Annotated in this window: 54 protein-coding genes (1 of these 54 cut by a window edge); 34 read left to right on the top strand and 20 right to left on the bottom strand. The window is 60.4% G+C overall.

Going from position 1 to position 57671, the window contains the following annotated elements:
• The 4 genes from purH to KW849_RS19650 all read left to right on the top strand — a co-directional run.
• Positions 1 to 1579, top strand: the 3' portion of a protein-coding gene (purH, locus tag KW849_RS19635; protein ID WP_218430915.1) for a bifunctional phosphoribosylaminoimidazolecarboxamide formyltransferase/IMP cyclohydrolase. It extends 29 nt beyond the left edge of the window; 1579 of the gene's 1608 nt are visible here — the last part of the coding sequence; the start codon falls outside the window, past its left edge; the stop codon is at positions 1577 to 1579.
• A gap of 150 nt (positions 1580 to 1729) precedes the next feature.
• Positions 1730 to 3025 (top strand): phosphoribosylamine--glycine ligase, encoded by a 1296-nt coding sequence (gene purD, locus KW849_RS19640; RefSeq protein ID WP_218430916.1) that lies wholly within the window; start codon positions 1730 to 1732, stop codon positions 3023 to 3025.
• Positions 3026 to 3125: 100 nt separating this feature from the next.
• The gene (locus tag KW849_RS19645) at positions 3126 to 5903 is read left to right on the top strand and encodes a hybrid sensor histidine kinase/response regulator (RefSeq protein ID WP_218430917.1); all 2778 of its coding nucleotides are present in this window, start codon (positions 3126 to 3128) and stop codon (positions 5901 to 5903) included.
• A gap of 65 nt (positions 5904 to 5968) precedes the next feature.
• Positions 5969 to 6565, top strand: a complete 597-nt coding sequence (locus KW849_RS19650) for a MarC family protein (RefSeq protein WP_111284385.1) — start codon at positions 5969 to 5971, stop codon at positions 6563 to 6565.
• Between the two features lie 84 nt (positions 6566 to 6649).
• On the opposite strand, the gene KW849_RS19655 is transcribed toward KW849_RS19650, so the two are convergent.
• The 6 genes from KW849_RS19655 to cobG form a co-directional block, all read right to left on the bottom strand.
• A complete protein-coding gene (locus KW849_RS19655; RefSeq protein ID WP_218430918.1) occupies positions 6650 to 7300 on the bottom strand; it encodes a hypothetical protein in 651 nt (216 codons plus the stop codon).
• Positions 7301 to 7357: 57 nt separating this feature from the next.
• Complete coding sequence (locus tag KW849_RS19660; protein ID WP_218430919.1) at positions 7358 to 8173, bottom strand: hypothetical protein; 816 nt, start codon at positions 8171 to 8173, stop codon at positions 7358 to 7360.
• Positions 8174 to 8380: 207 nt separating this feature from the next.
• Complete coding sequence (cobJ, locus tag KW849_RS19665) at positions 8381 to 10084, bottom strand: precorrin-3B C(17)-methyltransferase (RefSeq protein WP_218430920.1); 1704 nt, start codon at positions 10082 to 10084, stop codon at positions 8381 to 8383.
• A complete protein-coding gene (locus tag KW849_RS19670) occupies positions 10084 to 10815 on the bottom strand; it encodes a precorrin-2 C(20)-methyltransferase (RefSeq protein WP_218431053.1) in 732 nt (243 codons plus the stop codon). Before KW849_RS19670 ends, cobJ begins: the two co-directional genes overlap by 1 nt.
• Positions 10815 to 11441: a precorrin-8X methylmutase gene (locus tag KW849_RS19675; RefSeq protein ID WP_108218487.1), complete on the bottom strand. Its 627-nt coding sequence runs from the start codon at positions 11439 to 11441 to the stop codon at positions 10815 to 10817. Before KW849_RS19675 ends, KW849_RS19670 begins: the two co-directional genes overlap by 1 nt.
• Positions 11434 to 12756, bottom strand: coding sequence for a precorrin-3B synthase (cobG, locus tag KW849_RS19680; RefSeq protein ID WP_218430921.1), 1323 nt, complete (start codon positions 12754 to 12756; stop codon positions 11434 to 11436). The genes KW849_RS19675 and cobG overlap by 8 nt, the downstream gene beginning before the upstream one ends.
• A gap of 168 nt (positions 12757 to 12924) precedes the next feature.
• Here cobG and cbiE point away from each other — a divergent pair, with 168 nt between their 5' ends.
• The 20 genes from cbiE to ureC all read left to right on the top strand — a co-directional run bounded on the left by cbiE (position 12925) and on the right by ureC (position 32268).
• Entirely contained in the window at positions 12925 to 14136 is a 1212-nt protein-coding gene (gene cbiE / locus KW849_RS19685) for a precorrin-6y C5,15-methyltransferase (decarboxylating) subunit CbiE (protein ID WP_218430922.1), read from the top strand.
• Positions 14129 to 15226, top strand: a complete 1098-nt coding sequence (locus tag KW849_RS19690) for a cobalt-precorrin-5B (C(1))-methyltransferase (RefSeq protein ID WP_218430923.1) — start codon at positions 14129 to 14131, stop codon at positions 15224 to 15226. The genes cbiE and KW849_RS19690 overlap by 8 nt, the downstream gene beginning before the upstream one ends.
• Entirely contained in the window at positions 15223 to 15939 is a 717-nt protein-coding gene (locus KW849_RS19695; protein ID WP_218430924.1) for a cobalt-precorrin-6A reductase, read from the top strand. Before KW849_RS19690 ends, KW849_RS19695 begins: the two co-directional genes overlap by 4 nt.
• Before the next feature lie 154 nt (positions 15940 to 16093).
• Entirely contained in the window at positions 16094 to 16384 is a 291-nt protein-coding gene (locus tag KW849_RS19700; RefSeq protein ID WP_218430925.1) for an addiction module antidote protein, read from the top strand.
• 99 nt (positions 16385 to 16483) lie between these two features.
• Entirely contained in the window at positions 16484 to 16882 is a 399-nt protein-coding gene (locus KW849_RS19705) for a DUF2946 domain-containing protein (protein WP_218430926.1), read from the top strand.
• A 47-nt stretch (positions 16883 to 16929) separates the two neighbouring features.
• Complete coding sequence (locus KW849_RS19710; RefSeq protein WP_218430927.1) at positions 16930 to 17409, top strand: copper chaperone PCu(A)C; 480 nt, start codon at positions 16930 to 16932, stop codon at positions 17407 to 17409.
• A gap of 21 nt (positions 17410 to 17430) precedes the next feature.
• Positions 17431 to 17889, top strand: coding sequence for a DUF2946 domain-containing protein (locus KW849_RS19715; protein ID WP_218430928.1), 459 nt, complete (start codon positions 17431 to 17433; stop codon positions 17887 to 17889).
• A 103-nt stretch (positions 17890 to 17992) separates the two neighbouring features.
• On the top strand, positions 17993 to 20110 hold the full coding sequence (locus KW849_RS19720) for a TonB-dependent copper receptor (RefSeq protein WP_218430929.1): 2118 nt from the start codon (positions 17993 to 17995) through the stop codon (positions 20108 to 20110).
• A gap of 147 nt (positions 20111 to 20257) precedes the next feature.
• On the top strand, positions 20258 to 21631 hold the full coding sequence (locus KW849_RS19725) for a PepSY domain-containing protein (RefSeq protein ID WP_218430930.1): 1374 nt from the start codon (positions 20258 to 20260) through the stop codon (positions 21629 to 21631).
• Between the two features lie 374 nt (positions 21632 to 22005).
• On the top strand, positions 22006 to 23271 hold the full coding sequence (gene urtA, locus KW849_RS19730) for an urea ABC transporter substrate-binding protein (protein ID WP_090328640.1): 1266 nt from the start codon (positions 22006 to 22008) through the stop codon (positions 23269 to 23271).
• Positions 23272 to 23412: 141 nt separating this feature from the next.
• A complete protein-coding gene (urtB, locus tag KW849_RS19735; RefSeq protein WP_218430931.1) occupies positions 23413 to 24915 on the top strand; it encodes an urea ABC transporter permease subunit UrtB in 1503 nt (500 codons plus the stop codon).
• Positions 24915 to 25994, top strand: a complete 1080-nt coding sequence (gene urtC / locus KW849_RS19740) for an urea ABC transporter permease subunit UrtC (protein WP_218430932.1) — start codon at positions 24915 to 24917, stop codon at positions 25992 to 25994. Before urtB ends, urtC begins: the two co-directional genes overlap by 1 nt.
• On the top strand, positions 25991 to 26860 hold the full coding sequence (gene urtD / locus KW849_RS19745; protein ID WP_218430933.1) for an urea ABC transporter ATP-binding protein UrtD: 870 nt from the start codon (positions 25991 to 25993) through the stop codon (positions 26858 to 26860). The genes urtC and urtD overlap by 4 nt, the downstream gene beginning before the upstream one ends.
• 126 nt (positions 26861 to 26986) lie before the next feature.
• Complete coding sequence (gene urtE, locus KW849_RS19750; protein ID WP_060542795.1) at positions 26987 to 27685, top strand: urea ABC transporter ATP-binding subunit UrtE; 699 nt, start codon at positions 26987 to 26989, stop codon at positions 27683 to 27685.
• Between the two features lie 30 nt (positions 27686 to 27715).
• Positions 27716 to 28555 carry an urease accessory protein UreD gene (locus tag KW849_RS19755; protein ID WP_218430934.1) on the top strand — a complete coding sequence of 280 codons (840 nt, stop codon included), beginning with the start codon at positions 27716 to 27718 and terminating at the stop codon, positions 28553 to 28555.
• 152 nt (positions 28556 to 28707) lie between these two features.
• A complete protein-coding gene (ureA, locus tag KW849_RS19760; RefSeq protein WP_108218467.1) occupies positions 28708 to 29010 on the top strand; it encodes an urease subunit gamma in 303 nt (100 codons plus the stop codon).
• 9 nt (positions 29011 to 29019) lie between these two features.
• Positions 29020 to 29553, top strand: a complete 534-nt coding sequence (locus tag KW849_RS19765) for a GNAT family N-acetyltransferase (RefSeq protein ID WP_218430935.1) — start codon at positions 29020 to 29022, stop codon at positions 29551 to 29553.
• Between the two features lie 6 nt (positions 29554 to 29559).
• Entirely contained in the window at positions 29560 to 30093 is a 534-nt protein-coding gene (locus KW849_RS19770) for an N-acetyltransferase (protein WP_218430936.1), read from the top strand.
• The gene (locus KW849_RS19775; protein ID WP_108218464.1) at positions 30093 to 30398 is read left to right on the top strand and encodes an urease subunit beta; all 306 of its coding nucleotides are present in this window, start codon (positions 30093 to 30095) and stop codon (positions 30396 to 30398) included. Before KW849_RS19770 ends, KW849_RS19775 begins: the two co-directional genes overlap by 1 nt.
• A 169-nt stretch (positions 30399 to 30567) precedes the next feature.
• On the top strand, positions 30568 to 32268 hold the full coding sequence (gene ureC, locus KW849_RS19780; protein WP_218430937.1) for an urease subunit alpha: 1701 nt from the start codon (positions 30568 to 30570) through the stop codon (positions 32266 to 32268).
• 40 nt (positions 32269 to 32308) lie between these two features.
• On the opposite strand, the gene KW849_RS19785 is transcribed toward ureC, so the two are convergent.
• From KW849_RS19785 to KW849_RS19800, 4 genes are all read right to left on the bottom strand, one after another.
• A complete protein-coding gene (locus KW849_RS19785; protein WP_218430938.1) occupies positions 32309 to 32473 on the bottom strand; it encodes a hypothetical protein in 165 nt (54 codons plus the stop codon).
• A gap of 6 nt (positions 32474 to 32479) precedes the next feature.
• Positions 32480 to 37396: an NEL-type E3 ubiquitin ligase domain-containing protein gene (locus KW849_RS19790; RefSeq protein WP_218430939.1), complete on the bottom strand. Its 4917-nt coding sequence runs from the start codon at positions 37394 to 37396 to the stop codon at positions 32480 to 32482.
• A 301-nt stretch (positions 37397 to 37697) separates the two neighbouring features.
• Positions 37698 to 38003, bottom strand: a complete 306-nt coding sequence (locus KW849_RS19795) for a chaperone modulator CbpM (protein WP_218430940.1) — start codon at positions 38001 to 38003, stop codon at positions 37698 to 37700.
• 23 nt (positions 38004 to 38026) lie between these two features.
• Positions 38027 to 38974 carry a DnaJ C-terminal domain-containing protein gene (locus KW849_RS19800; protein WP_218430941.1) on the bottom strand — a complete coding sequence of 316 codons (948 nt, stop codon included), beginning with the start codon at positions 38972 to 38974 and terminating at the stop codon, positions 38027 to 38029.
• Between the two features lie 298 nt (positions 38975 to 39272).
• Here KW849_RS19800 and KW849_RS19805 point away from each other — a divergent pair, with 298 nt between their 5' ends.
• On the top strand, positions 39273 to 40547 hold the full coding sequence (locus KW849_RS19805; RefSeq protein WP_218430942.1) for an Hsp70 family protein: 1275 nt from the start codon (positions 39273 to 39275) through the stop codon (positions 40545 to 40547).
• A 143-nt stretch (positions 40548 to 40690) separates the two neighbouring features.
• On the opposite strand, the gene KW849_RS19810 is transcribed toward KW849_RS19805, so the two are convergent.
• The 3 genes from KW849_RS19810 to KW849_RS19820 form a co-directional block, all read right to left on the bottom strand.
• Positions 40691 to 41704, bottom strand: coding sequence for an AI-2E family transporter (locus KW849_RS19810; RefSeq protein ID WP_218430943.1), 1014 nt, complete (start codon positions 41702 to 41704; stop codon positions 40691 to 40693).
• Between the two features lie 237 nt (positions 41705 to 41941).
• A complete protein-coding gene (locus KW849_RS19815) occupies positions 41942 to 42253 on the bottom strand; it encodes a PsiF family protein (RefSeq protein WP_218430944.1) in 312 nt (103 codons plus the stop codon).
• A gap of 64 nt (positions 42254 to 42317) precedes the next feature.
• Positions 42318 to 43112 carry a helix-turn-helix transcriptional regulator gene (locus tag KW849_RS19820; RefSeq protein WP_218430945.1) on the bottom strand — a complete coding sequence of 265 codons (795 nt, stop codon included), beginning with the start codon at positions 43110 to 43112 and terminating at the stop codon, positions 42318 to 42320.
• Between the two features lie 97 nt (positions 43113 to 43209).
• Here KW849_RS19820 and KW849_RS19825 point away from each other — a divergent pair, with 97 nt between their 5' ends.
• The gene (locus KW849_RS19825; protein WP_218430946.1) at positions 43210 to 44085 is read left to right on the top strand and encodes a DMT family transporter; all 876 of its coding nucleotides are present in this window, start codon (positions 43210 to 43212) and stop codon (positions 44083 to 44085) included.
• Between the two features lie 146 nt (positions 44086 to 44231).
• Here the strand turns inward: KW849_RS19825 and KW849_RS19830 are convergent, their stop codons facing one another.
• From KW849_RS19830 to KW849_RS19840, 3 genes are all read right to left on the bottom strand, one after another.
• The gene (locus tag KW849_RS19830) at positions 44232 to 45122 is read right to left on the bottom strand and encodes a triacylglycerol lipase (RefSeq protein WP_218430947.1); all 891 of its coding nucleotides are present in this window, start codon (positions 45120 to 45122) and stop codon (positions 44232 to 44234) included.
• A 96-nt stretch (positions 45123 to 45218) separates the two neighbouring features.
• On the bottom strand, positions 45219 to 45524 hold the full coding sequence (locus KW849_RS19835) for a multidrug efflux SMR transporter (RefSeq protein WP_218430948.1): 306 nt from the start codon (positions 45522 to 45524) through the stop codon (positions 45219 to 45221).
• The gene (locus KW849_RS19840; RefSeq protein ID WP_218430949.1) at positions 45525 to 46163 is read right to left on the bottom strand and encodes an FMN-dependent NADH-azoreductase; all 639 of its coding nucleotides are present in this window, start codon (positions 46161 to 46163) and stop codon (positions 45525 to 45527) included.
• A 110-nt stretch (positions 46164 to 46273) separates the two neighbouring features.
• Here KW849_RS19840 and KW849_RS19845 point away from each other — a divergent pair, with 110 nt between their 5' ends.
• Positions 46274 to 47188 carry a LysR substrate-binding domain-containing protein gene (locus tag KW849_RS19845; RefSeq protein ID WP_218430950.1) on the top strand — a complete coding sequence of 305 codons (915 nt, stop codon included), beginning with the start codon at positions 46274 to 46276 and terminating at the stop codon, positions 47186 to 47188.
• Positions 47189 to 47288: 100 nt separating this feature from the next.
• Here the strand turns inward: KW849_RS19845 and KW849_RS19850 are convergent, their stop codons facing one another.
• The 3 genes from KW849_RS19850 to KW849_RS19860 form a co-directional block, all read right to left on the bottom strand.
• Positions 47289 to 47984 (bottom strand): hypothetical protein, encoded by a 696-nt coding sequence (locus tag KW849_RS19850; RefSeq protein ID WP_218430951.1) that lies wholly within the window; start codon positions 47982 to 47984, stop codon positions 47289 to 47291.
• A 69-nt stretch (positions 47985 to 48053) separates the two neighbouring features.
• Positions 48054 to 48833 carry a hypothetical protein gene (locus KW849_RS19855; RefSeq protein ID WP_218430952.1) on the bottom strand — a complete coding sequence of 260 codons (780 nt, stop codon included), beginning with the start codon at positions 48831 to 48833 and terminating at the stop codon, positions 48054 to 48056.
• A 233-nt stretch (positions 48834 to 49066) separates the two neighbouring features.
• The gene (locus tag KW849_RS19860; protein WP_218430953.1) at positions 49067 to 51136 is read right to left on the bottom strand and encodes an AsmA family protein; all 2070 of its coding nucleotides are present in this window, start codon (positions 51134 to 51136) and stop codon (positions 49067 to 49069) included.
• A gap of 387 nt (positions 51137 to 51523) precedes the next feature.
• Between KW849_RS19860 and KW849_RS19865 the strand changes: the two genes are divergently transcribed.
• The 7 genes from KW849_RS19865 (at position 51524) to KW849_RS19895 (ending at position 56738) form a co-directional block, all read left to right on the top strand.
• Complete coding sequence (locus KW849_RS19865; RefSeq protein WP_218430954.1) at positions 51524 to 51952, top strand: hypothetical protein; 429 nt, start codon at positions 51524 to 51526, stop codon at positions 51950 to 51952.
• Positions 51953 to 52124: 172 nt separating this feature from the next.
• Entirely contained in the window at positions 52125 to 52757 is a 633-nt protein-coding gene (locus KW849_RS19870) for a TetR family transcriptional regulator (RefSeq protein WP_108218449.1), read from the top strand.
• A 272-nt stretch (positions 52758 to 53029) separates the two neighbouring features.
• Complete coding sequence (gene ureE / locus KW849_RS19875; RefSeq protein WP_218430955.1) at positions 53030 to 53530, top strand: urease accessory protein UreE; 501 nt, start codon at positions 53030 to 53032, stop codon at positions 53528 to 53530.
• Positions 53527 to 54201 (top strand): urease accessory protein UreF, encoded by a 675-nt coding sequence (locus KW849_RS19880; RefSeq protein ID WP_218430956.1) that lies wholly within the window; start codon positions 53527 to 53529, stop codon positions 54199 to 54201. The genes ureE and KW849_RS19880 overlap by 4 nt, the downstream gene beginning before the upstream one ends.
• Positions 54202 to 54224: 23 nt before the next feature.
• Positions 54225 to 54839 carry an urease accessory protein UreG gene (gene ureG, locus KW849_RS19885; protein ID WP_007979691.1) on the top strand — a complete coding sequence of 205 codons (615 nt, stop codon included), beginning with the start codon at positions 54225 to 54227 and terminating at the stop codon, positions 54837 to 54839.
• A gap of 27 nt (positions 54840 to 54866) precedes the next feature.
• Positions 54867 to 55439: a HupE/UreJ family protein gene (locus KW849_RS19890; protein WP_218430957.1), complete on the top strand. Its 573-nt coding sequence runs from the start codon at positions 54867 to 54869 to the stop codon at positions 55437 to 55439.
• Positions 55440 to 55604: 165 nt separating this feature from the next.
• Entirely contained in the window at positions 55605 to 56738 is a 1134-nt protein-coding gene (locus KW849_RS19895; RefSeq protein WP_218430958.1) for an AGE family epimerase/isomerase, read from the top strand.
• Positions 56739 to 56761: 23 nt separating this feature from the next.
• Here the strand turns inward: KW849_RS19895 and KW849_RS19900 are convergent, their stop codons facing one another.
• Entirely contained in the window at positions 56762 to 57667 is a 906-nt protein-coding gene (locus KW849_RS19900; RefSeq protein ID WP_218430959.1) for a cation transporter, read from the bottom strand.
• Positions 57668 to 57671 lie beyond the last annotated feature (4 nt).

Raw genomic sequence — 57671 nt, forward strand, 5'->3', positions numbered from 1 at the left:
CCGCCGCGCCTTGATCAGCGTATCCGACAAGACCGGGATCCTCGAATTCGCCAAGGAGCTTGAAGCCCTGGGCGTCGAGATCCTCTCCACCGGCGGGACGTTCAAGCTGCTGCAGGACAACGGCGTTGCCGCAGTGGAAGTCGCTGATTACACCGGCTTTGCCGAAATGATGGACGGTCGGGTCAAGACCCTGCACCCGAAAATCCACGGCGGGATCCTCGGTCGTCGCGGTATCGACGACGCCATCATGAACGAGCACGGCATCAAGCCGATCGATCTGGTTGCGGTCAACCTGTATCCGTTCGAAGCAACCATCAACAAGCCAGGCTGCGACCTGCCGACCGCCATCGAAAACATCGACATCGGCGGCCCGACCATGGTTCGTTCGGCCGCCAAGAACCACAAAGACGTGGCCATCGTGGTCAACGCCAGCGATTATGCCCGCGTCCTGGAAAACCTCAAGGCCGGTGGCCTGACCTACGCTCAGCGTTTCGACCTGATGCTCAAGGCCTTCGAGCACACCGCCGCCTATGACGGCATGATCGCCAACTACATGGGCACCGTGAACCAGGCTGCCGACACCCTCAGCACAGAAGGTCGCAGCGAGTTCCCGCGCACCTTCAACAGCCAGTTCATCAAGGCCCAGGAAATGCGCTACGGCGAGAACCCGCACCAGAGCGCGGCGTTCTACGTGGAGGCCAAGCCTGCCGAAGTCGGTATCGCCACCGCGACCCAACTGCAAGGCAAGGAACTGTCGTACAACAACGTGGCCGACACCGACGCCGCGCTGGAATGCGTGAAGAGCTTCGTCAAGCCGGCCTGTGTGATCGTCAAACACGCCAACCCATGCGGCGTGGCCGTTAGCCCGGACGCCGAAGGCGGCATCCGTCAGGCTTACGAACTGGCTTACGCCACCGACACCGAATCGGCCTTCGGCGGCATCATCGCGTTCAACCGCGAGCTGGACGCCGAGACCGCCAAGGCCATCGTCGAACGTCAGTTCGTCGAAGTGATCATCGCTCCATCGGTCAGCGAAGAAGCCCGCGCCATCGTCGCCGCCAAAGCCAACGTACGCCTGCTGGCCTGCGGCGAGTGGTCGGCTGACCGTGCGGCGGCCTGGGACTACAAGCGCGTCAACGGAGGCCTGCTGGTACAGAGCCGCGACATCGGCATGATCGGCGCCGACGACCTGAAAGTAGTGACCAAGCGCGCACCGAGCGAGCAGGAAATCCACGACCTGATCTTCGCCTGGAAAGTCGCCAAGTACGTGAAGTCCAACGCCATCGTCTACGCCAAGAACCGCCAGACCATCGGTGTCGGCGCCGGCCAGATGAGCCGCGTGAACTCCGCGCGTATCGCCGCGATCAAGGCCGAACATGCTGGCTTGCAGGTTCAAGGTGCGGTCATGGCATCCGACGCATTCTTCCCGTTCCGCGACGGCATCGACAACGCGGCCAAGGCCGGTATCACCGCAGTGATCCAGCCGGGCGGTTCGATGCGTGACAATGAAGTGATTGCAGCAGCTGACGAGGCTGGTATCGCGATGGTCTTCACCGGCATGCGCCACTTCCGTCACTGACAGCACAGCACTCCCCCTGTAGGAGCGAGCTTGCTCGCAAAGAACGACTAGACGCCACAGTGTTTCAGACACCTCGCGTTATCGTTAACCACCATCGCGAGCAAGCTCGCTCCTACAGTTCCCAGATTTGCGTCATCCGAGGTTTTTGAAATGAATGTTTTGATCATTGGCAGCGGTGGCCGTGAACACGCCCTGGCCTGGAAAGTGGCTCAGGATCCGCGCGTGCAGAAGGTGTTCGTGGCTCCGGGCAACGCCGGTACCGCCATCGAAGCCAAGTGCGAGAACGTCGCCATTGACGTACTGGCGCTTGAGCAACTGGCAGACTTTGCCGAGAAAAACGTTTCCCTGACCATCGTTGGCCCTGAAGTGCCGCTGGTTGCCGGTGTTGTGGATCTGTTCCGCAGCCGCGGCCTCGATTGCTTCGGTCCGACCGCCGGCGCTGCGCAGCTGGAAGGTTCTAAAGCCTTCACCAAGGACTTCCTGGCTCGCCACAAGATCCCGACTGCCGACTACCAGAACTTCACCGAAATCGAGCCAGCTCTGGCCTACCTGCGTGAAAAAGGCGCTCCGATCGTGATCAAGGCCGACGGCCTGGCCGCCGGCAAAGGCGTGATCGTCGCCATGACCCTGGCTGAAGCCGAAGACGCCGTGCGCGACATGCTGGCGGGCAATGCCTTTGGCGATGCGGGTTCGCGCGTGGTCATCGAAGAGTTCCTGGACGGCGAAGAAGCCAGCTTCATCGTCATGGTCGACGGCAAGAACGTGCTGCCGATGGCCACCAGCCAGGACCACAAACGCGTCGGTGACGGCGACACCGGTCCAAACACCGGCGGCATGGGTGCTTACTCCCCGGCACCCGTGGTCACCGCCGACGTGCACAAGCGCGTCATGGACCTGGTGATCTGGCCGACCGTGCGCGGCATGGCCGAGGAAGGCAATGTCTACACGGGCTTCCTGTACGCCGGCCTGATGATCGACAAGGCTGGTAACCCAAAAGTCATCGAATTCAACTGCCGTTTCGGCGACCCTGAGACCCAACCGGTGATGCTGCGTCTGCAGTCGAGCCTGGTGCTGCTGGTCGAAGCCGCCCTGGCGCAGGCGCTGGATAAAGTAGAAGCGCAATGGGATCCACGTCCGAGCGTCGGCATCGTCCTGGCCGCTGGCGGCTATCCTGGTGATTACGCCAAAGGCGCAGCCATCAAGGGGCTGGATGCAGCCGCCGCACTGGAAGGCAAGATTTTCCACGCAGGTACTGCACTCAAGGATAGTCAGGTGGTGACGGCCGGTGGTCGTGTGTTGTGCGCCACAGCCATGGGTGCCAGCGTCGACGCTGCGCAGCAGCAGGCCTACAAGTTGGCGGCTACGATTGACTGGGAAGGCTGTTTCTATCGCAAGGACATTGGCTACCGCGCCATTGCCCGCGAACGCGGCGAGAATCAGGAATAAGGTAAACACCGCGCCAGGCAATGAACACGGTTCATTGCCTGGCTATTCCAGTACCGCGCATCGTTATATTCTGGCATCAACCTAACGAAGGGATTTCGCCGTGCGCTGGCTCAGGATTGCCATAAGCTTAACCGTCACTTTGCTGACCTTGCTCTGCATGCTACCGGCCCAGGCCGCGCAAGGCAGTGGCTGGGCGGTATTGCTCGACGAACAGGGCGACCTGCAACTGAGCGACATCCGTTCCGCACGCTATACCAACCAATTCAGCCCTATCGAACTCGACCGTATTACCGCGGCCGAACCCGATGGCGCGTTATGGTTGCGATTCAGGCTTGCGCCGGGTAACCACGAACAGTTGCTGCGAGTGTTCGCGCCCGACCTGCGCCAGTTCAACATGTACGTGCTGGACGGCGACAAGCTGATCGATCAATCCAGCACTGGCACCGGACAGCCGCAATCCGAGCGACCATTGCCCAGCAGCGACTTCATGCTGGCCCTGCCACAAAGCGACACCCCCCTCGACGTTTACCTGCGACTGGCCTCCGACCACCAGTTACGCCCCTATATCACCCTGCAATCGGCGATCCTCGCGGCTGCCAACCAGAACCAGACGCTGATCTATGGCCTGCTGTTCGGTTGCATCGCCATGTTGATCCTGCACAATCTCATCCGCTACACCTACACCCGCTCGCACAGCGCCCTCTGGTTGGCAACGTGCGAAGGGTTGTTGATGCTCAGCCTGCTGCTGTTGCTGAACCTCGCCGGCCCCTGGCTGCCGGACTGGCATGCACTGCAAACGCCGGGGGCTTACCTGGCATTGTTAATGACTGCGCCCTGCGGCCTGATGCTTGCCTATCGCTTCTTCTCACCGCTCGGGCCGCACCCGCTGAACCGCTTGCTGCTCGGCGAGATCCTGCTCATCACCGCCTGCGGCCTGATGCTGCTGTTCGTCAATACCTTGCCGCTGAACTTCATTACCTACGGCCTGGTAGCCTTGGCAGGCCTGACCATGCTGTTCATCAGCGCCCATCACTGGCAAAAAGGTTATCGCCCGGCTCGCCTCTTCGTGGCGGCCATGGTGGTGTTCAACCTCGGGACACTGATCATCCTGCCCGCTCTGTTGGGGCTGACCCTGATCGAACCCCATGGCCTGCTCACTACCTTGCTGGTGTTCATCTGCATCAGCGGCCTGCTGATGAGCATTGCATTGAGCGAGCGCCAGCGCCGCATCACCGAAGACCGTTTCAGCATCAGCCGTGACCTGGCGGCCAGCAACGCCGAGATCAACGCCAAGGCCGAGTTCCTGGCGAAGATCAGCCATGAAATCCGCACCCCGATGAACGGCGTCCTCGGCATGACCGAGCTGCTGCTGGGCACGCCGCTTTCGGTCAAGCAACGCGACTATGTGCAGACGATCCACAGCGCCGGCAACGAGCTGCTGACACTGATCAACGAAATTCTCGACATCTCAAAACTCGAGTCCGGGCAGATCGAGCTGGACGATGTGCAGTTCGACCTCAACGCGCTGATCGAAGACTGCCTGAGCATCTTCCGCGCCAAGGCCGAGCAGCAAAACGTCGAGTTGATCAGCTTCATCCAGCCGCAAGTGCCGCGGGTGATCAGCGGTGACCCGACACGCTTGCGCCAGACCCTGTTGAGCCTTTTGGAAAACGCCCTGAAAAAAACCGATGAAGGCGAGATCCTGATCGTCGTGGCGCTCGACGAGCGCAACAACAAACCACGCCTGCGTATTGCCGTGCAGGACAGCGGCGAGCCCATGGACGCCGAAGAACGCGACGCCCTGATGCAAGCCGAACTGCACAGCCGGCATTTCCTTTCGGCCACCCACCTGGGCGGCAACCTGGGGCTGGTGATTGCCCGCCAACTGATCCGCTTGATGCAAGGGGAGTTCGGGATCAAGAGTGGCAGCAACCAGGGCAGCACCCTGTGGCTGACCCTGCCGCTGGACCCGGATCGCCTCGAACACCCGACCTCCGACCTCGACGGCCCGCTGCAAGGTGCGCGGGTATTGGTGGTGGACGACAATGACACCTGTCGCAAGGTGCTGGTGCAGCAATGCAGCGCATGGGGCCTGAACGTCAGCGCCGCGCCTTCCGGCAAGGAAGCGCTGGCACTGCTGCGCACCAAGGCTCATTTGCGTGATTACTTCGATGTGGTCCTGCTGGACCAGAACATGCCCGGCATGACCGGCATGCAACTGGCGGCCAAGATCAAGGAAGACCCGAGCCTGAACCATGACATCCTGCTGATCATGCTCACCGGCATCAGCAACGCGCCGAGCAAGATCATCGCGCGCAACTCCGGGATCAAGCGCATCCTCGCCAAACCGGTGGCCGGCTACACCCTCAAGACCACCCTGGCCGACGAACTGACCCAACGCAACAAAGGTCTCGTCGCTACCCAGCCCGTGCCAAGCGGCCAGGTCCTGCCGGTCAAGGTCCCCTGCGACTTCCGCATCCTGGTGGCCGAAGACAACAGCATCTCCACCAAGGTGATCCGCGGCATGCTGAGCAAGCTCAACCTGCAACCGGATACTGCCTGCAACGGCGAAGAAGCCTTGCAAGCGATGAAAGCCCAGCGTTACGACCTGGTGCTGATGGACTGCGAAATGCCGATCCTCGACGGCTTCTCGGCCACCCAGCAATTGCGTGCCTGGGAAGTCAGCAACCAGCGGGTCCGAACCCCCGTGGTGGCATTGACCGCCCATATCCTGGCCGAACACAAAGAACGTGCGCGGCAGGCCGGCATGGACGGGCACATGGCCAAACCGGTCGAACTGTCACAGTTGCGCGAGCTGATCGAGCACTGGGTCGCCCAGCGTGACCAGCACAATCGCGCAACGACCCAACCGTCCTGAGCCGACAGACTGCACAACCCCTGATAGACTCCCCCTCGACTTCTCTCGCCAGTGAGCCCGGCACCATGCTCCATGTGTTGTTCAGCGTTTACCTGAAGATGCTGGTGCTCTACAGCCCATTCTTCGTGTTGTCCTGCTTCATCAGCCTGACCCGTGGTTATTCGCGCAAGGAACAGCGTCGGCTGGCCTGGAAAGTAGCGGTCGCCACCCTGGTCTCCAGTGTGCTGCTGTACTTGTTCGGCCGAGTGATTTTCAGTGTTTTCGGCATCACCGTGGATGCATTCCGCATCGGTGCAGGCAGTGTCCTGTTCATCTCGGCGCTGGGTATGGCACAAGGCAAATCGGCGGTACAGACCGACAACGTGCAGCAGGATGTGACCATCGTCCCGCTGACCATACCGCTGACCGTCGGCCCCGGCACCATCGGTGCCTTGCTGGTGATGGGCGTGAGCCAGCCGCATTGGGACGACAAGCTCACCGCCATTGTCAGCATTGCCCTGGCCAGTTTCACCGTGGGGGTGGTGCTTTATCTGTCCAGCCGCATCGAACGCATACTCGGCGATCAGGGCTTGCAGATTGTCAGCCGCTTGATGGGGTTGTTCGTGTGTGCACTGGCGGCGCAGATCATCTTCACCGGGGTCAAGGGCTATCTGGTGCCTTGAAGCGACGGTTTGTCCAACCCCGAAAACAAGGCCCTGCGCATCAATCACAGGGCCTTGTCTTTTATTGTGTGCAAAGCCTTTCAGTCAGGACTGGAGTTTGCGCACGAACACCTTGTTCGAATAAGCCTCGATTTTTTCGTGGACCCGTTTACGGTAGTTTTCAAACACCCGTCGGTTGAACACAAACACCCCGCCATTGGGAATGATCGCCAGCTCTCGATCGAACTCGCTCCACAGGAAAAAGTCGCGTTCAATCACGGTCGCGCCGTAGCGCAAGCCAAGCAGGCAGACGACCACTTCACCCGAGGCGAGCCGCTCGCAAGGCGCGCACTTGAGGATGCCCGAGCCGCCATTGGCGACATTGCCGCGAAAGAAGTCCCAGGCAAACTCATCCAGCCGCAACGCCTGATAGGTGTCCTCGAGGAGCTGGCCCAAGCGCTCCACGCCCAAGCGGCCAATCACACTGTAACTGGCGCTGAGTAATTGTCGGACACTCGAGACCAGGATCGGCTCGGCCGGAACGATGGTCTTGAGCGTGTATCCCGCCTTGAGCAATCGCCCTTGAAAATAGTCGAACCAGACCTTCCTCGACACCTGGCCCGGGTATTTCTCATTGGCCGCCAGTTCCGCGTACAACAGGCAGTCCTCTATATCCTGCTGGTCTTGCGAACTTACCCGCGGGGTAAAGGACAACAGGCAACCACCCACAATGACAGCATTAACAGACGCAGGCATATTTACCCCCTTACAGCCAGTGCCTTAATCGATTACTTTGATCAAAGCCTGTCCATCTTATTGATCTGTCAATTGTTTGAAAAGACCATCGGCAAATTGGTCGTTATAGGCATACACCATATTTTTCTTTCGTTCGAATGCACGCCGATTAAAGTTGCGCACACCGGCGCCCTGGAAAACCTGCAAACCTTGAGTCTTGTAAGTCACGAATAAAAAGTTTCCGTTATATTCCTTATCCACCAAGTCAAGGCCGCCCATCAACATGGCCATGCCACCACCTGGCGTCGTAATGCAAGGCACAGCCTTGAAGCTGACGACATCGTTTCTCTTGCTGCCGGCATCGACAATCTTCAGTGCATCCTTATCGCCCTTGAGCTTGCTGAAACCCGACGCCACCAGGTTCAGGACACTGCTCGCACCACCAGAAATGACGGTCTCCAATACCTGCAACACAGCCTCATTCATCGTGATGGTGAGCTGTTTGCTGACGTATTTCTTGTAGGTGAAGCTTTCCGTCACCCAACCCACTGCCAACAATGCCTCGTTGTACTTATGGTACCGATCTTCGTTGCTGGTTCCCTTGGGCAGGCGCCGGACCACCGCTTCAGCAAACTGCTGGCAGTCCAGCGCATCCTGCCTGTCATCCTCCGAAAGCGCCTGGTCGAACACCAGCAGCGAGGGCCCTATTACCGAAGTCCCAACACCTTGCGCCGACGAATCACTCGATGCTGCGCTCAGGATCGAAGCGGAACGCTTGGTCCGCCCCCGTGGCTCGACGTTTTTCAGTTCTGCCGCAATGTTTTCGAAATACTTGTCCTGCATGGCATCATCAAATGCGACTTGAGCCACTGGGCGAACATTCATATCAGTCATTTAAATTTCCATTTTATTAATAAGTCGCCTCATGCGACCACCTGAAAACTAAAGCACAGAGTTGAACCGGTCAAAGCAAAAACACTTAGAACTTATTTCAGGCGTTATTAGAAAATAAAAAAGCCCGCGACAACTTTCGTTATCCACGGGCCCTATCGTTAGTTGTTAACTTGAACATCAGCGACCTTTGAACAAAGCCGCTTTCACTCAGGTGGCTGGCTTGCTTGGGTACCAGCGCGGTGTGTAAATCCAGTCACCTCCGCCAACCCGCGGAAAAACACAAGTCAGGGATGAGCCAATCAATACCATGGTGCGCATGTCGACCTGATCCGGGGTCAACTGGCCAAGAGTGGTAACCCGCAGCGTCTGCCCCGGACGCCCGATGTCCCGGCCCAACACCACAGGCGTCTCGGGTACGCGGTGTCGGGCGACGATGTCCAGCGCCTGGCCCAATTGCCATGGCCGTGAACGCGAGATCGGGTTGTAGAAAGCCAAGGCCAGATCGGCTTGAGCGGCCAGGTCCAGGCGCTTTTCGATGATAGCCCAGGGCTTGAGGTTATCCGACAGCGACAGCACACAGAAGTCATGTCCCAGCGGCGCGCCGGCCTGGGCGGCAGTCGCCAGCGAAGCAGAGACGCCCGGCAGGATCTCGAGATCAACGTTGTGCCAATGGACATCGGTGGACTCGTGCAGCGCCTCCAGCACCGCCGCGGCCATGGCGAAAACCCCCGGATCCCCCGATGAAACCACCACCACCGAGCGCCCCTGAGCCGCCAGCTCGAAGGCGTGGCGGGCGCGTTGCATCTCTTCGCGGTTGTCGGTGCAATGCAGCACTTGATCGGCGCGGAACGGCCCGGCCATGCGCACGTAGGTTTCGTAGCCCAGCACGTCGGTTGCGCGAGCCAGTTCAGCCTTTACTGCCGGCACCATCAGTTCAGCAGCGCCCGGCCCGAGGCCGATCACTGCCAGCCGTCCACGCGGGCGGCCGATCTGCAATGGGTCCAGCGGCTGCTCCGCCACCGCAATGGCAACGGTGTCGCTCCCCAGCAGGGAAACGGGCTGGCCTATGGCAGTACGCAGACGTTCGCCAAGCACCTTCTCAGCGCCGGCAAAGCGCAACGCCACGCCCAATTCAAGCGCCGCCTCGCGTAACCCCGAACTGGCCATTTCGGTGTCGGCGGCCAGCAGGCAAGCCAGGGACTGCACGGCGATTTTTGCCTGATGCAATGCCTCGCGCACCGCCGTCGCGACGTTCACCAGGCCAGTCTCCACAGCGACCGCCACATTGCGCGGGTAGATCAACAGTTCGTTGGCAGCAGGTGCCCGCTCGGCATGACTGACATGCACCGCCAATCGGGCCTGCGCATTTTCGGGCAACTGCGCCCGCGCCAGCCACGGGGCCTCACCCTCAATGCGCACCGCTTCCCCGGCGAGCAAATCGGAGACGAAACGCTTGCCCAGTTCCAGATCGCCCAGGGCATAGCCGCTGGGCGGGTTGAGCAGGCACGTGCCGAAACGCAACTCACCGCTGGTGGTGATCGCCGCAGCGACGTCAAGCGCGGCGGCAATTTCCCGCGCCATCACATTCACCCCGCCGAGACCGCCCAGCAGCGGCACCACGGCGCTACCGTCTTCAGCCACCGCCAATACCGGTGGCTCGGCGCCCTTTTCCAGCAACAAGGGCGCCAGCGTGCGGATCACGATCCCGGCCGCGCACAGGGCAATGATCGGCGTGCCCTGTTGATAGAGCTCGCGCAGGGTTGCACCGAATTCGTGATAGACCCGATCCGCGCCTTCGACCCGTTCGGCCAGGCCATGGATCAGGGCTTCGGGGTACACCTGCTGGATGCTGCGCGCGGTAGCGAGGCTGCCATTGCCGAGAATGACAATCGCCGGAACTGGACGGGTCATCAGCCTTGCCACCTTTCGCCGGGAACGATGATCAACGAGAAATACGGCGAGGACATCGGCTCGACCTGATCCAGCGGCACGATTTTCTGATTGGCCATGGTCGCGCGTTCGACGTACAGCGCACGCTCGGCCAGGCCGAGTTCTTCGAGTACCTGACGGACCTTGGGAAAGTTGCGTCCCAGCTTCATGATCACCGCCGCATCGGCATCGGCCAGGCGACGCTTGAGTTCGTCGTGCGGCAGTACGCCGGACAGCACCGACAGGCTTTGATTGCGATACACCAGCGGTGCACCGAGCACCGAGGCGCCACCAAGCATCGAACACACACCGGGCACGACTTCAGCCTGATAGCGCTCGGCGAGCCGGTCGTGCAGGTACATGTAGGAGCCGTAGAAGAACGGATCACCCTCGCAGATCACCGCCACATCACGGCCCGCGTCGAGATGCGTGGCCAGTTCTTGTGCAGCGTCATCGTAGAAGTCGCTGATCACTTGCTCGTACGACAGCGGTGCCGGCAAGGCTTCGGTGGTCACCGGGTAAACCAGTGGCAACAAATTCTGTGCGTCTTGCAGGTGCGCTTCGATGATGCCAAAGGCGTTGCCCTTCTTGCCCTTGGCGACGAAGTACGCCACCACCGGGGATTCGCGCAGCAAACGCAGGGCCTTGACGGTAATCAGTTCCGGATCACCGGGGCCGACGCCGAGGCCGATCAAACGTCCAGGTTGCTGCATCATTCGATCTCCGTGGCGAGGGCATTGACGGCGGCGGCGGCCATGGCGCTACCGCCCAGGCGACCCTGCATGATGACAAAAGGCACGCCACGGCTGTCAGCCGCCAGCGCTGCCTTGGATTCGGCTGCGCCGACGAAGCCCACTGGAAAACCGAGGATCAGCGCCGGTTTCGGCGCACCGGCGTCGAGCATTTCCAGCAAATAAAACAGCGCCGTCGGGGCGTTGCCGATGACCACCACGCTGCCTTCCAGGTGCGGGCGCCATAGTTCCAGCGCGGCGGCGGAGCGGGTGTTGCCCAGCTCGCGAGCCAGTGCTGGAACACTGTCATCGCGCAGGGTGCAAATCACTTGGTTGTTCGCCGGCAAGCGTGCGCGGGTCACGCCTTCGGAGACCATCCGCGCATCGCACAGGATCGGCGCACCGGCTGCCAGCGCATCGCGCCCCGCCTTGCCCGCGCCTTCGGAAAACTGCAAACCGTCGATGGCCTCGACCATGCCGCAGGCGTGGATCACACGCACCGCGAGTTTCTCCAGATCGGCCGGGATGCGGTCGAGGTTGGCCTCGGCGCGAATGATCGCGAAGGAGTTGCGATAGATCTCCTGACCGTCGCGGATGTAATCAAGCATCAATGGGGCTCCGTGAGCGGGCGTCGAGCAAGGCCGCGACCGCTTCAATAGTAAGGTTGCGTGCGTGTAGCGCGCCGAAACCCGGCTGCGCTGCATCGCGTAAATAGAGATCGTAGTGACCGTGGGCGACGGCCAGCAAGGTGACGGGCGCCGTATGCGCGGCGGCGCAGGAACGCGGGCAACCGCTCAAATGTACGTTCGGCGCTTGTCCGTGACGCTGCAGCAATTCGGCCAATTTCAGGGCATCACCCTTGGTCTCGGCCAACCCCTTGGCGCATCCGTTGGAACCGGTGCAGGCGATCAACCGGGACAATGGCTGATCGGCTTCGCACTGCAAGCCCAGACAATGCAATTGCCGAATGACCTCGGCGGCGTTTTTCGCGTGGACATTGGGCAGCAGCAGGCTTTGCCAGGGTGTGAAGCGCAGACTGGAATCACCGAACTCGCGTGCCAGTTGCGCCACACCCCGCAGCATCGTCGGATCGAGCCGACCCAGCGGCGGGACAGCCCCCACATAGACAACACCCGGCTCGGCCTGGGGATGTGCGCCGATGTGCACATCACTGGCGCCCGAAACCCGCTGCCAGCCGACAACAGCTTGCATCGACACTCGCTCAGCCAACCGAAGCAGTACGAACTCGACCGAGTATTCGGCCAGCAAATGACGCATCCGCGTCTGCTCGGGACGCGCCAGGTCCAGGAACAACTCAAGGACCGCGACCACCAGAGCGTACCCGTCAGCCAGCGCAACCGAACCGGCGGGGCTGTCCGTCGGGCATCCCGTCAGACCGAACGCCAGCCGTCGCTCGCCATCTTGCTCAAACGCCGAGAGCCACAGGTCATGGGGATGTTCGAGCATCGCCAGGTCTTCACCGCCATCGAGCTGCACGGCGAACTTGGCACTGAGGTCGTGGAACGCTTCGTGGCCTTGCAGTGTGGCGAGGATCTGCCCTGCCAGTGGGCGAGTGTCGAACAGCATGCGCAGGTCGATCCCGGCGCCGGGGCTGAGCATCAGGTTGCGCACATCGTCGCCAGCCGCGTTCTGCGGCCCCAGATCGGCCGCCAGCAGGCTGTCGATCAACGCCGCTTGTTCGCTGCCAATGCCGCGGATCTGCAGGTTGGCCCGGTTGGTCGCCTCGATCGCTCCGCTGGCGTAACGCTCGGCCGCAGACGCCACGGCCTCGGCCTGGTCGCTGCTGATCGAACCACCGTTCAACTTGATCCGGCAGATGCCGCCATCCAGTGCAGGCACAATACGCAGCAACCCCGGGCAGGCCGAGGGGCGTAAGGCAGAGGACAGCGGACGTTCGTTCAAGGCGGACCCGTTCAGGTGGCGAGGCGATTCACGGCGAAAGTGCGCGGTATTATGCCTGCTTTGCTTCGCTGCATGAAAAGACTCCGGTCGGGAAGAGAAGGCAGTCAGCTCAAGGAACCCGCGCTATCATGCCGCCCAACAACGTTGAACGCGTGATTGAGGAACGGCATGACACCCTGGCTGACGGTAGTAGGCATCGGCGAAGACGGTTTCAAGGGCCTGGGCAAGAACGCCCGGCATGCACTGTTGCGCGCCTCGAAAATCTTCGGCGGCCAGCGGCATCTGGATTTGCTCCCGCCGTGCATACGCGGCGAGCGCCAGCCGTGGCCAAGTCCCTTCTGCCTGGAGTCGCTGCTGTCGCAGCGTGGCGACCCCGTCTGCGTCCTCGCCAGTGGCGACCCGATGTTCTTCGGCGTCGGCGCCAGCCTCGCCCGGCAACTCCCCGCTGTCGAGATGCTGACGCTCCCCGCACCGTCCTCCTGCTCGCTGGCCGCTGCACGGATGGGTTGGCCCTTGCAGGAGGTGGTCACACTGTCCGTGGTGGCCCGGCCTTGCGCCGCACTCAATGCCCACTTGTCCAGTGGCGTGCGCTTGCTGGTGTTGAGCAACGACGGCCGCAGCCCTGCCGCCATCGCGGCCCTGTTGCGCGAACGTGGCTTCGGCCCTAGCCGTCTCACCGTGCTGGAACACCTGGGCGGTGAAGCCGAGCGGCGTATCGACGGTATCGCCAGCGACTGGAACGATCCGCTGATCGCCGACCTGAATCTGATCGCCATCGAGTGCGTCGCCGAGCCGAACACGCTGCGGCTGTCGCGACTGGCCGGCCTGCCGGACTCGGCCTTCCAGCACGACGGCCAACTGACCAAACGCGATGTGCGCGCCATCACCCTCGCCCGCCTGGCCCCGGTCCCTGGCGAACTGTTGTGGGACGTCGGCGCCGGCAGCGGCTCGATCGGCATCGAATGGATGCGCGCTCACCCCAGTTGCCGCGCACTGGCCATCGAGGCGGATGCGGGCCGACAAACGTTGATCGAACACAACCGCGATGCGCTCGGCGTTCCCGGCCTGCAACTGGTTCGCGGCAGTGCGCCGCTGGCCCTGGCCGGGCTGGAGCGACCGGATGCGATTTTCATCGGCGGCGGTGTCACCCGCGAAGGCGTGCTCGATACGTGCTGGGCCGAACTCAAAGCCGGGGGCCGGCTGATCGCCAACGCGGTCACCCTGCAAAGTGAGATGACCCTGATGACCTGGCGCGAACAACACGGCGGGGAGCTGACGCGCATTCATATCGCCCAGGCACAGCCGCTGGGCGACTTTGACACTTGGCGCCAGGCCTTGCCGATTACCTTGCTGGACGTGACGAAACCCTTCGATGCGTGACGAAACCGCCGAACAACCCGCACCACTGCGCAGCGGCCTGACCACCGGCAGTTGCGCCACGGCCACCAGCCTCGCCGCCGCGCGTCTGCTGCTGGATGGCACATCGGCCGATGCGGTGGAAATCGTGTTGCCCAAGGGCAAACAGGTGCAGATGCGCCTGGAGTTCTGCCGCCTCACCGAGGACGGTGCTGAAGCGGGAACCCTCAAAGACGCCGGTGACGATCCCGACGTGACCCACGGTGCCCTGCTTTACTCCCAGGTGCGCCTGAGTAGCGAACCCGGAACTCGCTTCAAGGCCGGTCGCGGCGTCGGCACAGTGACCCGGCCCGGGCTGGTGCTGGGTGTCGGCGAACCGGCGATCAACCCGGTGCCGCGCAAAATGATCAGCGAACACCTGGCCCGACTGGCCGACGAACTCGGCTACAGCGGCGGCTTCGAGGTCACGGTCAATGTCGAGAACGGCGAGGCGCTGGCATTGAAAACCATGAACCCGCGCCTGGGCATTCTTGGCGGCTTGTCGATACTCGGAACCAGCGGCATCGTCCGGCCGTTTTCCTGTGCGGCCTACATCGCCTCGATCCACCAGGGCATCGACGTGGCGAAAGCCAACGGTTACCTGCACATCGCCGCCTGCACCGGCAACGCCAGCGAAGACACCATGCGCCGGGTCTACAACCTGCCGGAAATCGCCCTGATCGAAATGGGCGACTTCGTTGGCGCCGTGCTCAAGCACCTGCGCAAAGTACCGGTGGAAAAACTCAGCCTGTGCGGTGGATTCGGCAAGATCAGCAAGCTGGCGGCCGGACACATGGACTTGCATAGTCGCCATTCGAGCATCGACCTGCCGCAACTGGCGCTTTGGGCGGCACAGGTCGGCGCCGATGTGGCGTTGCAGCAGAGCATCCGCGAGGCCAACACCAGCCAGCAGGCATTGGCCATGGCCGCCGAAGCCGGGGTCGCCCTGGGTGATGCAGTCTGCCGGCACGCCCTGGACTTTGCCCGCAGCGTGGTACCGGCGCAGGTTCAAGTGGAAGTCTTTGCCATCGATCGCCAGGGCGGGATCGTTGGCCATGCGGGAGCCTTTCAATGAAGCGCATCCTGTTGCTCGGCGGCGTGACCGAAGCCATGGCCATTGCCCGCACGCTGGGACCGCAGCACATCTATAGCCTGGCCGGTGTCGGTCGGGTGCCGACGGACCTGCAATGCCAGGTTCGCGTCGGCGGCTACGGCGGTGCCGAGGGCCTGGCGCAATTCATTGCCGATGAAGGCATCGATCTGCTGCTCGATGCCACTCACCCCTACGCCGCCCGGATCAGCCAGAACGCCGCGACCGCCGCGCGCTTGAGCGGTATCCCCTGCTGGGCGCTACGGCGTCCGGCCTGGCAAGCCCAGGCGGGTGATGACTGGCGGGAAGTCAGCGATTGGGCCGAACTGATCGACGCCCTGAAACCCTTCCGTCGACCGCTGTTCACCCTCGGTCGCGAGCCCCTGCAACACCTGGACGAAATTCCTGCGGAGCAATTCTGGACCCTGCGCGCACTGGATGTGTATCCGGGCAACGAGCGCTGCGAAGTGATCGGCGCACGGGGACCCTTCCTGATCGACGATGAACGTGAGTTGTTCGAACGGCGAAACATCGATGTGCTGATTAGCAAGAATAGTGGCAGCACGGCCACCGAGCCGAAGCTGGAAGTGGCGCGTGAGCGTGGGGTGCCGGTGATTGTCTTGAAGCGCCCCGAATTGCCAAGTGTGGAGCGGGAGTTTGGCTCGATGGCAGATATGCTCGATGCGCTACCAGTGTAGGACTATTCCTTAGACCTGCTAAACCTTGCGATTCCGCTGGCAGTATTCTCAGACGAAGCTGGCTATCGACTCTACGGCCTCAATCCTATAGTTCGCCTCCCCCTGAACCAATCAAGCGCACCCGGCACACAATATCGGTAATGAGGAGTAAATCATGGCCGAACAATTTACCCGTTTTGATGCCGTCGAGTTTCTCAAAACTCCGGAGGAAATGGCGGCTTATCTGGATGCCTGCTTTGAAGAAGGTGCCGGAGACGGCGTGCTGATACGTGCAGCGCTCAACGATATCGCCCGAGCAAAGGGCATGACACAAATCGCCCGTGATGCCGGTCTGGGACGCGAGAGTCTTTACAAAGCGCTGAGCAGTAGTGGCAATCCGGAATTCGCGACTATCATGAAAGTCATGAAAGCCTTGGGTCTGCGCTTGCATGCCATCGCTGTCTGATTACGCTGCGACACCAAACCGCACACCGTCTTTTTACTTATCGGCCCTGATCAGGCTAAATAGCCCGCGCCTGATCGCCCACCCAAACGGATTTGTCCCATGTCCCGACAACGGCTCGCAATTGCCTGGATAGCCTGCTTCGCAGTGCTGTTCAACATGCTCGCCATGCCGATGTCCGGAGCGATGGCGCAAACGGCGAAGTCACCTGCCGAACAGTTGTTGTGGGGCAGTTTCTGCAGTTCCAGCGGCACCAGGATGGTGGCGATTGCCATCGGGGACCTTGAACAGAAAGCCCCGCAAAACGACGATCACTCAAACATGCAGCATTGCTGGTGCTGCTCGGGTTCTGCGCCATTGGTGGCGTTGCCGGGGCATTCGCCGCAGCTGTACTTCGCCCGCTTCGAGTCCAACCGAAGCCTGCCCGCCACCTCCCTCAAAAGCCCGTCACCGCGCCAGCAATGGCCGAGTCTCAACCCCCGCGCGTCCCCTCTGGTGTGATTTTTTCTCGCAATTGACTGCGTTTTAAATCGTTCCGGAGAACTGCCATGTTGAACAAACTCATCGTTCTGGCTGCGTTGCTGCTGCCTGCCTGCTTTGCCAATGCCCACGAATACAAGGTCGGCGAACTGGAAATCGCGCATCCGTGGTCCCAGGAGTTGCCACCCAATGCGTCCACCGTTGCGGCGTATTTCGTGATCAACAATCAAGGCAAGACCGCCGACCGCCTGCTCAGCGTCGATACCCCCATTGCGGGCGAAGCGCAATTGCATGAGCACGTGATGCAAGGCGACATGATGAAAATGCAGCACGTACCGAGCGTGGAAGTGCCCGCCGGTGGCGAGGTCACTTTTGCCCCCATGGCCTATCACGTGATGTTGCTGGGCCTCAAGGACCGCAGCCTGCTGGTTGACGGCAAGCGTTTCCCCATGACACTGCACTTCGAAAAGTCCGGTGACGTGACGGTCGAAGTCGCGGTGCAGAAGCAGGCGCCGGATACCATGCAAGCGCACGTGCACAAGCCTTGATCGCCTGAACTGAAAACGCCCATGCGCCCGCTTAGCGCCAGGTCATCCAGGCCACGCAGTCAAGCATTGAGCCTGACACGCGGCAGCTGGATCAGCCTGTTCGCCATGCTGATGATCTTTATCGGTCCGCTGATTTCTCAGTCGATGCCGATGGATTCGCGCGCCATGTCGATGACCATGCCTGCCGGTATGAGCATGGACATGGACATGTCGGCGATGGAGCATGCCGACCATGCCACGCAAGCCACGCAAGCCACCGCCGAGCATTGCCCGCCAGCCCCGGGGCACCATCCGCTGTGGGAAAAGTGCGGCTATTGCAGCCTGCTCTTCAATTGCCCGGCACTGACCGGTGGCGTGTCTTTCGCCAACTTCGTCATCGCGCCCCTCAACACCTTCACCAGCCCCTCCCCACGCCTGGGTCATGCCCGGCAAACCTTCTTCCCCGGCGCCCGCACCCGCGCCCCGCCCGCCATCGCGTAAACACTCACTTCTGATTTCACACGGTCCGCAAGACAGCCCGCTCCCACAGGGACAGCTTCAGTCTGCCGTCCGTGTCGTTTACGACTGTTCGATGGAAATTGTCATGTCCAGGTTTTCTGCTGTCCCGTGCTTGAGCCCTGCCCAAGCCTCTTATGCCCTGAACGAATCCGGCGTACGTTTCAGGCACGCCACCACGATCCTGTGCGGTGCATTGCTCGCGCCCTCTGCGCTCGCCGATGAATATGCCGGTCACAGTGAAGAACTGAGCCCGACGGTGATTACCGCCGTTGCCCCCAGTTCACCCTTGACCATCGTCACCAACCCCAAGGACCCGCGCCAACCGGTGCCGGCCAGCGACGGTGCCGATTACCTGAAAACCATCCCGGGCTTCGCCATGGTGCGCAATGGCGGCACCAATGGTGACCCGGTGCTGCGCGGCATGTTCGGCTCGCGGCTGAACATCCTCACCAATGGCAGCATGATGCTCGGCGCCTGCCCGGGGCGGATGGACGCCCCGACCTCCTACATCTCGCCGGAAACCTACGACAAGCTCACCGTGATCAAAGGCCCGCAAACCGTGCTGTGGGGCCCGGGTTCTTCGGCCGGCACTATCCTGTTCGAGCGCGAGCCGGAGCACTTCGGCGAACTCGGTACACGGGTCAATGCCAGCGTGCTGGCCGGTTCCTACGGTCGCTTCGACAAACTGGTGGACGCGGCCGCCGGCGGTCAGTCGGGTTACGTGCGGGTCATCGGCAACACCGCGCACTCCGACGACTACCAGGACGGCAACAACGACACCGTGGCGTCGCACTATGACAAATGGAACGGCGACGTGGCCGTCGGCTGGACGCCGAATGCCGACACCTTGCTGGAACTGACCGCCGGCCGTGGCGATGGTGAAGCCCGCTACGCCGGGCGCAGCATGGACGGCTCGCAGTTCCTTCGCGAGAGCCTCGGCCTGCGTTTCGAGCAGTCCAACATCGGCGAGGTACTGGACAAGGTCGAGGCGCAGACCTACTACAACTACGCCGACCACGTGATGGACAACTACACCCTGCGCACGCCATCCGGCACCGGGATGATGGCCGACCCCATGGCCTCCAACGTCGACCGCCGCACCCTCGGCGCCCGGGTCAAGGCCACCTGGCGCTGGGCTGATGTGCAACTGATCAGCGGCATCGACGCGCAGACCAACGAGCATCGCCAGCGCGGCGCCATGGGTGTCGACACCTACAAGGACCTGCCGTACACCAAGGATGCCGACTTCCATAACTACGGCGTGTTCGGCGAACTGACCTGGTACGCCGCCGACCGTGACCGCCTGATCAGCGGCGCACGCCTGGACCGTGCCTCGGCCAAGGATTTTCGGCAGACCATCGGCTCGGGCATGATGACCCGCCCGAATCCGACCACCGACGACACCCGCGCCGACACCCTGCCCAGCGGTTTTATCCGCTACGAGCATGACCTGGCCGACAGCCCGACCACCTTGTATGCAGGCATAGGTCACACCCAGCGGTTCCCGGATTACTGGGAGCTGTTTTCACCCAAATCCGGCCCCGCCGGTTCGGTGAATGCCTTCGATTCGATCAAACCGGAAAAAACCACCCAACTCGATTTCGGCCTGCAATACAAGACCGAAGCACTCGAAGCCTGGGCCTCGGCTTACGTCGGGCAGGTGCGCGATTACATCCTGTTCAACTACACCCCGACAATGATGGGTACGACCTCGCAAGCCGAAAACATCGACGCGCGAATCATGGGCGGCGAACTGGGCGCCGCTTACAACTTCACCGACAACTGGAACGTCGACGCGACCCTGGCCTACGCCTGGGGCAAGAACAGCAGCGACGGCAATCCGTTGCCGCAGATGCCGCCGCTGGATGCCCGTTTCGGCCTGACCTACAGCGAAGACAAATGGAGCGCCGGCGCACTGTGGAGAGTGGTCGCCGCGCAAAACCGCATCGACCAGAACAAGGGCAACGTGGTCGGCAAGGACTTCGACAAGACGCCGGGCTTCGGCGTGTTCTCCCTCAACGGTGCCTATCGGATCAACAGCAACTGGAAGGTCAGCAGCGGCGTCGACAACCTGTTCGGCAAGGCTTACGCCGAGCACTTGAATCTGGCCGGCAACGCCGGTTTCGGCTACCCGGCCAATGACCCGCAAGCCATCAAGGAACCGGGGCGCACGCTCTGGACCAAGGTGGATATGAGTTTCTAAAAAGAAAAGTCAAAAGATCGTCCGAACGCGGCCCGAGCCTTCGGCAGCTCCTGCATTGGAGCACGTAAATGCTGTAGGAGCTGTCGAGTGAAATGAGGCTGCGATCTTTAAAAAAACAATTTGATTCGCCAATGCGGAGCACACGTGATGAAACAGCCCAAAGTGAATTTCTACAACCTGGCCTGGCGCTGGCATTTCTATGCCGGATTGTTCGTTGCGCCCTTCATGGTGATGCTGGCCCTGACCGGCACCCTCTACCTGTTCAAGCCGCAACTCGATTCGCTGATGTACAGCAGCCTGCTCAACGTCCCGGCCGGTCATCACACCGTCCCGGCCGACGACCTGCTGACGCGGGTGAAAACGGCTTACCCACAAGGCCAGGTCACCCAATACCTGCCGCAGGTCAACGCCGGGCGTAGCGCGCAGTTTGTCGTGCTCAACGATGACAAGGAGTTGAACGTGTTCGTCGACCCCTACCACGGCGACATCCTCGGTGAGCAAGACGCCAAGAAGAATCTGCAAGCCATTGCCCGAGCGATTCACGGTGAGCTGATGATCGGCACTGTTGGCGATCGGCTGATCGAGCTGGCCGCCGGTTGGGGCGTGGTGCTGGTGGTGTCCGGCATTTTCCTGTGGTGGCCGCGCGGTCAGGCGGCAGGCATTTTGTGGCCACGCCTGAACAGTCGTGGTCGCGTATTGTGGCGTGACCTGCACGCCGTCACCGGGTTCTGGGGCGCGTCCCTGCTGCTGGTGATGCTGCTCAGCGGCATGACCTGGACCGGCTTCTGGGGCAAGCAATACGCCGAAGTGTGGAACGTGTTCCCGGCGGCCATGTGGGATGACGTACCGAAGTCCGATGTCGAGGCGCGTAGCCTCAACACCGCGACCCGCCAGACCGTGCCGTGGGCCATGGAAAACACGCCGATGCCGATGTCCGGCGACCATGCCGAACACATGACCCACGACGGTGCAGCGGCCGGCCCGGCCTCGCCGATGATCCGGCTGCAAGACGTACAAAACATCGCCAGAGAGCGCAAGGTCGAGCCGGGTTACAGCATCACCCTGCCGACTACCGCGACCGGTGTGTTCACCATTGCCGTATTCGCCGACGACCCGCGCAACGACGCCACGCTGCACATCGATCAGTACACCGGCAAGGTTCTGGCCGATGTCCGTTTTGAGCACTACGGCGCCGTTGCCCGCGCCACGGAAATCGGTGTGATGCTGCACGAAGGCAAGATGTTCGGCACGCTCAACCAGATCGTCGTGTTGCTGATCTGCCTGATGATTTTGCTCAGCGCGGTCAGCGGCGTGGTGATCTGGTGGAAGCGCCGCCCCCAAGGAAAACTCGGCGTGCCGCCGCTGCGCCACGACCTGCCGAAATGGAAAACCGCGATGGTCATTATGCTTGGGCTGGCGGTGATGTTTCCATTGGTGGGGGCTTCGCTGGTGGTCGTGGGGGTAGTGGATCGGGTGCTGCTGTCGCGCTTCAATCGACAAGCTGAATCGGCCTCACCTTAATCATGAAGCAGCTGAGATGCGCGGATTAGAGGGGTCGATAGACTTCTGGCGCTTATCTCTGAAGCATAGGGCCTCTTCGCGGGCAGCTTGCCCGCGATGACGGCGGCACATCCAATATCACCGTGACTGAAACACCGTCTTCGCGAGCAAGCTCGCTCCTACAGTGCGAGACAATATCTGCGCCCCAATGTGGCGCGCATCTGCGCCCCAATGCGCCAGTCGCGATCCTTCATGGTGCGCTGCCCACACCGCGCAATCGCTCTAATACGACATTTCCCTGCCCTTCCCTGACCGGGCACAGCCCTTGCAAAACACACCTTCAGTAGTCTGCATCTGCCAACCAAGAAAACTCATAAGTTCATGGAGATCGCACAATGAAGCGTCGCAGTTTGATCAAGGCTTTCACACTCTCGGCATCCATTGCCGCGATGGGCATGACCTGGACCGTCCAGGCCGCCGAGACCATCAAGGTCGGTATTCTGCATTCGTTGTCCGGGACCATGGCGATCTCCGAAACGTCGTTGAAAGACATGGCGCTGATGACCATCGACGAGATCAACGCCAAGGGCGGCGTGAACGGCAAGATGCTCGAGCCGGTGGTGGTCGATCCGGCCTCGAACTGGCCACTGTTCGCCGAGAAGGGTCGTCAGTTGCTGACCCAGGACAAGGTCGCCGTGGTGTTCGGTTGCTGGACTTCCGTGTCGCGCAAATCGGTACTGCCGGTGTTCGAAGAACTCAACGGCCTGCTGTTCTACCCGGTGCAATACGAAGGTGAAGAGATGTCGCCAAACGTGTTCTACACCGGCGCCGCGCCGAACCAGCAGGCGATCCCTGCCGTTGAATACCTGATGAGCGAGGAAGGCGGCAGCGCCAAGCGCTACTTCCTGCTCGGCACCGACTACGTCTACCCGCGCACCACCAACAAGATCCTGCGTTCGTTCCTGCACTCCAAAGGCGTGGCCGACAAGGACATCGAAGAGGTTTACACCCCGTTCGGTCACAGCGACTACCAGACCATCGTCGCCAATATCAAGAAGTTCTCGGCCGGTGGCAAAACGGCGGTTATCTCCACCGTCAACGGCGACTCCAACGTACCGTTCTATAAAGAACTGGCCAACCAGGGCCTGAAAGCCACCGACGTTCCGGTCGTGGCGTTTTCGGTTGGCGAAGAAGAACTGCGCGGCATCGACACCAAGCCACTGGTGGGCAACCTGGCGGCGTGGAACTACTTCGAATCGGTCGAGAACCCGGTGAACAAGAAGTTCGTCGATGACTGGAAAGCCTACGCGAAGAAACACAACCTGCCGGGCGCCGACAAGGCGGTGACCAACGACCCGATGGAGGCCACTTATGTCGGCATCCACATGTGGGCGCAAGCGGCGGAAAAAGCCAAATCCACCGACGTCGACAAAGTCCGCGAAGCCCTGGCCGGCCAGACCTTTGCCGCGCCGTCCGGTTACACCCTGACCATGGACAAGACCAACCACCACCTGCACAAGCCGGTGATGATCGGCGAGATCCAGGCCGACGGTCAGTTCAACGTGGTGTGGCAGACAGAAGGGCCAATCCGCGCCCAGCCGTGGAGCCCGTTCATCCCGGGTAACGACAAGAAGCCGGAGTATGCGGTGAAGAGCAACTGAGTCATTGGGTGTCGAGCAGCACGACATTGCTCGGCCCGACACAAATCCTGTAGGAGCTGGCTTGCCAGCGAAGCCTTTGGCGTCAGCGGCGACCCGACAAGCCAGCTCCTACAAGGTCCGCGTATCACCAGGACATTTGACATGCCCACCGCCCTGTACCGTTTTTTCCTCGCCATCGCACTGTTATTGCCGATGGCCTCCCACGCCGGTGACGCCGAAGACTTCGTCGCCGCCAATCCCGTGCAGCAGGCCAAGTTGCTGGAAACCTGGGCCGCGCAGCCCGACCCGGCCCGTATCGAGTTGATCAATGCCCTGCAACAAGGCGAATTGACCCTCGACGGCCAGCCGAAAACCCTGCGCCTGAACAACCGCCTGCGGGGGCTGATCGACACCGCGCTGGCCAGCCATCAGTTGCTCGCCGCCGACGCCAAAACTCGTCTAGCCGCCGCGCAGCAATTGCAGAAAAGCGCCAAACCGGCGCAATTGAAATTCCTCGATAAGCAACTCGCTGGCGAACAGGACGAAGGTGTTCACGCTGCATTGAGCCTCGCCCTGGCCAACCTGCAACTGGTGGATGCCGACCCGGCCGTGCGCCTCGCCGCTGTGCGCCTGCTCGGCGAAACCGGCGACCCGCTGGCCCGCACCCGTCTCGAAAACCTGCTGGAGCCAGGCGTTGAAACCGACGCGAATGTGCGTACCGCCGCTGAAACCAGCCTCGCTCAAGTCAAACGCAAACTGCTGGTCGGCGAGCTCCTGGGGCAGGCCTTCAGCGGCATGTCCCTAGGCTCGATTCTGCTGCTCGCAGCCCTGGGACTGGCGATCACTTTCGGTCTGCTCGGCGTGATCAACATGGCCCATGGCGAGATGCTGATGCTCGGCGCCTACTCGACCTACGTGGTGCAGTTGATGTTCCAGCGCTTCGCCCCGCAGGCCATCGAGTTCTATCCGCTGATCGCGTTGCCTGTGGCATTTTCCGTCACCGCCGCCATCGGCATGGCGCTTGAGCGTACGGTGATTCGCCACCTCTATGGTCGTCCACTGGAAACCCTGCTCGCCACCTGGGGCATCAGCCTCATGCTGATCCAACTGGTTCGACTGGTGTTCGGCGCCCAGAATGTCGAAGTGGCCAACCCGACCTGGCTGTCGGGCGGAATTCAAGTACTGCCCAATCTCGTGCTGCCCTATAACCGCATCGTCATCATTGCCTTTGCCTTGTTTGTGGTGGTGCTCACGTGGCTGTTGCTAAACAAGACTCGCCTGGGTCTCAACGTGCGCGCAGTCACCCAGAACCGCAGCATGGCCGCCTGCTGCGGCGTCCCGACCGGGCGCGTGGACATGCTCGCCTTCGGCCTCGGCTCGGGCATCGCCGGCCTCGGTGGCGTGGCCCTGAGCCAGATCGGCAACGTCGGCCCGGACCTCGGCCAGAGCTACATCATCGACTCTTTCCTGGTGGTGGTGCTCGGCGGCGTCGGTCAGTTGGCCGGTAGCGTACTGGCGGCGTTTGGCTTAGGGATCGCCAACAAGATTCTCGAACCGCAGATCGGTGCCGTGCTCGGCAAGATTCTCATCCTCGCGCTGATCATTCTGTTCATCCAGAAACGTCCGCAAGGCCTCTTCGCACTCAAAGGACGGGTGATCGACTGATGAACCAGCCCCTGCTCGTTACCGCGACCCAAAAAGCCGGCCCCAACGTCTCGATTGCCGTAGGTGCAGTGATCCTCGTTGTGCTGCTGGCGTTACCGCTGCTATCGCTGTTATCGCCCGACAGCACGTTTCATGTTTCGGCCTACACACTGACACTGGTGGGCAAGATTCTTTGCTACGCCATCGTCGCCCTGGCACTGGATCTGGTCTGGGGTTACGCCGGCCTGCTGTCCCTCGGCCACGGCCTGTTCTTCGCCCTCGGCGGTTATGCCATGGGCATGTACCTGATGCGCCAGGCCTCGGGCGATGGTTTGCCGGCGTTCATGACCTTCCTGTCGTGGACCGAAATGCCATGGTTCTGGACCGGCACCAGCAGCTTCCTCTGGACCCTGTGCCTGGTGGTATTGGCACCGGGGTTGCTGGCGTTGCTGTTCGGCTTCTTCGCCTTCCGTTCGCGGATCAAGGGTGTGTATTTCTCGATCATGACCCAGGCCCTGACCTTCGCCGGGATGCTGCTGTTTTTCCGCAACGAAACCGGCTTCGGTGGCAACAACGGCTTCACCAACTTCCGTACGATTCTTGGCTTCGGCATCACTGAGCCAGGCACCCGTGCCATGCTGTTTTTCGCCACGGTGCTGTTGCTGGTTGCGAGCCTGTTTATCGGCTGGCGCCTGGCACAGAGCAAGTTCGGCCGGGTCCTGACCGCACTGCGCGATGCGGAAAATCGCCTGATGTTCTGCGGCTACGACCCGCGCGGTTTCAAGTTGTTCGTGTGGGTGTTGAGTGCGGTGTTGTGTGGCCTGGCCGGTGCGTTGTACGTGCCGCAAGTGGGGATCATCAACCCGAGCGAGATGTCGCCGACCAACTCCATCGAAGCGGCAGTCTGGGTGGCTCTCGGCGGGCGCGGCACCTTGATCGGTCCGCTGCTCGGCGCCGGCGTGGTCAACGGCATGAAGAGCTGGTTCACCGTGGCGTTCCCCGAGTACTGGCTGTTCTTCCTCGGCGCGTTGTTCATCATCGTGACCCTGTATCTACCCAAAGGCGTGATCGGTTTATTGAAGAAAAGAGGTGAGCAATGAGAGTCACTGCAACCGCTGAATTCATGCTCGAACCGGCTTTTTTTCCTGTAGAGCCCAACAAGGACGCAGGCAGCAGCCGCGATGCCATCGGCCTTGGCCAACGGGTCGGGCCAGGCCTGAATACGCGGCACGGCACCATCCTGACCCTGGAAGACATCAGTGTCAGCTTCGACGGTTTCCGCGCACTGAACAGCCTGAATCTGTACATCGGCGTCGGCGAACTGCGCTGCATCATCGGCCCCAACGGCGCGGGCAAGACCACACTGATGGACGTGATCACCGGCAAGACCCGTCCCAGTCACGGCAAGGCCTGGTACGGCGAAACCCTGGACCTGACGCAAATGAGCGAAGTGCAGATCGCCCAGGCCGGTATCGGCCGCAAGTTCCAGAAGCCGACGGTGTTCGAAGCTCTGACGGTGTTCGAGAACCTGGAGCTGGCGCAGAAAACCGACAAATCCGTTTGGGCCAGCCTGCGGGCGCGTTTGAACGGCGAGCAGAAAGACCGCATCGCCGAAGTGCTGGAGACCATTCGCCTGACCTCCTCGGTCAATCGGCCGGCGGGCCTGTTGTCCCATGGCCAGAAGCAGTTCCTGGAGATCGGCATGTTGTTGATGCAGGACCCGCAATTGCTGCTGCTTGACGAGCCGGTCGCGGGCATGACCGACGCCGAAACCGAATTCACCGCCGAACTGTTCAAGACCCTGGCCGGCAAGCACTCGCTGATGGTAGTCGAGCACGATATGGGCTTCGTCGGTTCGATTGCCGACCACGTTACTGTGCTGCATCAGGGCAGTGTGCTGGCCGAAGGGTCACTGGAGCAGGTGCAGGACAACGAGCGGGTGATCGAGGTTTATCTCGGTCGCTGAGTTTCATCCCATGTAGGAGCTGACGAGTGAAACGAGGCTGCGATCCTTGATCTTGCTTTTGAAGATCAAGATCAAAAGATCGCAGCCTTCGGCAGCTCCTACAAGGGATTTGAGGAGTATTTGAGAATGCTGCAAGTCGACAAGCTGCACCAGTACTACGGCGGAAGCCACATCCTGCGTGGCCTGACATTTGACGTGAAGGTCGGCGAAGTCACCTGCCTGCTCGGGCGTAACGGCGTGGGCAAGACCACCCTGCTCAAATGCCTGATGGGGTTGCTGCCGGCCAAGGAAGGCGCAGTGAACTGGGAAGGTAAACCGATCACTACGTTCAAGCCGCACCAGCGTGTGCATGCCGGCATCGCTTACGTACCGCAGGGCCGGGAAATCTTCGGCCGCCTGACCGTGGAAGAAAACCTGCTGATGGGGCTGTCGCGTTTTCCCGGCAGCGAAGCCAGGGAAGTCCCTGCCTTCATCTACGAACTGTTCCCGGTGCTGCTGCAAATGAAGCAACGACGCGGCGGCGACCTGTCCGGTGGCCAGCAACAGCAACTGGCCATTGGCCGGGCGCTGGCCAGCCGCCCTCGTCTGCTGATCCTCGACGAGCCCACCGAAGGCATCCAGCCGTCGGTAATCAAGGAGATCGGTGCCGTGATCAAAAAGCTCGCAGCCCGGGGCGACATGGCGATTCTGCTGGTGGAGCAGTTCTACGATTTCGCTGCCGAACTGGCTGACCAGTACCTGGTGATGTCCCGAGGCGAGATCGTGCAACAGGGTCGCGGAGAAAATATGGAGGCCGAGGGTGTGCGCGGCCTGGTTACGATCTAATCTGTAGTGTCCTAACGATAATCAGAAATCATGAATTTACTTGCCCAGACAACGCTGTTCACCCCGAGCTGGCACGCCGAGCTGGAGCTGGGTTACGCCCGCTTCGGCGATAGCACACGTCCGGTCCAGCGCCGCCACTTGGGTCCGCTGCGGGTACAAAAGCATCTGTATGCCGAAGGGCCTGAAGTCTGCCAACACATCATCGTCCACCCGCCAGGCGGGATTGCCGGCGGTGATCGGCTGGATATTTCAGCCCGCGTCGAGCGCGATGCCTGGGCGCAGATCACCAGCCCCGGCGCGGCCAAGTGGTATCGCGCCGCCGGCCCCGCCTATCAGCAGCTGAAGTTGAAGGTGGCAGCCGGTGCGACACTGGAATGGCTGCCTCAGGAGACGATCATTTTCAGCGCGGCCCAGGCTGAACTCAGCACCTGCATCGACCTTGAAGGCGATGCACGGCTGTTCTATTGGGACGTCGTGGCGCTGGGCCGGCCGGCCAGTGGCGAGCGCTTCAACCTTGGGCACTTCCAGGCACATCTGGATATCCGCCGCGATGGCCAGTTGCTCTGGCATGAACGCCAGCGAGTTGTCGGGGCGGACGGTTTGCTCGATTCACCCATCGGGCTGGACGGGCAACCGGTGTTTGCTACGTTGTTGGTGACGGGTGAGATCGATAGCGAACTGCTGGAAACCTGCCGCTCGCTGCCCAACGACGTGCGCGGGGATTTGACCCAATTGCCGGGGTTGCTGGTTGCCCGATGCCTGGCCAGTGAGGCGCTGTTGGCGCGGGGATGGCTGATTGAATTGTGGCGATTGCTCAGGCCGGCGTTGCTCGGTCGCGAGGCCGTCCCACCCCGAATATGGAACACCTGACACCGAATCGCGTAGGAGCTGGCTTGTCGGGTCGCCGCATCGCAGCGAAGGCGTACTTGCCGACGCCAAAGGCTTCGCTGGCAAGCCAGCTCCTACAGGGTCCGTACTAATAGTTCCAACACCTTTCAACTGCCGAATATGGATTCTCAACGATGGACCTGACCCCACGCGAAAAAGACAAGCTGCTGATCTTCACCGCCGGCCTGGTGGCCGAGCGACGTTTGGCTCGCGGCGTGAAACTCAATTACCCGGAAGCCATGGCCTACATCTGCGCCGCGCTGCTTGAAGGCGCACGCGACGGGCAGACGGTGGCCGAGCTGATGCACTTGGGAACCACCCTGCTGACCCGCGAACAAGTGATGGAAGGAATCCCGGAAATGATCCCGGAAGTCCAGGTCGAGGCCACCTTCCCCGACGGCACCAAACTGGTCACCGTCCACCAACCCATCGCCTGAGGCCGCGCCATGACTTACCACATCCGCGATGCCGTGCATGCCGATCTGCCGGCCATCCGCGACATCTACAACGACGCGGTGCTCAACACCACGGCGATCTGGAACGAGCACGCGGTCGACCTCGACAACCGCCAGGCCTGGTTCAGCGCCCGACAATCCCAGGCTTATCCGATTCTGGTGATCGTCGATGCCGACGACACGGTGCTCGGGTACGCCTCGTTCGGCGACTGGCGGCCATTCGACGGTTTCCGCCACACCGTCGAGCACTCGGTCTATGTGCGCAGCGACCAGCGCGGCAACGGCCTCGGCCCGCAACTGATGCAAGCGCTGATCGAACGCGCCAAAGGCTGCGGTAAGCACGTGATGGTCGCGGCTATCGAAAGCGGTAACGCTGCCTCCATTCGCTTGCATGAGCGCATCGGCTTTATCGCCACCGGGCAAATGCCGCAGGTCGGCACGAAGTTCGGCCGTTGGCTGGACCTGACTTTCATGCAACTGACCCTCAATCCTGGCGCGCAACCACCCGCCGCCAACAAGGAGTGATCGCCCATGAACCCCGCCCAACTGCGACGCGTCAACGTTGAAAGCTTTGCGCATTATCGTCAGGGCCTGATCGACCTGCTGCTCGATGCCGTCGGCTATGGCGCCAGTGTCGGCTTCATGGCTGACCTCGATGCGACCCAGGCCCACGCGTATTTCGATGAGGTCCAGGACAACCTGAACAAGGGCAAGGTGTTGCTGTGGGTGGTGGTCAAGGATGAGCAGGTACAGGCCAGTGTGCAACTGTGTCTGTGCCAGAAGGCCAACGGTCTGAACCGTGCCGAAGTGCAGAAGTTGCTGGTGCGCGAACATGCGCGGCGTCGCGGTCTGGGCCAGCAACTGATGAGTGCCCTGGAGGCGGCCGCCCTGCAGCACAAGCGCGGCATGCTTTATCTCGACACCGAAGCCGGCTCGCCCGCCGAAGACTTCTACCAATCGCTGGGCTATACCCGCGCCGGTGAAATTCCCGATTACGCCTGCGACCCGAGCGGCCGCTACAAGCCGACTGCCCTCTACTACAAGATTCTCCAAGGAGCCCATTGATGATTCCCGGTGAATACCAGATCCAACCCGGCGAGATCGAGCTCAACGCTGGCCGGCGCACCCTCAGCCTCAAGGTAGCGAACAGCGGCGACCGGCCAATCCAGGTCGGCTCGCATTACCACTTTTTCGAAACCAACGATGCCCTGACGTTCGACCGCGCTGCCAGTCGCGGCATGCGCCTGAACATCCCGGCCGGCACGGCGGTGCGTTTCGAACCGGGGCAGAGTCGCGAGGTCGAGTTGGTGGACCTGGCCGGGCATCGCCGGGTGTTCGGCTTTGCGGGGCGGATCATGGGTGACCTGTGATTAGCACCTGCCCTTGTGGCGAGGGGGCTTGCCCCCGTTCGGCCGCGCAGCGGTCGTAAAACCGGCCACCTCGGTTCGTCAGACAAACCTAATCAACCAGATTGCGAGCGCTTCGCACTCGAACGGGGGCAAGCCCCCTCGCCACAATTAATTTGTGCAAGGAATTCCGATGAAGATTTCCCGTCAAGCCTACGCCGACATGTTCGGTCCCACCGTCGGTGACAAGGTGCGTCTGGCCGATACCGAGTTATGGATCGAAGTGGAACAGGACTTCACCACCTACGGCGAAGAAGTGAAATTCGGCGGCGGCAAAGTCATCCGTGACGGCCAGGGTCAGAGCCAGTTGCTGGCCTCGGAAGTGGTCGACACTCTGATCACCAACGCGCTGATCATCGACCACTGGGGCATCGTCAAGGCGGACGTCGGCCTCAAGGACGGGCGCATCGCCGCAATCGGCAAGGCCGGCAACCCGGACATTCAGCCCAATGTCACCATCGCCATCGGTGCCAGCACCGAGGTGATCGCCGGCGAAGGCATGATCCTCACCGCCGGCGGCATCGACACCCATATCCACTTCATCTGCCCGCAACAGATCGAAGAGGCGCTGATGAGCGGCGTTACCACCATGATCGGCGGCGGCACCGGGCCGGCCACCGGCACCAACGCCACCACGTGCACCTCCGGGCCGTGGCACCTGGCGCGCATGCTTCAGGCTGCCGATGCGTTCCCGATGAACATTGGCCTGACCGGCAAGGGTAACGCCAGCCTGCCGGAGCCGTTGATCGAACAGGTCAAGGCCGGCGCCATCGGCCTCAAGCTGCACGAAGACTGGGGCACCACGCCAGCGAGCATCGACAACTGCCTGAATGTGGCCGATCAGTACGATGTGCAGGTGGCGATCCACACTGACACCCTCAACGAGTCGGGCTTCGTCGAAACCACCCTCGCCGCCTTCAAGGGCCGCACCATTCACACCTACCACACCGAAGGTGCCGGTGGCGGCCACGCCCCGGACATCATCAAGGCCTGCGGTTTTGCCAACGTGCTGCCGAGCTCGACCAACCCGACCCGGCCATTCACCCGCAACACCATCGACGAACACCTCGACATGCTGATGGTCTGCCACCACCTGGACCCGAGCATTGCCGAAGACGTGGCCTTCGCCGAAAGCCGCATCCGCCGCGAAACCATCGCGGCCGAAGACATCCTCCACGACCTCGGCGCCTTCTCGATGATCAGCTCCGACAGTCAAGCCATGGGCCGCGTCGGCGAAGTCATCACGCGCACCTGGCAGACCGCCGACAAAATGAAAAAGCAGCGTGGCCCGCTGCCCGGCGATGGTGAAGGCAACGACAACTTCCGCGCCAAACGCTACATCGCCAAATACACCATCAACCCGGCGATCACTCACGGCATCAGCCATGAAGTGGGCTCGGTGGAAGTGGGTAAATGGGCGGATCTGGTGCTCTGGCGCCCGGCGTTTTTCGGTGTCAAACCGACGCTGATTCTCAAGGGCGGAGCCATTGCGGCCAGCCTGATGGGTGACGCCAATGCCTCTATCCCGACGCCGCAACCGGTGCATTACCGCCCGATGTTCGCCAGCTTTGGCGGTTCGCTGCACGCCACCAGCCTGACCTTCATCAGCCAGGCGGCGCAGCAGGCCGGCTTGCCGGAAGCCTTGGGTCTGAAGAAGAAAATCGCCGTGGTCAAAGGTTGTCGCGACGTGCAGAAAACCGATCTGATTCACAACGATTACCTGCCAGATATCGACGTCGATCCTCAAACCTATCAGGTCAAGGCTGACGGTGTATTGCTGTGGTGTGAGCCAGCGCAAACCCTGCCAATGGCCCAGCGTTATTTCCTGTTCTGAGCAATGAAGCCCCGGACGCCAGGCGTTCGGGGCTTAGGGATCAGCTACCGATTCTGGTGTTCACCTTGTCCAGTTTGGCTCGGTCCAGAGCCTGCTGGGTCAAGGTTTTTTCGAGGTCCTTGATGGCCTGAAATATGTCTTCATCCTCAGCGTTTGCCAGCCTCAGCTTGAGGGCATCGAGTTCCTGCCGATAGGTCGTTTCCATGAAGGTTTACCAGATCGGTTGCTCAAGGATCCGCTCGGTCAGCAAGCCCCCTTCCTCCAGAGCCAGCACACGTTGACAGGCCGCCTCGATCATCTCCTTGCTCACCTTGGAAATAGCCCGGAACTGCATGCCTCGCGCTTGCCATGGCAGATCCAGGCGTTCCGCCAGATCCGTCATGTAAGCCAAATGCACCTCAACTTCATCGATGATTCCACCTTCGGTTCCGGGGCGATAAAAGGTTTCTCCGGCCCGCACGCGCTCAGCGACACGCTCGCGGGCAATCCTGCCCAGTTCGTCCAGACGCGACTTGCCCCTCGCCAGTTGCAGCAGCTCGGCTTCCACCAGCCCCGGATTGGCCAATGCACGAGCCTCGTGCACTAATACCTCGACGCCCATGGCATTGAACAACTGAGTGCCGCCATCGACACAGTTAGTGGTACTGGTCGCCTCGGCAAACAGTTTTTCCCGTAACTCGGTTCTTTCGGCCATGGCCTCCAGCATGCGCCACACTTTGGCGGTGAGTTCGATACGATAACTTTTGTCGTCGGCCTTGAAATCATAGGACTCGGTCAGCCGTCGGATCTCATTGAAAAACGGCAGCGAGCCATGCTCGTCTTCAACGCTGTCCCAGATTTCCTGCTTCGCATTCCACTGTGCATTGCTCAGCCCTTCTCCCCATTCGGAACTGTCGAGTACGCCGCGTGGGGGATAGGCTCGATCGGGGTCCAGACCGAGCGATTCGATGTAGGTACGCACCCGCTCAAGGTTCTCGGGCGAAATCCAGCCCTCCTCGCGGGTAAAAAATGTGCGCGCCAGCAACTCCGCACGGAAGGAACCAGGCGCCACTTCGGGAATTTGCGTGAGTACGTTGAACTCAAGGTTCAGATAAATGCTACGCGGGCGATTGCGGCCAAGGTAACCCGTGGGCCATGTATTGAGCTGGCCATGGTTAAGGGTAATCGCCTGCAAGTTGGACATACGACTGACATCAGGCGGCAAGCGCAACGGGTTGTTATCCAGGCGCAACAGGTGCAAGCGGGTCAGTCCCCTGAGGTGGGCGATCCCCGCGCTGTCCAGGGAGATGTTGTTATCGCTGAGCACCAGATGAGTCAGCTGGCGCATGTTGCCGATCTCTTGAGGAAACAGGGTCAATCTGTTTTGCGTCATGTTCAACTGCCGCAATTGCCGGAATGACCGCAGGAATCGGACATGCTCATTACGCAGTCGTACATTGTTCAGGCTGAGTTCGGTTACGTGATCAAAATTGGCCGCCAGTTCAGGCATCGTCGCCAAATGCCTGTCCAGAGGAAAACCATCCAGATTCAGTGCCTGCGGCGCCACGATACCGGGTGCCTCAACGCCCGCCGGTCCGGTGCGCTGCAAGCAGCGGCGGAGCTTCGTGTAGAAATCGTTTCTGGATTTCCACTCCGCGACTCCGTCGGGCGAAAGACGAAAGGATTGGGTAGATTGGTTGAGCCAACGATGCATTGAATTATTAAAGTGATCGAAATCGGTTTCCATCGCAGTCACTCGCTGGTCGGCCGACTCACCAAAAGCGTTCAGAAGCGCCTGCACCTGACTGTCATCCAGACCTGGAAGCAGTGAGCTTATACGTTTTCTCAAAAGATCCGGATCTTGTGAGTGCATCCTGTAAGCGCGCATTCCACCACGCAAACGCATGATCTGCGGATCGTAAGCGGGCTTGCGTATCGGGTGATCCAGCAGGGTTTTCGAGAACGTGTCGTGTGACAGCGGCGCTTGTTTAACTGCCTGACGCAACTGCGCGCCCTGATTGATCTCATACCCCAGCGTTTTGCGGTCGGCATCGGGCAAGGCATGCAGCAATGCCCCGTACAGATCGTCCGCTCCATGCAGATGGCCACCCTCATGATCGTATGTTTCATAGCGCCCGTCCTCGCGCATTACCAACACCTTGCGCACCGAGGCATCGACCGGACCAACGCTGTCTTGCAGTGCACCGGTGAAGGAAAAAGCGCGGACTTCGATGCGCATCTCCGTTGGCCATTTCGGCCAGTTTGCCAGGGTATGCAGCGCCAGTCGGTCGGTGTCGGCATTACTCAATTCGTCTAGATAAAGCCCTTCATAGGCGCGACTCAAACGCAGGCCGAACACAGACTTGCGCGCCATTTCGCGCAAGCGCAACGGGATCCGTCTGTCTCGGGTCAACTTCAACAACTCGGCTTCAGTGGCATCGTCCAGCAGGGCTTGTGCGGCGGCGTTCGACAGGTCCGGAAAATCCCGCTTCAGCAGGTTTATCCGCGCATCGCTGGTGGTTTCCCGGGCCTCGTACAACGTATCGAACAGTGTTTTTTTGCTGTCTTGCGCCTGACGGGCGATACGTTTTTGCAGCTCGGCAATACGCGCCGAGCGTTCTTTGGCAACTTCACTGCCGAACCAGTCCTGCAATTGCGATTCGCTGAGGGCGTCAACCACTCGTGTCGGCAGGCGGCCTTCGCAAACATCCGCCCGGGAAACGTTGAGGGTATTTTCAGGCGTAGCCTCAGCTGCACCGAAATTCAGTGATGGTCGGCCCGAAGCGGCATCGGCTTCCAGCACCAGGGCCCTGGATTCCGGCCAGCCATGTAACACCGTCACAAACCCTGTCACTTTCTCCGACAGTTCCTGCGGCACCTGACCATTGAGGACTTGCGCACTGAGCTTGTCGGCATCAGCGTAAGCCTTGAAGCGCTTCAGCGTGTCCACGAGCAAGGGCGCCGGTGGCTCATTTTCGACGTGCATACGACGCAGTACGCCTTCGTCGACACCGCTGACATGCCGCACCTGTTCCAGCACTTCGTCACTTATCCCCTCCACTGATGGACCGAGGCGCCGCAACAGCTTGCCCTTGTCCCATTCGATCGGTTGTTCGAACTCCGTGTGCCAGGCGCCAGCACCGTTGTGTTCGATGTTCAGTTGATAGGCATCTGGCCGCTTGGGATGTTGCAGTCGAGGCTGTCCAGTGAGCGGATCCTCCTTGAGCACGAATTGCTTGCCCTCGAGCGGCAGCACTTTGCGCCCGTCATGCTCGATGACGCCGAAGTCATCGGGCGTTGCGGTTTCGGGCAGCGTCAGGCGGTGCTCATAAGGTGCATGATCGGGTTTGATCAAACGTGTTTTTCCGTTGGGTAGTTCCACCGGTTTAAGGCCGTCGATCAGGGGTGATGGTTTGATCGGCGAGGGGCCTTTGGGCAGCACGTGTCCCATGAACATCAGGGCCAATTGTGCACCGTTGATCAAGAAACTGTTGATGTGCGCCGCGCCCTCTTCGACGTCACCCTTGCTCCAGTCTTCAATGCCCTCGACCAGCTCCGCCTGCAATTGCGCGGCCATCAGGCCCAGCATGGCCGGCCCCAGCACCGGCACCAGCATTGCGCCAAAGTTGAACACGTTCCAGGCGATGTCCAGATAGCCGCTCAGGCGTTTCCAGCGAGCATTGGCGTCTTCGTCATCGGTCGGCACCGCGATCAATCGGGCATCGGCGATGGCTTTGTCGCGTCGCTCACGAAACAGACGGTCCCACAGGTCGTCGCTGATCAGATGAGTGACAGGTTGCGCATTAGGGTTTTCCACCGGCGTTTCTCGCCACCATGGGCCCATGTCCAGCGGTTCGCGCCGTTGCCAGGTGAGGGTCTTGAGCCGCTCGTTGACCCGGCTGAAAAAAATCGCCTTGTCTTTCTGTGCGACAAAACGACTGAAAAAAACCTGGTAGTCACTTTCACGCAGTTGGCCGATCAGCGTTTTCATGAAGTCGGTGAGCGAGGCATATTCCTTCAGCGGATGGTCCGGGTCATCCGGCACCCAGGCGATCAAATGCCCGCTCAACCGATTCTGGCTGTAGATTTCGTCCTTGCGCAGCATCTCTTCCACCACGCCTTTCGGGCCGTTGGCGAAAAAAGCCTTGAGCAGGCGAAAGGTATCGAAGCTATTGGGTAGCGAGGAAGTTGCCCGTCGGGAGAAATCAAGCCATTGCTTGAGTGCATCGGGCGTCAGCTCATCAATGGCCCTTTTGACCGCCGCTGGTTCGGCCACAGCGCTGAACAGCACAACGCCAGTCATCTGGCAGCCCATTAGCGACAAACGATGACTTTGCAGCGCACGGCCATACCACTGGATATCAGACTTGCCGTCGATCAGTGCGCCGATCGATGCGTAGCCGTGCAGGCCGATATCGCCCTTGAGATACGCCGTCGTCGACGCCAGTTTGAGGGCCGCTTTGTCACTGGCGATCGAGCGTTCCTTGAGCAGGCGAGCGGCATTGGCATCTGCGGGGGTGAGCAATGACTTGATGTGAGTCTGGTATTGCCCGCCTATATCAACGCGGCGACACAGCGCCGCAAATTTTTGCGGGGTGATGATCTTGATCTCGTGCAGGTCGCCACGAAAGTCCTTGCGGAACACCGCGGAGCCGCTGCGAAACGCGTCATCACGGGTTTCATCCTCTTCGAAGTTGTGCAGCGCTGCTTCGAGCAGCGTAGAGCGACGGATAGTACTGGCCTGGGTATCGATTACACCGGCGATTTTGTTCGGCACATACAGGCGCAATTGCAGGTCATTCGGATTGCCATGCTCGTTGAAGTTCGAGAGCAACAGGGTTTTGAGCAACGGCTCGGCAAAGGCCTTGATGTCGTGCTGCAAATCGCCGAGCAATTCGTCCAGCCGCCCTTGCAGGCGCCAGCGCTCGTCGATGAGTTGCTTGAGATAGTCGCGGTCCATCGGTCGGGCTTTCAGATACCAGGCAGGGAACGTCGGCTGTACATCCACCGCCGTCAGGAGTCTGGCCCGTGGTGCTTCGGTAATCGCCTTGGGGATCAACGGTTTTATCCGTTGGTGATGAACCCCGTTGTCTTCCTTTGTTGCCGGACTGGACGGCCCTGTTGCATTGCTTCCTTGCAATTGAGGCATGTCTTGAACACCTTCAAACCATTGATTGGGTCTCTATGGTTATGCGCTTGTCCCGTGAACAAAAGCGCAAATAATCGTTGGTTCAATGTACAAAAACAGCCCTGTGCATTCGAAAATCCAGGCGCCGAAAATATCTATTTACCTCACCACACAACCACGAATGTGCCGGCTTTTATCGCGAGCAAGCTCGCGCCTGCAATGGATCGTGCTGTTCACAAATCCTGTGTTCACAGCAATCACCCGTGGGAGCGAGCCTGCTCGCGAAAGCAACCTGACAGCCCATACAAAAACACCAGAACGCTTACTCGACCAGCAGCCGCCCCAACCGCTGCTTGAGCATTCGATTCTCCGCCCGCAGGTGCTGGACCTCTTCAAGCAGGTCCAGCGCCAGGGCGACGCCTTCCCATTCCAGCTCCAGATCGCGCCGCAGCTTGACGGCGCGTTTGGCCAAGGTCAGCTCATAATCGTTGAAACGCCAGTCCTTGGGCTGGGCGCCCTGAGGTTCGAGGATGCCGTGTTCGACAATTTCGATCACATGGACGTCCGACAAATCGGCCGCCTCACAGAATTCTGCCAGGTCCAGTTGAACGATCAGGGGGCTGCTCATGACGGGCTACTCCATGTCTGGGTTCAGAAGTGTTCTCTGGGATCGAACGCGGCTTTTTTCGCCAGTTCCTGCCACAGGGCCTTGATGTCATCGTCGGATTTCTTCGGCATGACAGCCTTCAGTTGTACGAACAGATAACCGCGCTCACCGGCCTTGTTCATCAGGCCATGGCCCTTGGCGCGCATGCGCTGGCCGTTCTGGCTGCCCGCCGGTACCTTGAGGTTGATCTTGCCGGTCAGGGTCGGCACGGCGACTTCGGCTCCCAGCGCCAGCTCCCACGGTGCCAATGGCAAGGTGATGATCAGGTTCTCGCCTTCGACGTCGAATTTCGGGTGCGGGGCAAAACGGATCGTCAGGTACAGGTCGCCATTGGCGCCGCCACCCACGCCCGGAGCGCCCTGCCCCTTGAGGCGAATGCGCTCGCCGTCGGTCACACCGGCGGGGATCTTCACGTTCAGGCTTTTGCTGGTGTTGCTCACATGCTGCCCGGCCGCGTTGTACTGCGGTACCTGGAAGGTGACTTTCTTCGACTCGGTCGACAGTGTTTCTTCGAGAAAAACCCCAAGCTCCATTTCCACGTCTTGCCCTCGGCGTCCGGTGCTGCGACGCGACTGTCCACCACCACCAAAGCCTGGCCCACGATTGCCGAAGATCGAACTGAAAAAGTCCGAAAAATCGCCCGTGTCCTGGCCGCCACCACCGAAACCGCCACGGCTCTGCCAGCCCGGAGGCCCCTGGAATGGCTGGCCGTGCTGGCCATAGCGGCGCAAATCATCGTATTCGGCGCGTTTATCGGCGCTTTTCAGCGCTTCATAGGCTTCAGACGCGTCCTTGAACTTGGCCTCGGCGTCCTTTTCCTTGCTGACGTCTGGGTGGTATTTGCGCGCCAGCTTGCGATAGGCGGCCTTGATCGCCTTGTCGTCTGCTGTCGGCTCCACACCGAGAATCTTGTAATAGTCTTTGAAGTCCATCGAAGGAATCACCATCCGTTATCAGAATCGCACCACAGGCCACAGCATGCGCTTGTTTGCAGCCATTGGTCTGACCGATCTCAAATTTGTGACCGGGCGGCGCAGCAGAAGTTTATCGGCAGCAGGCGGGGCTTCTTGCGAGCACTCCCGCGGCTGTCCGGTTGATGCAGGGTAGTTTGGGGGGAATGCCCCATCTTTCAAGGCATCGTCTGCGAAGAATTAGCAGATAACCGGCCTTCGAATCTGGCGCGCTCTGACATACACTGCGCGGCCGTTTTTTAACCGGAACCTGAAAGACATGAACAACGCATCTCCAGCCCGTGCCTTGGGTATCGACTTTGGCACGTCCAACTCCACTGTCGGCTGGCTGCGCCCCGGCGTGGAAACGCTGATCGCGCTGGAGGACGACAAGATTACCCTGCCGTCAGTGGTCTTCTTCAATATCGAGGAACGTCGCCCGGTGTACGGCCGGCTGGCGCTGCACGAGTACCTGGAAGGCTACGAAGGCCGCCTGATGCGCTCGCTCAAGAGCCTGCTGGGTTCAAAGCTGATCAAGCACGACACCAGCGTCCTGGGCACGGCAATGCCGTTCAAGGACCTGCTCGGGCTGTTCATCGGCCAGCTCAAGAGCCGCGCCGAAGCGGCCGCCGGTCGGGAATTCGAAGAAGTGGTACTGGGTCGGCCGGTGTTTTTTGTCGACGATGACCCGATGGCCGACAAAGAAGCCGAAGACACCCTGGTCGATGTGGCACGCAAGATCGGCTTCAAGGAAGTCTCGTTCCAGTACGAGCCGATTGCCGCAGCGTTCGACTACGAGTCGACCATCGAGAAAGAAGAGCTGGTACTGATCGTCGACATCGGCGGTGGTACGTCCGACTTCTCCCTGGTGCGCCTGTCGCCGGAGCGTCGGGGTGTGGATAACCGTCACGAGGACATCCTCGCCACCGGCGGTGTGCACATCGGCGGAACCGACTTCGACAAACAGCTCAGCCTGCAAGGCCTGATGCCGCTGTTCGGCTACGGCAGCCGGATGAAGAGCGGCGCCTACATGCCCACCAGCCACCACATGAACCTGGCGACCTGGCACACCATCAACTCGGTGTACTCGCAGAAGTCGCAACTGGCCCTGGGCAGCATGCGCTACGACATCGAGGACACCGGCGGTATCGACCGCCTGTTCAAGCTGATCGAGCAACGCGCCGGGCACTGGCTGGCCATGGAAGTGGAAGAAACCAAGATCCAGCTGACCCACGCCGACAACCGTCACGTGCCACTGGATCGCATTGAAGCGGGCCTGAGCGTGGACTTGAGCCGTGCACTGTTCGAGTCGGCCATCGACAGCCTGCTGGAGCGGGTGCGCAACAGCGTCACCCAACTGCTGGCAGACGCAGATGTGCGGGTCGATCAGGTCGATACAGTGTTCTTCACCGGTGGTTCGAGCGGGATTCCGGCGCTGCGCAACAGTGTTTCGGCGATGTTGCCGAATGCGCGGCATGTGGAAGGGAATATCTTTGGCAGTATCGGCAGTGGTCTGGCGATTGAAGCGGCCAAGCGTTACGGCTCGATGGACTGATTACAATCTCTGTGGCGAGGGAGCTTGCTCCCGTAGGACTGCGCAGCAGTCCCCTGCTTTTTAGGGATAAGGGGGCCGCTGCGCGACCCAGTGGGAGCAAGCTCCCTCGCCACAATTTGATCAACAGCTAGATCCGAAGCGGATCAAACCATCCCCACCTGCTTCAACTCACTCTTCAGATACGCGTAGTAAATCGGCCCCGCCACCACTCCCGGCAGGCCGAACGCGGCCTCGAACACCAGCATCGCCAGCAGCAACTCCCACGACTTGGCACTGATCTGCCCGCCGACGATGCGCGCGTTGAGGAAGTATTCGAGCTTGTGGATAAAAATCAGATAACCCAGCGCCGCCACAGCGACCCAGATCGACAACGACAAACCGACGATGGTGATCAGGGTGTTCGACATCAGGTTGCCGATCACCGGCAACAGGCCAAGCAGGAACGTCAGCACGATCAGGGTTTTGGTCAGCGGCAGCTTGATGCCGAACATCGGCAGGATCACCGCCAGGAAGATCCCGGTGAAGACGGTGTTGAGCAGGGAGATCTTGATCTGGGCGAACACGATGTTGCGAAACGCCTGGACCAGCAGGTGCAGACGTTCGAACAGCGCCGCCGCCAGCGGTTTGCGCTTGGTCAGGTCCGGCACACGCTGCAAGGCGATGATCGCGCCGAGCACCATGCCGATCAGCAGCGTCACGAACATGTGCGCGGCATCCTTGCCCACCAGTTGCAAATCACTGAGGTGCTTGCTGACCCACTCGCCAATTGCCACGCGAAACTCGGCAGCACTGGCCGGCAGATAGGCGTCGATGAACGGCGGCAATTGCCCGCGCGCGCGATCGACCACGCCCATGAACTTATCGAGGGAAGCGCCGGGGTTCTCTGCTTCGTGCAGCAGGAAGCTGATGGCACCGGCGAAGATTAGCGTCAGCACACTGACGATCAACGTCCCCAGCAAAGCCACGGCGAGCCAGCGCGCGCGCCGGCCTTCGATCAGCCGCTGCAGTTGCGGGGTGAGCATGTTGACCAGTTCGAACACCAGCAACCCGGCCAGCAGGCTGGGCAGCAACCGCAGCGGAATCACCAGCAGCAGTCCGCCAAAAATGATGACCCAGCTGATGATCAGCAAAACTTGACGCTGAGAAAACGTTGGCATACAGCCTCAAAAACGAACGGCATAAAAAGGATTGGCAGTCTGCCAGCGATCCGGTGCGAGCACTAGGGATTGTGTGGGTCGACCTTGGTCGGGGGTTCAGGTTCTTTTGCAGTGCCCCGACCGGCCTCATCGCGAGCAGGCTCGCTCCCACATTTGTCCGGCGTACTCAGTTCCACTGTAGGAGCGAGCCTGCTCGCGATGGGGCCCTCACAGCTCCCACATTTTTCAGCCCTATGTTTATTTTTTCTTCAGGCAATCGCTCATGAACGCCTTGCGTTCATCACCCTTGAGGGCTTTGGTGGCGGCGTCGGCGTTGCAGGTCTTCATCTTCTCTTGCTGTGGGGTCAAGGCCTTAGCGGCATCGTTTGCCGCCGGAGTCGCCTTCAGGCAGGTGCTCATGAAGGCCTTGCGCTCGTCGCCTTTGAGGCTTTTAGCCGTAGCGTCGGCATTGCAGGTAGTCATCTTCTCTTGCTGGGCCGTGTTGGCGGCAAAGCCCTGGGAGCACAGCAGCAATCCGATCATCAACAAAGGGGCACGCATCATCTTCATGGAGTTTTCTCCTGGTCGCCACACCGAGGGGCGCGGCCTTGTACTGGAGTGTAGACAACCCCTGTTACACCTTCCTGCTCTCCAGGTGGCTGCGCCGATACTGCTCCGGCGTACACCCGGCCTGGCGCTGAAACATCGCAATAAACGCCGAGCCGGTGCTGTAGCCCATGTCGAAGGCGATCTCTTGAACACTGCGCGGGCTATCCAGCGCTTCGATCGCCGCCAGAAAACGCAGGCGCTGGCGCCACTCACCGAAACTCATGCCCAGTTCCCGCACGAACTGTCGTGCCAGGGTGCGCTCGCTGACATGAATGCGTGCAGCCCATTCCGACAGCGCTCGGTTATCCCCCGGCTCGGCCTGCAATGACTCCAGAATCCCCAGCAGTCCCGGGCTGCTGGCGTAGGGCAGGTAGCACTCGTGCACCGGTGCCTGTTGCAGTTGGTCCACCAGGACTTGGGCCAGACGCTGGTCCGCAGCCTGCTCGGGGATTTTCACGTCACGGGCGGCGAAGTCCTTGAGGATCGCCTTGAGGATGTCGCTGATGGCCAGGGTGCAGGCCCGCGGCGGCAGATCGGCGCACACCTTGGGGGCCAGGCACACCGCACGGTAGTTGACCGGTTGGTGACTGTAGAAACTGTGTTCGATCTGCGGCGGCACCCACACCGCGTATTGCGGCGGCGACATGAAGCGGCTGCCATCGACGTCCATGTGCAGCACGCCGTGGGCTGCGTATTCCAGCGTCCCCCATGGATGCCGGTGGGGCGCGGCGTATTCGTGGGCGTCGAAATCGGCGTAGCGGAAGTACACCGCCGACGGCAGTTCGCTGAAATCCAGCAGGTCAATGTGTTTACTGCTCATGCTGTCCGTCATCAAGGGCGGGTTGTCTGGATTAAAGTATAGGCTTGCATCCAGACAAGCGGATAATTGCCCCTCATTAACGTTCTGGTTTTTCCCGATGCAATACGCTTACCCCCTGCTGGCCATTCTTATCTGGGCCGGCAACACCGTGATCACCAAGATGTCGGCCGGGGCGATCTTCCCCGCCGAGATCGGTTTCTACCGCTGGCTGCTGGCCGGGTTGCTGTTCACGCCCTTCATGCTCAAACCGGTGCTCGCCCATTGGCCGCTGATCCGCCCGAATCTGGGCAAGATCTTTGTCCTCGGTGTACTGGGCATGGCCGTTTATCAAAGCCTCGCGTACTTCGCCGCGAGTCTGACCTCGGCCACCAACATGGGCATCATCCTGTCGCTGATGCCGCTGATGTCGCTCGCCATGGCGATCATCAGCCTCGGCCAGCGCCTGACCATGGGGGCCCTGGCCGGTGCGGTATTGTCATTCGCCGGTGTCCTGGTGGTGGTGTCGTCCGGCAGCCTTGGCGCATTGCTGGAACACGGGGTCAACCTGGGCGACGCGATGATGCTGATCGCCACCCTGGCCTACGCGGTCTACAGCACCCTGCTGAAAAAATGGCAGCTGAAGCTGCCGCCGCTGGTGCTCCTGTATTTGCAGGTGCTGGTGGCCGTGTTGGTGCTGTTTCCGCTGTTCCTCGCCTCACCGAAAGTCGGCCCGACCCTGCAGAACATTCCGCTGGTGCTGTACGCCTGTCTGTTGGCTTCGATGGTCGCGCCGCTGGCGTGGATGCAGGCCGTGGTACGTTTAGGGCCTAGCCGGACCACGCAGTTTTTCAATTTGCTGCCGTTGATTACCGCATTGATTGCGGCGGTGGTGCTGCATGAACAGCTGGCGATGTATCACCTGGTGGGCGGGGTGCTGACCTTGGGTGGGGTGATTGTTTCCGAACGTTGGACGACGGTGTTGGGCCGCACCTAGCTTTTTGTGGCGAGGGAGCTTGTCGGATCGCCGCACCGTCCCGTTGGGCTGCGCAGCAGCCCCCTGTTCATTCACCCAAGATTCAATGATCGATTTGCGACCGCTACGCGGTCGAACGGGAGCAAGCTCCCTCGCCACAGAGCGGACTAAAGCCCGGCAGCCGCCAGCCGCGCCGCATGCTCGACAAACAACCGGATCGGTTCGGCCCCCTTACCCACCAGCCCCAGCGACTGGTTGACGATATCGAAGTGATCCAGCGGATATTCGTCGCAAATCACCGTCCCCAGGTGCGAGCTGTAGCGCCCGACCATGCCGTCGCAATGCCCGGCTTCGCGGATGAAGGTTTTGGCGAACAACCGGCAACTGCGGTTGGTGCCATCCAGCAGATTGCGACCGCGATCGGTAACGCCCGGCTGCAAGGTGCCGGACCAGGAGTAATAGCGCACGCCGTTGACCTCTTCGGCACCGTGACCGCCCCAGGTTTCAGGCAAGCCCTGTGGATAACACTGGTTGAACAGCGCCACGCCAGCGGTAGTGAGGGAGTGATGGGATGCAGGGATATCCACCGGCAGCTTCGGCCCGCGGTAACCGGTATCCAGCAATGCCATCAACGCGCCGACCATCCGCAGCAATAAGCACAGCAAACGACCACGGACGCTGTCATGGGGATAACGCCTGTGCAGATAATCGGCGAGCTCCGAGCCGTGGTTCGGCCCCGCTACCGAGGTCACCGATGCCACCAGGTCAGGACGCTTGGCGGCGGCATAGCGGGCGGTCAGCGAGCCCTGGCTATGGCCGATCAGGTTGACCTTGTCGGCCCCGGTCTCCCGCAGAATTTTGTCGATACGTACCAGCAGTTGCTCGCCGCGCACTTCGTTCGAGTTGAGCGGCGAGACCTGCACCGCGAACACCACGGCACCACCACGGCGCAACGCCTCGACGATCCCGTACCAGTAGGGATAAAACACCAGGCGGATGAACCCGAGCATTCCCGGGACCAACACCAACGGGTAGCGCGGGGCAGAACCTTGCGACATGGGCGGACATCCTGGTGGTCGGGCGGTGACGCAAGGCGGGATGCATGACATCCGCCAAGCATCGCCAGCGAAGATGACAAGTCTATGTCATCCGCCCTACTTCAACCCCGCCACGCCCGCCACGATCAGCCCGACCGAGACCAGCTTGATCACGGTCAGGCTTTCGCCCAGCAGCGCGAAACCGAGAAACACCGTGCCCAGCGAACCGATAGCGGTCCAGATCGGGTACGCGATGCTCACCGGCAACTCGCGCATGGCCAGGGTCAGGAAGTAGATCCCGCCCACAGCGGCCACCACCGTGATCAGCGAAGGCCAGGGCCGGGTGAAGCCCTCGGCGTACTTCATGCCCATGGCGAAGGTGACTTCGAACCCGGCGGCGACCAGCAGAAACAGCCAGGCCATCTAGAACTCCCCGGCCAGCGCCAGCAAGCGCTGCTCAGCCTCGGCGACGGAGATTTCAAATGTGCGCTCGGCGGACTCTTCGCCCTCGGCAGCCACCACGGTGACGTCCGTGATGCCGATGAATCCGAGCACCGTGCGCAGCAGCTTGTCGGCATGGTTCATGGTTTCCAGCTCGCCGCCCGGGCCAAAACCGAAGCCGCCACGGCTGGTGATGATCAGGGCTTTTTTGCCTTGCACCAACGGTTGGTACTGGGCCACTCCATTGTCCAGGGTGTGATCGAAGGTCACCCCGATGCGCACGACCTGATCGATCCAGGCCTTGAGGCCGCTCGGCACGCTGAAATTGTGCATCGGCGTGGAAATCAGCAACACATCGTGGTCAAGCAGTTCGCCGACCAGCTCGTCGCTGAGCGCCAGGTCGGCCTGCATCGACAGTGGTCGAGCGTCGGGTTCGGGGTAAAACGCGGCAGCCACGAACGCCTCGTTGACTGGCGGAATCAGCGCCCGTCCGACCTCGCGACGGGTCAGCTGCGCGTGAGGATGACGGGCCTGCCAGGCCGACAGAAACACTTCGGCCAAACGGCGGGAGTGCGAGCGATCACCACGGGGACTGGCATGAACGGCAAGAATTTTACTCATCTGAATCTCCTCAGGGACTAAACTCAAACAGCTTGTGACTTGCAGCTTGAAGCCCACCGCTACGTCCCTTCAAATGAGCAAAAATCAGTCAGGATGAATCTATTTCATCTATGGAGTCCTCAATGTTTGCCTCGCTGCCATTGACCGCCCTGCGCGCCTTTGAATCCGCCTCACGCCTGTTGAGCTTCAAGGCTGCCGCCGAAGAACTGTCAGTCACCCCGACGGCGGTGTCCCATCAGATCCGCTCTCTGGAGACCTGGCTCGGTGTGCCGCTGTTCGAGCGCCTGCCACGCCAGGTGCGCCTGACCGAATGCGGCGAACGGCTGTTCCGGAGCCTGCACGGGGCTCTTCTGGAGGTAGCTCAAAGCGTCGACACCCTGCGCCCTCAACGCAGCGGTGCCAGCCTGACAGTCTCCACCACCGCCGCCTTCGCCGCCCTGTGGCTGGTGCCACGGCTGGGGCGCTTCTACGCCCGGCACCCGAACATCAACGTACGCCTCGATACCCACTGCGAAGTCATCGACCTGCATCAGGACGCCAGTGTCGATCTGGTGTTGCGCTACAGCCTCGACAGCTACCCCAACCTGTACGGCCAGTGCCTGTTCGATGAAACCTTCGGCGTCTACGGTTCGCCCGAACAAGTGGCCCTGGCGTCGAGTCGCGCCCCGACGCTGATCAGCGTGCGCTGGCACAACTCCAAACTCTATGCCCACGGCTGGGAGGCCTGGTGTGCGCAATCCGGCGAAACCTGGCTGATTGGCCGACCCGCGGTGCGCGAATACGACGAAGAGCATTACGCCCTGCAAGCGGCGATTGCCGGGCAAGGTCTGGTATTGGCAAGCAATATTCTGGTGTCGGAAAGCGTGGCCAGTGGTCTGTTGATGCCGTACCGGGGGCAATTCCAGGTCGACGGCGCCGGCTACAGCGCATTGTGCGTACCGGGGCGTGAGCGACATCCACCGGTTCGGGCGTTTTTTCAATGGCTCGCAGAAGAGGCGCGTTTGTCAGGGCATCCCGCGCAATGAGTGCTGCCCCGCAGGGACCACTGCCGAACGCGGGCAACACTTGCGAACAGGCCGCACGCAGCAAACCCTGCCGGCTTTGCCCGGTGACTCGCTATCTGCATCAAGAACGTTTTGAATCAAGGTCAAAAATGAATTCGTCCATTGACTCAGGGAGGTGAGTCAGTATCTTTTCCCGGATCCGGTTTTTTTCATAGGCTGCCATATCCAGCCGTTGCTGCGAGACGTCAATACTGACCTTACCGACAATATGTTCGCCCGCAAATCGCTGATTGATAAAGTCAACCTCAACCTCTTCAGTCGTACAAAAGTGAACGAACGCCGAATAAACAACTGGCCCCGCCGCTACAACCCCCAACTGCAGCACAATAGCTGAATTAACTGAATCCTTCTCTCCCGGCGCGTTCGCCACCGCACGCTGCCTGAATATCGTACCAGCCACTTCCGCATTGAGAGCCCCCTCAACAGAAGATATCAAACGCTCAAACTGCAAAGTTTGATTCGCGCCAAACAGACTACCAAGCCTGGTTTTGATCAGATCCCGCAATACAACTATCGCGTCAACCCCCGGTTCAAAACTATAACCGCTATAGACTTCACGCACCCACTTTACCTGCCCCATGGCACTGGCAAAGCTTTTATACCACTGATCAGGAGCAACAAACCTGTCAACCTTCGAACCCGCATACAATCGAGAGTAAAGCAACGAATGAAGAGTTTCCTCCCTCCAAATAACGGAAATATCGACTGAAAGAGACAGCGGATCCCCCACCACTAAAAAAACAACATCCTTGTTCATGAATAATCTCCACAGAGCAGCAGGCCGACGCGGGCTTCTTTTTCAGCAACCCGCGCACAGTTTTACTTATTAAAGCTTAGCGCCACTAAAGAACTCCTCCGAACTTTTATCAAGCCGCTCATAGATATGATCTCGATTGCGCTCATGAACTCGCATATTGAGCTCGACCATCGTCGCTACTTTCTTCATTTTAAGTTCCGAAAGCTTCCACTTCCAAAACCAGGCGCCCCCCTGTTGTGTCCTGAGCTCACAATCGACAGCCAGATAAGCAGTGATCGCTGTACCGCCAGCGGACTGCAGGCAGGGAACGATTCTGAACTCTGCGCTTTTACCGTCGTTGCTGTTTTTATCAAACAAATTGATCAGTTGCTCTTCATCTTTCACCTTGCCCAGGACGCCACGCAACAATTCCAGCATCGCCGATGCGTTCCGTCCAGCAACGGCCTTGATAATATCCAGGACAATGGCTTCCATCGTCACACTGACCTGTTTACTGACATGATTTTCATACTTGTTATTGATCAACGTCCAACCACAATGTTTCATGGCCGTACTGTACTTTTGATGCCACTCAATTGGCGCCAGCTTAATATCTGAATTAGCGTCAGCATAGCGCTCAGAAAAATGAATACTATCTGCTGCTGCTTGTTTTTTATCTTCATCGAGATTATCTGCGAAGCCGATAATCGTAGGAGTCTCTTTGCCGACCAGCACATCTTGTTTTTTTACACCTTCTCCTTCCAGCGGAGCGAAGGTTTGGGTCCCGAGATAACTAACATCTTGCTGGGCAAGTTTTACCCCTGCGAAAAACACCTCACTTTCCTCAGCACTCGGCAATACAATACTCATATAAATCTCCTTATTTAAAAATAAATATCACTGCAAGACCAGCCTTATAACTGGAAATCAAAACCTAATAAATTCCAGCGACAATTACTACAACCAAAACATGACACTTTATTACCCAGCAACGCCCCAACCAAGATAAACCTTCAAAACAAAACACACCAAAATAATTACAGCCCAACATCCGGAAAGAATTTAAATTGTCCGCGACTGGGCTTCCAACTGTCTTCGTTAGATCATCTTTCTACACTCTTCGGCGCCTTGCCCGCCTTCATCTGCTCCAGCAATGGCGCGCATTGATTCGCCTCCCCTCCACTCGGCGCCACCAGCGCCAGCAAACCTGCCGCCGGTGCGGCGATCACGCCCAGCGCCACCATCCCGGCTCCGCGCAGCATCAACGGCACGGCCTTGACCCCTGCATCGGGCTTGATGAACTTGCCGCGCACATACAGTGGCGAGCGCAATGAAATCAGGCGCCACCCCTTGGATTCCGGGGTGATGGTCAGGTCCAGCTGTTCAGTCGCCATGCTCGCGGTGCCGTCGATGTAGACGATGGCGTTCTCGGTGTCGAATACAAACAAGCGGGTACTTGCCAGGCCGGACTGGATGCCGAAGTCGGCGGCTGCGCAGTTGATCTTCACTTCCTTGTCGCCAAAGATCTTGCCGACCACATAGTTGCCGACATTCAGGCCCGCCAGCTCCATCAATTCGCGACTGATGGCGCCATCGTTGATCAGCATTTTCAGATTGCCATTGGCGCTGCCCAACAGCTTGGCCACCGAATTGCCGCGCCCGCTGATATCAGCATCGCCATTGAGCTCGCCAAAACTGGTTTTCATCGGTTCGAAGCCGGGGAACAGCTGCTTGAGCTTGAAGCCTCGCGCTGTGAGCCTGGCCTGGCCTTCCAGTGGATCGGTGTGGCCGTTCAGGCGAATCTGCGCATCCAGCTTGCCGCCGGCCACGCCGAAACGCAGCGGCTCAAGGCTGAGCACGCCATCCGTGAGCAGCAGATGGGTATAGAGGTCATTGAACGGCAATTTTTCGCTGTGCACGATGCGCTTGCCGGTGAACTCGACATCGGCGTCCATATCGCGCCAGCGATCGGTCTTGAACTCTTCGACCGGCAGCACTTTGTCCGCCGGTTGTTTGCTGTCACCGCCTCGGGCCTTCTGTTCGGCGTTGGAGTCGGCACCAATCAGCGGCGCCAGGTCAGCGAACAGCAATTGATTGGACAACAGCGAGCCGCTGAGTTTTGGCCGTGGCTGGCTGGCCACATAAGTCAGATTGCCATGGATGTCGCTTTCGCCGATCTTGCCGTTGAATTCCTCATAGCGGAACACCGCGCCACCCGCCTCGTGCAACTTGGCAAGCAGGTGGCCGTCGGTGGCATAGGGTGGCGTGTCCGGCAGGATCACGCCGGTCAGCGGGTAGAGGTTGCCCAGGCTGGTGCCGGCCAGTTTCAGGCGCAGGTCCAGGGCGCCGAGATTGAGCGGGTCGGTCAGGGTGCCGGCCAGTTCAACACTTGAATCGGCGATTTTCACCTGTGCCTGAAGCGGAAACGGCCGCGCCGCGTCCTGCAGCGCCAACAGCCCGCCAATCTTGCCCTGGCCCGCGAGGTTCTGGCCGTGGTACTGGCCGTTGACCTTGAGGGCGAACGCATAATCCTGGGGCGACGAGCCCTTTTCCTGCACGGCTTTCGCCGCTTTATCGCCGACGATATCGCTGAACGGAACCGGTTTGCCCAAGGGGTCGATCAGCACGTCGAGTCGAGTCTTCAGGTTCTGGTCGTCGAGGGTGACGTGACCCTTGTCGAAGCCGATCGCGCCGATATCCACCACCCAACTGGAAGGCTCGGCGTTCGGGTCTTTGGGATCGAACTTGAAGGTCCAGTTGGCGCGCCCGTCAGCCAGGCGTTGCAGTTGGGCATTCGGCTCGGTGAGATCGATGCGCGGGATCACCACCCGCTGCGCCAGCAACGCCAGGGGTGAAATACGCAGCTCCACCCGCTTGAGGGTGACCATCTGCGGTTGCTTCGACCAGTCGGGATTGCCCAGGCTCAAGTCTTCAGCCACCACGTGGGGCCACGGCAGCCAGGCGCGCCAGCCGCTTTCATCGGGCTCGGGCTGCCAGACCACCGACAGATTGCCGTTGATGGCGAAAGCGCGGTGCAGCTCTTCGGAAACTTTGGCGTTGAGCGGCGGTTTGATCCGGTTCCAGTCGAAAAACACGATGATCAACACCAGCACCATCAACAAGGTAAGGAAAGTGGAAAGGGTCCAGACAAACGTCTTTTGAGTGCGCGTCATTGCACAGGGCTCCTGATACGACTGAGCGCCCCGACTGCGACGCACATGTGAAACGGTGAGCCGCAAGCGGCCCGCCATGAACTCTACGACTGATAAAAACCCGGCAGGTTTAATCGATAGACCGAATTCGCCGAATTTGCCCAGTCCAATACTGACCCATCAGTCATTCAGCGTTACCGGCCCTGCACTTCTGCATGGCAAAGGTGGGTCGAAAATACCCACATCGGTGCAAAACAATTCGTCTGAAACGCCCGACCTAGAGCCTCCGCAGCAAACAATCAATTCCATTGATTATTACCATTGCGTTTATGAACTTTCATATCGACTTATCGAGAGTAGCATTGTTCTCGTACCCACTTATTCGCCCTCCCGAGGAGCAAAACGATCATGAAACGCCAACTACTGCTTAGCCTTACCCTCTCGATGCTGGCCAGCACTGCGTTTGCCCTGCCAGCCGCTGACCAGGCCACTCCACAAGTGAAACAGAATCACTCGGTATTCAGCCAAACCGTCGCCGAAGGTGGCTCTGACCGCACCCCACAAGGCCAGACCCTTGCCGAAGGTGGTAATGATCGTCTGAAAGAAAAAGGCCTGATCACTCAGGATGGCTCGGACCGCACCCCACAAGGTCAAACCCTGGCTGCCGATGGTTCCGAACGCACTCCACAAGGCCAGACCCTCGCTGAAGGCGGTTCGGATCGCACTCCACAAGGCCAAACCCTCGCTGAAGGCGGTTCGGATCGCACTCCACAAGGTCAAACCCTCGCTGAAGGCGGTGGTGACCGTGTGATCGAACGCAACAGCGACCTGAGCTAAGCCCCATGGCCGCCCTGAAAAAAAGCCCAATCCCCGGATTGGGCTTTTGACTTTTCAGCGATCCGCTTGATAAATGCCGCACTTCCCTGCTTGATCCCCCCACAGTCATTCGACGCCGGCAAAGCCGATTTGCTAGAGTGCGCCGCGTCCCTGTCCAGAAACCCTCCTTGCGATGCTGCCCCGCGCCGAACAGAAACGACAAACCCGTAACGCTCTGATGGATGCTGCCCGGCATCTGATGGATGGAGGCCGAGGATTCGGCAGCCTGAGCCTGCGTGAAGTAGCGAAAACCGCCGGCATCGTACCGACCGGTTTCTACCGCCATTTTGCCGATATGGATGAACTGGGCCTGGTGCTGGTCAGCGAAGTCGGCCAGACATTCCGCGAAACCATTCGCCTGGTACGACACAACGAATTCGTGATGGGCGGCATCATCGATGCCTCGGTGCGAATCTTTCTCGACGTGGTCAGCGCCAACCGTTCGCAGTTCCTGTTTCTCGCCCGTGAGCAATACGGCGGTTCGCTGCCGGTGCGCCAGGCCATCGGCCGTTTGCGTGAAGACATCAGTTCGGACCTGGCGGCGGACTTGTCACTGATGCCGAAGCTGCAGCATCTGGACATCGCCGACCTGAGTGTCATGGCGGACCTGATCGTCAAAAGCGTGTTCGCCACCCTGCCGGACATCATCGATCCGCCAGCCGAAGCCTTGCCCGAGCACCTGACGCCCCAGGCGAAAATCACCCAGCAACTGCGGTTTATCTTTATCGGCCTCAAGCATTGGCAAGGGCTCGGCAGCACCGAGTAACGTCCTTTGTAGGAGCGAGCTTGCTCGCGAAGGCGTCGACATCTTCGACCTTCATGTGACAGACAAACCGCTTTCGCGAGCAAGCTCGCTCCTACAATGATGCCCATAGCATCATCTTGGTGCGCGCCGCAAAAGCAACGCACCAACTTCATCCAGAATATTCACGCGAAAGAAACCCGTCCTACGCCTCCGACAGGCTTTTCCTACGCATCATGTCGATTGGCAAGCCCCTTGCTCTAGCCTGAGCATTGTCCATTGCTGGAAGCCTTCCGATGCTGGTGATTCATCGCAGAATCGACCCTCAACCCGTTTGGGCAGCCGAACTGCACCTGACGTTCGAAGCCCGCAGCAAAAGCCGTTTGCGCTGTTTCAGTGCCGAGGGCGAAGACGTCGGGTTGTTTTTGCAGCGCGGCCAGCCGCCGTTGCATGACGGCGAATGCCTGCAAGCCGAAGACGGGCGAATCGTGCGCGTCTGCGCCCGCCCCGAACAATTGCTCCACGTCACCTGTGCCAATACCTTTGAACTGACCCGCGCGGCCTATCACCTGGGCAATCGCCATGTCGCCCTGCAAGTCGGCGACGGTTGGTTGCGCCTGCTCGACGATTACGTGCTCAAGGCCATGCTCGAACAACTCGGCGCCCATGCCGAGAACATCGAGGCGCCGTTCCAGCCGGAACATGGCGCCTACGGCGGTGGCCATCATCATTCGCGCCACGGCGATGAAGACTTCAACTACGCGCCGAAACTGCACCAGTTCGGCGTCCGCCCATGAACCCGGCCTGGGCGCTGTTGCGCCTGGCCAGTCCGCAATTGCCGATTGGCGGCTACAGCTACTCCCAAGGGCTGGAAATGGCGGTGGATAACGGCCGCGTAAACGATCCCGACAGCGCCCGGCGCTGGATCAGCGATCAGTTGTTGTTAAACCTGGCACGCTTCGAAGCACCGTTGCTGCTTGCACATTGCCTGGCCGCCAGCGGGGACAACTGGGGTGAATTGCTGCAACGCTGCGAGGAACACCGCGCCAGTCGCGAAACCCGCGAGTTGCATCAGGAGAGCCGGCAAATGGGCTACTCGTTGCAGCAATTGCTCAATGGCTTGCCGGAACTCGACGCGCCGGCCCGAGCCTTCCTCGAACAACGCAGCGAGCCCCATCTGGCCCTGGGTTGGGCCTTGGCCGCACGCGCCTGGCAGATCAGCCCGCAGGACGCCCTGGCCGCATGGTTGTGGAGCTGGCTGGAAAACCAGTTGGCGGTGCTGATGAAGACCCTGCCCCTGGGTCAGCAAGCCGCCCAGCGCCTGACCAGCGAACTGTTGCCGCTGCTTCAACAAGCTCAACAGAACGCCACCCGAATCGATCCTGATCATTACGGCAGCGCCGCTTTCGGCCTGTCCCTGGCGTGTATGGCCCACGAGCGCCAGTACAGCCGTCTGTTCCGTTCCTAGGGCCTGTTATTTTGGAGAATCACATGAACACACAACCCCTGCGTGTCGGCATCGGCGGCCCGGTCGGCTCTGGCAAAACCGCCCTGACCCTGGCCCTGTGCCTGGCCCTGCGCGAGCGCTACAACCTGGCCGTCGTGACCAACGACATCTACACCCGCGAAGACGCCGATTTTCTGGTACGCAACGAAGCCTTGGCACCGGAGCGCATCATCGGCGTGGAAACCGGTGGCTGCCCGCACACGGCCATCCGCGAAGACGCCTCGATCAACCTTGAAGCCGTGGATCAACTCAATCGCCGCTTTCCGGGGCTGGACCTGATTCTGGTGGAGTCCGGGGGCGACAACCTCTCCGCGACCTTCAGCCCGGAACTGTCCGACCTGACGATCTACGTGATTGACGTCTCGGCCGGCGACAAGCTGCCGCGCAAGGGTGGACCGGGGATCTGCAAATCCGACCTGCTGGTGATCAACAAGATCGACCTGGCACCGCTGGTCGGTGCCTCGCTGGAGATGATGAACAGCGACACCCAGCGCATGCGCAACGGCAAGCCGTTTGTCTTCAGCAATCAGAAAACCGGCCAGGGTCTGGAACAGATCATCGCCTTCATCGAACGCCAGGGTTTGCTGACCGCGGCCTGATCACAACTTCAACAAGGAAGCTTATCCATGACACTCAAACGCATTCTCGGTGCCCTGGCCCTGCTGCTGACCCCGGCCCTCGCCTTCGCCCATCCGGGGCACGGCGACAACGGCTTGATCGCCGGTATCAGCCATCCGCTTGGCGGCCTCGATCACTTGCTGGCGATGCTCGCGGTCGGCCTGTGGGCCGCACAGCAGCAAGGTGCAGCGCGTTGGGCGCTGCCGTGCACCTTTGTCGGCACGATGTTGATGGGAGGAGTGCTCGGGTTTGAAGGGTTGAACCTGCCGGAGCTGGAGGGCGGGATTGCCGCTTCCGTGTTGACCTTGGGGCTGGCGGTTGCCTTGGCGATGCGTCCACCGTTGGTGATGGCGGTTATGGCGACGGCGTTGTTTGCGCTGTTCCACGGCGTGGCTCATGGCCTGGAACTGCCGGACATGTCGAGCCCTTGGGCTTATGCCGCCGGGTTTGTGGTGGCGACAGCGGTGTTGCATGCAGCGGGTTATGCGGTCGTGCGGGTGTTGCCGCATGCAGCTGCGCCACTGGTTCGACTGGCAGGCGCGACTTCGGCGGCGACCGGGGTGTGGTTGCTGGCGGGCTAACCCCCTCCCTGTAGGAGCTGCCGCAGGCTGCGATCTTTTGATCTTGCATTCAAATCCATATCAAAAGATCGCAGCCTGCGGCAGCTCCTACGAGGATCGCATCCGTCGAGTCAGCCTCTCTGCTAACATGTCGCGCAATCGCCCCTGCCGTGACGACGCCAGCCAATGCCGCCTGTTTCCCGCTCCGCCTCTCAGCCTGAATTGACCGCCCTGTTCGCCTCGGTGCAACAGCACTTCCTGAACGTAATCGTGCCGCTCTGGCAAGGCCCGGGCTGGAACGCCGACATGGCGTTGCCCTACGAGGCGCTGGATGCCGAACACCAACCGCTGCCACCGCAACGCTACCGGGCCATGGCCTGTGCGCGGCAGTTGTATCTGTTTGCCAGCCTGATCGGTCAGCTGCCGGGCGCCGAAGAGCGAGCCGCCGCGTTGTTCCGCTCCTTGCAGCGGCACTTCCACGATGCCGAGCACGGTGGCTGGTTCTACAGCGTCGATGCACAAGGGGTGCCGCTGGATCAGCGCAAGGACCTCTACACCCACGCCTTCATCCTGTTCGCCTGCGCCCACTACTGGGACAAGGTTCGCGAGCCACTGGTGGAGTCGGTACTCAACGCCTCGCTGGAAGTGATTGCGCAGCGTTTCGCCACGGACGACGGTCTGTACGAAGCCGCGCTCGACCGCGACTGGGCATCGCTGGACAGCGGCCCTTTGCAAAACCCGCTGATGCACCTGGCCGAAGCTTTCCTCGCCACCCTGTCGGTGCGTGAAGACCTCGACGTGCAACAGGCGCTCGTCGAGTTATGCACAGCCATGCACGCGCGCTTCATCGATCCGCAACAGGGTCTGTTGATGGAAAAGCCGCTGGGGTCTGTGGATAACTGGTTTGAACCGGGGCATCAGTTCGAGTGGTATTTCCTGCTGGAATCCTCGCCGCTGTTACGCCGTTCGGCGCTGCATGCCGATCTGGCGCGGGCCTTCGCCTTTACCGAGCAGGTGGGCGTCGATCAGCAGACTGGCGCTGTGCGGGCGATGCTCGACTTCGGACCGGATGGCGGCGTCCGGGACGCCACGCAGCGTATCTGGGCCCAGGCTGAATACCTGCGCGCATTGACGCTGCGCCCGGACAGCGAAACGGATGTACTGCGTCAATTACAGGCGTTACAGCAACACTCGCTGCATGCCGGCGGCTGGTTTGAGTGCCGTGACGAGCACGGTGAAGTCAGCCGCCGCGACATGCCGTCGACCACGCCCTATCACCTGGCGACCTGTTATCGCGGGTTGTCGCAATATCTCGGCTGACTTTGTGGCGAGGGGCAACCCAATCACTCGGTCCACTTGCGATCCCCGGTAAAACTGATGGTCAGCCATCGCGCTGCATCCGGCTTACCGAGCTTCGCGGAAATCTCCTCGCGCAAACTGTCCAGCTGCCCTATTCCGTCTAGCCAGTAATCCTTCGGCAATACGATGTGAATCTCGATGAAGCAGGCCCGCCCGTGCTTCTGCACATAGGATAAGTAGTCGTCGAAACCATGCTCGACCTTGGCCTCGTCCATCACCTGGCGCACCTTGTCGTCGAGCTGGTCCGGCGCGATCCCCAGCACGTCGCGCAGGGCCGGGCCGAGGATTTTGAACGCTGGAGGAAGCATGCCCAGGGCCAGCAGAATCAGAATCATCGGGTCGACATACACTGCCCACTTGTCGTAACCCTGAGTCTTGAGCAGCAGCGCGATCAGGAAACTCACCAGCAGTCCCGCCGATAGCATCGCGTCCACCAACCAACTGATGTTGTCGAACTGGATCAGCGATGATTTGAGTGTGCGATTGCGATGGCGGACGTAGAAAAAATAAATCAGCTCAACGACGGTGAACACCGCCGCGTAGAGGATCACCAGGCCGAGCTCGACCTCGCGGCCACCACTGATGATGCCGAACACACCGTTGAGAAAGGCATAAATGGCAACCAGGAACAGGAAACTGCCTTCGATCAGCAGCACCATGGGTTCCAGGTGCCAGAAGCCGAACTGGAAACGCTGGTTGCTTTCCTTGGCGATCAACCTCGCGGTGATCAGCATCAGGACCTTGATGAAGGCCGCGATCAACGAAAAAAAGCCATCGAACAGGATGGATTGGGCGCCCGAAACAAAACCGGTGATGATCCCGGCGAATGTCACGGCGAGCATCAGGAAGGTCGATTGCTTGAGCAGCGACTGCTCGCCTCGATTACTCACTTGA

Source organism: Pseudomonas sp. PDM26, assembly GCF_019219185.1.
Taxonomy (GTDB): Bacteria; Pseudomonadota; Gammaproteobacteria; order Pseudomonadales; family Pseudomonadaceae; genus Aquipseudomonas.

Coding starts and splice junctions, on each gene's coding strand:
- purD (WP_218430916.1), top strand. CDS start 1,730: ATGAATGTTTTGATCATTGGCAGCGGTGGCCGTGAACACGCCCTGGCC.
- KW849_RS19650 (WP_111284385.1), top strand. CDS start 5,969: ATGCTCCATGTGTTGTTCAGCGTTTACCTGAAGATGCTGGTGCTCTAC.
- KW849_RS19655 (WP_218430918.1), bottom strand. CDS start 7,300: ATGCCTGCGTCTGTTAATGCTGTCATTGTGGGTGGTTGCCTGTTGTCC.
- KW849_RS19660 (WP_218430919.1), bottom strand. CDS start 8,173: ATGACTGATATGAATGTTCGCCCAGTGGCTCAAGTCGCATTTGATGAT.
- cobJ (WP_218430920.1), bottom strand. CDS start 10,084: ATGACCCGTCCAGTTCCGGCGATTGTCATTCTCGGCAATGGCAGCCTC.
- KW849_RS19670 (WP_218431053.1), bottom strand. CDS start 10,815: ATGCAGCAACCTGGACGTTTGATCGGCCTCGGCGTCGGCCCCGGTGAT.
- KW849_RS19675 (WP_108218487.1), bottom strand. CDS start 11,441: ATGCTTGATTACATCCGCGACGGTCAGGAGATCTATCGCAACTCCTTC.
- cbiE (WP_218430922.1), top strand. CDS start 12,925: ATGACACCCTGGCTGACGGTAGTAGGCATCGGCGAAGACGGTTTCAAG.
- KW849_RS19690 (WP_218430923.1), top strand. CDS start 14,129: ATGCGTGACGAAACCGCCGAACAACCCGCACCACTGCGCAGCGGCCTG.
- KW849_RS19695 (WP_218430924.1), top strand. CDS start 15,223: ATGAAGCGCATCCTGTTGCTCGGCGGCGTGACCGAAGCCATGGCCATT.
- KW849_RS19700 (WP_218430925.1), top strand. CDS start 16,094: ATGGCCGAACAATTTACCCGTTTTGATGCCGTCGAGTTTCTCAAAACT.
- KW849_RS19705 (WP_218430926.1), top strand. CDS start 16,484: ATGTCCCGACAACGGCTCGCAATTGCCTGGATAGCCTGCTTCGCAGTG.
- KW849_RS19710 (WP_218430927.1), top strand. CDS start 16,930: ATGTTGAACAAACTCATCGTTCTGGCTGCGTTGCTGCTGCCTGCCTGC.
- KW849_RS19715 (WP_218430928.1), top strand. CDS start 17,431: ATGCGCCCGCTTAGCGCCAGGTCATCCAGGCCACGCAGTCAAGCATTG.
- KW849_RS19720 (WP_218430929.1), top strand. CDS start 17,993: ATGTCCAGGTTTTCTGCTGTCCCGTGCTTGAGCCCTGCCCAAGCCTCT.
- KW849_RS19725 (WP_218430930.1), top strand. CDS start 20,258: ATGAAACAGCCCAAAGTGAATTTCTACAACCTGGCCTGGCGCTGGCAT.
- urtA (WP_090328640.1), top strand. CDS start 22,006: ATGAAGCGTCGCAGTTTGATCAAGGCTTTCACACTCTCGGCATCCATT.
- urtB (WP_218430931.1), top strand. CDS start 23,413: ATGCCCACCGCCCTGTACCGTTTTTTCCTCGCCATCGCACTGTTATTG.
- urtC (WP_218430932.1), top strand. CDS start 24,915: ATGAACCAGCCCCTGCTCGTTACCGCGACCCAAAAAGCCGGCCCCAAC.
- urtD (WP_218430933.1), top strand. CDS start 25,991: ATGAGAGTCACTGCAACCGCTGAATTCATGCTCGAACCGGCTTTTTTT.
- urtE (WP_060542795.1), top strand. CDS start 26,987: ATGCTGCAAGTCGACAAGCTGCACCAGTACTACGGCGGAAGCCACATC.
- KW849_RS19755 (WP_218430934.1), top strand. CDS start 27,716: ATGAATTTACTTGCCCAGACAACGCTGTTCACCCCGAGCTGGCACGCC.
- ureA (WP_108218467.1), top strand. CDS start 28,708: ATGGACCTGACCCCACGCGAAAAAGACAAGCTGCTGATCTTCACCGCC.
- KW849_RS19765 (WP_218430935.1), top strand. CDS start 29,020: ATGACTTACCACATCCGCGATGCCGTGCATGCCGATCTGCCGGCCATC.
- KW849_RS19770 (WP_218430936.1), top strand. CDS start 29,560: ATGAACCCCGCCCAACTGCGACGCGTCAACGTTGAAAGCTTTGCGCAT.
- KW849_RS19775 (WP_108218464.1), top strand. CDS start 30,093: ATGATTCCCGGTGAATACCAGATCCAACCCGGCGAGATCGAGCTCAAC.
- ureC (WP_218430937.1), top strand. CDS start 30,568: ATGAAGATTTCCCGTCAAGCCTACGCCGACATGTTCGGTCCCACCGTC.
- KW849_RS19785 (WP_218430938.1), bottom strand. CDS start 32,473: ATGGAAACGACCTATCGGCAGGAACTCGATGCCCTCAAGCTGAGGCTG.
- KW849_RS19790 (WP_218430939.1), bottom strand. CDS start 37,396: ATGCCTCAATTGCAAGGAAGCAATGCAACAGGGCCGTCCAGTCCGGCA.
- KW849_RS19795 (WP_218430940.1), bottom strand. CDS start 38,003: ATGAGCAGCCCCCTGATCGTTCAACTGGACCTGGCAGAATTCTGTGAG.
- KW849_RS19800 (WP_218430941.1), bottom strand. CDS start 38,974: ATGGACTTCAAAGACTATTACAAGATTCTCGGTGTGGAGCCGACAGCA.
- KW849_RS19805 (WP_218430942.1), top strand. CDS start 39,273: ATGAACAACGCATCTCCAGCCCGTGCCTTGGGTATCGACTTTGGCACG.
- KW849_RS19810 (WP_218430943.1), bottom strand. CDS start 41,704: ATGCCAACGTTTTCTCAGCGTCAAGTTTTGCTGATCATCAGCTGGGTC.
- KW849_RS19815 (WP_218430944.1), bottom strand. CDS start 42,253: ATGAAGATGATGCGTGCCCCTTTGTTGATGATCGGATTGCTGCTGTGC.
- KW849_RS19820 (WP_218430945.1), bottom strand. CDS start 43,112: ATGAGCAGTAAACACATTGACCTGCTGGATTTCAGCGAACTGCCGTCG.
- KW849_RS19825 (WP_218430946.1), top strand. CDS start 43,210: ATGCAATACGCTTACCCCCTGCTGGCCATTCTTATCTGGGCCGGCAAC.
- KW849_RS19830 (WP_218430947.1), bottom strand. CDS start 45,122: ATGTCGCAAGGTTCTGCCCCGCGCTACCCGTTGGTGTTGGTCCCGGGA.
- KW849_RS19835 (WP_218430948.1), bottom strand. CDS start 45,524: ATGGCCTGGCTGTTTCTGCTGGTCGCCGCCGGGTTCGAAGTCACCTTC.
- KW849_RS19840 (WP_218430949.1), bottom strand. CDS start 46,163: ATGAGTAAAATTCTTGCCGTTCATGCCAGTCCCCGTGGTGATCGCTCG.
- KW849_RS19845 (WP_218430950.1), top strand. CDS start 46,274: ATGGAGTCCTCAATGTTTGCCTCGCTGCCATTGACCGCCCTGCGCGCC.
- KW849_RS19850 (WP_218430951.1), bottom strand. CDS start 47,984: ATGAACAAGGATGTTGTTTTTTTAGTGGTGGGGGATCCGCTGTCTCTT.
- KW849_RS19855 (WP_218430952.1), bottom strand. CDS start 48,833: ATGAGTATTGTATTGCCGAGTGCTGAGGAAAGTGAGGTGTTTTTCGCA.
- KW849_RS19860 (WP_218430953.1), bottom strand. CDS start 51,136: ATGACGCGCACTCAAAAGACGTTTGTCTGGACCCTTTCCACTTTCCTT.
- KW849_RS19865 (WP_218430954.1), top strand. CDS start 51,524: ATGAAACGCCAACTACTGCTTAGCCTTACCCTCTCGATGCTGGCCAGC.
- KW849_RS19870 (WP_108218449.1), top strand. CDS start 52,125: ATGCTGCCCCGCGCCGAACAGAAACGACAAACCCGTAACGCTCTGATG.
- ureE (WP_218430955.1), top strand. CDS start 53,030: ATGCTGGTGATTCATCGCAGAATCGACCCTCAACCCGTTTGGGCAGCC.
- KW849_RS19880 (WP_218430956.1), top strand. CDS start 53,527: ATGAACCCGGCCTGGGCGCTGTTGCGCCTGGCCAGTCCGCAATTGCCG.
- ureG (WP_007979691.1), top strand. CDS start 54,225: ATGAACACACAACCCCTGCGTGTCGGCATCGGCGGCCCGGTCGGCTCT.
- KW849_RS19890 (WP_218430957.1), top strand. CDS start 54,867: ATGACACTCAAACGCATTCTCGGTGCCCTGGCCCTGCTGCTGACCCCG.
- KW849_RS19895 (WP_218430958.1), top strand. CDS start 55,605: ATGCCGCCTGTTTCCCGCTCCGCCTCTCAGCCTGAATTGACCGCCCTG.